Raw genomic sequence first — 41316 nt, forward strand, 5'->3', positions numbered from 1 at the left:
CCCCCCCCCCCCCGCCCCCGCCCGGCCCCCCCCCCCCCCCCCCCCCCCCCCCCCCCCCCCCCACTCGAGGAGTCTCACCAGCGTGACCGCAGCGCCCGGAGCCACCGATCCGGCCATGATCCGCAATTTCAGCATCATCGCCCACATCGACCACGGGAAGTCGACGCTTGCCGACAGGATGCTGCAGCTCACCGGTATCGTCGAGGCGCGCGAGATGCGTGCCCAATATCTCGACAAGATGGACATCGAGCGCGAGCGTGGCATCACCATCAAATCCCAGGCCGTGCGGATGCCCTGGCAGGTCGACGGCCAGGAGTACGTGCTCGACATGATCGACACTCCCGGACACGTCGACTTCACCTATGAGGTCAGCCGATCCCTGGAGGCCTGCGAGGGTGCGGTGCTGCTGGTGGACGCGGCACAGGGCATCGAAGCGCAGACCCTGGCGAATCTGTATCTGGCGTTGGACGCCGATCTCACCATCATCCCGGTGCTCAACAAGATCGACCTGCCAAGCGCCCAGCCCGAGAAATTTGCGGCTGAGCTCGCCTCGATCATCGGCTGCGAACCCAGCGACGTGCTGAAAGTTTCGGCCAAGACCGGCGAGGGAGTGGCCGAACTCCTCGAGGAGATCGTGAAGCAGGTGCCCGCGCCCACAGGTATTGCCGCCGGCCCTGCACGGGCCCTCATCTTCGACTCCGTCTACGACATCTACCGCGGCGTGGTCACCTATGTGCGCGTCGTCGACGGGCAGTTGTCCACCCGTGCCCGCATCACGATGATGTCCACCGGCGCCACCCACGAGATCCTCGAACTGGGCGTGCACTCCCCAGAACCCGTCGTCGGGAAGGGCCTCGGCGTCGGGGAGGTGGGCTATCTCATCACCGGCGTCAAGGACGTGCGGCAGAGCCGGGTGGGCGACACCGTGACGCTCGCCACGAAACCCGCAGATCAGCCGCTGGCCGGTTACAAGCAGCCCAAGCCCATGGTCTTCGCCGGTGTGTACCCGATCGACGGAGCCGACTTCCCGGAGCTGCGCGAGGCCCTGGAGAAACTGCAACTCAACGACGCGGCCCTGGTCTATGAGCCGGAAACCTCCGGTGCGTTGGGCTTCGGCTTCCGGATCGGCTTCCTCGGCCTGCTGCACATGGAGATCGTCCAGGAGCGCCTGGAGCGTGAATTCGGGCTCGATCTGATCAGTACCGCGCCGAGCGTGAACTACCGCGTCGTCATGGAGGACAAGTCCGAGCACTGGGTCACCAACCCGTCGGAGTTCCCCGAGGGCAAGATCGCCGCAGTTTACGAGCCGATGGTGCGGATCAACATCCTGTGCCCGGCGGAATTCATCGGAGCAGTGATGGAACTGTGCCAGGCACGCCGCGGGGAGCAGCTCGGCATGGACTACCTCGGCGAGGACCGCGTCGAAATGCGCTACCGGCTGCCGCTCGGTGAGATCGTCTTCGACTTCTTCGACGCCCTCAAGTCCCGCACCAAGGGATACGCCTCGCTGGACTACGAGCCCGACGGCGAGCAGCCGAGCGACATGGTCAAGGTGGACATCCTGCTGAACGGTGAGCCGGTGGACGCCTTCAGCGCCATCGTGCACCGCGAGAAGTCCTTCACCTACGGCGTCGAGATGACCTCGCGACTGCGCAAACTCATCCCGCGCCAGCAGTTCGAGGTGCCGATCCAGGCCGCAATCGGGGCCAGGATCATCTCCCGTGAGACGATCAGGGCGGTCCGCAAGGACGTGCTCGCCAAGTGCTACGGCGGCGACATCTCGCGCAAGCGCAAACTGCTGGAGAAGCAGAAGCAGGGCAAGAAGAAGATGAAGATGGTCGGCCACGTCGAAGTGCCCCAGGAGGCCTTCGTGGCTGCGCTGGCGACCACCGAGAAGACCGACAAGGCCTGACGGCACTTGGCTCCCCGCATCGGACATCTTTGAGCGACGACATGGCGTTGGCCAGCGGCAATTCACCGGCAGGCACTGCTCCCGAGAGTGGAGAGGCATGCCCGCCGGCGGACAGGCTCGTGGCGCACCCTGACCGCCGACTCGGCTTCTATGTCCACGTGCCCTACTGCGCTGTGCGCTGCGGATACTGCGACTTCAACACCTACACGCCCGCGCAGCTTCAGCCCATGGGCGTCGGGGACTACACGGCTGCCGCACTGGCCGAGATCGATCTGGCTGCTGCGGCGCTCGGCCCGCAGGCACCGCCGTTGAGCACCGTCTTCTTCGGAGGCGGCACTCCGACCATGGCTACCGACACCCAGCTGGCAACGCTGCTGGGCTCGTTGCACGACCATTTTGGCCTTGGGCCCGGCGCCGAGGTGACTCTGGAGGCCAATCCGGAGACTCTCACGCCGGCACGGCTCGATGGCCTGCTGGCTTCCGGTTTCACCCGGCTGAGCCTGGGCATGCAGTCCGCCGACGAGAGTGTGCTCACCATCTTGGAGCGGCGTCACAGCCCGGGCAGGGCGCTGCAGGTGGCCCGGTGGGCGCACCAAGCCGGCTGGCGCGATGTCTCCCTGGATCTCATCTACGGCACGCCCGGGGAAACCCTCACCAGCTGGCGGGCGACCCTCGACGCGGCCCTGGCAGTGGATCCCGAGCATGTCAGCGCCTACTCGCTCATCGTCGAAGAGGGCACCCCGATGGCACGCAGGATCGCTCGCGGTGAGCTGGAAGCTCCTGACGAGGACGACCAGGCCGACAAGTATCTGCTGGCTGAGCAGGTGCTCGCCGGTGCAGGGCTGGAGAACTACGAGATCAGCAACTGGGCACGTCCTGGCCACGAAGCCGGGCACAACCTGGCTTACTGGCACAGCGACGACTGGTGGGGCATCGGCCCCGGCGCACACAGCCACCTGGACGGTGTGCGCTGGTGGAATGTCAAGCATCCGGGGCACTATGCCCAGATGCTGGGAGAAGGCCGGCTCCCCGTGGAGGGTCACGAAATTCTCGACGGCCCGACCCAGCACGAAGAACGTCTGCTGCTGGGGCTGCGGCTGCGGGATGGCCTCCCGATGTCAGAACTCGACAGGGGCGAGACCCGCCGGATGCGCGAGCAGGTAGCCCGTGGGCTCGTCGTCCTGCAGGAGGACCGTGCCAGGCTCACTCTGCGCGGCAGGCTGCTTGCCGACGCGGTGACACGCGACGTGCTGGCCTGACGGGGCCGCCGTAGCGCCTACCTGAGTTGCTGCTCAGGCCATCCCGGCCACGGCCAGCGAGTTCTTCGCCGTCTTCTTGCCGGCGGACTTGCGGTTGCTGCGCGACTCCAAGTACTTTGCCAATTGGGTGAGGCCGTAGTTCATCAGCACATAGATGAGGGCAATGATCGTATAGGTCTGCAGCAGGTAGTGCGTGTAGCTGGTGAGCAGCTGGCCGCGCCGCATGAGTTCGGTGAAACTCACCACATAGCCCAGAGTGGAGTCCTTGAGCAGCGACACCAGCTGGGTGAGCAGATTCGGCAGCACCAGCCGCAAGGCCTGGGGCAGCACCACGAGCCGCATCGTCATCGACGACTGCATGCCCAGTGATTGCGCGGCCTCGGTCTGGCCCTTGGACACCGCCAGGATGCCAGACCGGAAGACCTCCGCTGTGGACGCGGAATTCACCAGGATCATGGGGATGACGAGCTTCCAGTAGACGTCGAAGTTCAGCCCATAGGTGGGCAGCGCCAGCAGGAAGGCATAGACCACCAGCAGCATCGGGATGGCTCGGAAGAACTCGATCCAGCCCGTGCAGATGGTGTGCAGGATGCGATTGTCCGACAGCCGTCCGAGCGCCAGCAGCAGTGCGAAGGGGAACGAGAAAATGGCGGCGACGATGGTGGCCTGGAAGGTGCCGATGACACCCCAGGCCAGATAGTTGCTGAAGCCGGGCTGGGTGAAGAACAGCCACTTGCGGGAATCCAGCTGGTTGTTGGCGTTCAGCTGGCCCAGTGCCAGCCAGATCACCGCAATGATGACCAGCGCAACGATGACGGTGGTGGCGACGATCAGCCGGCGCCCTCTGGGGCCTGGCTCGTCGAAGAGGATTCGCTGGGACTTGTCACTCATGCCCGTGCCCCTCCTCTCTGGTGCGATGCTCGTGCGACTCGTCGTTCAATGACGCCACCAAGAGCGCCGGAGCCGAGTGCCATCACGAGATAGGCGACGCCGGAGACAAGGAAGAGAAGAATGGCCTCGGCGTACCTGATGTTGAGCTGCTGGGTCACATTGGTGAGCTCGGCGATTCCCACTGCCGAGCACAGTGACGACCCGATGATCGTGCCGATGAAGACATTGACCAGCGGCTGCACCATGCTGGCGAAGGCCTGTGGCAGGATCACCAGCCGAAGCTGTTGCCGGAAGCCCATGCCCAACGCCCGGGATGCCTCGGACTGCCCGATCGAGACCGTGTTGATCCCCGAGCGCACCGCCTCGCAGACGAAGGCTGAGCCGGACAGGACGAGACTGAGCGCCCCGCACCAGAACAGCGGAAGCAGGAGGCCTGCGTCTGGCAGCCCGAAGGTGACCAGGATGAGCAGGCTGAGCAGCGGCACATTGCGGAAGAACTCCACATAGACGGTGCCCACCGCGCGCAGCGGCGGGATCGGCGAGACCCGGAAGATCGCCATCAGGGTTCCGACGATGACGGCCCCGACATAGCCGATCACCGTGAGCAGCACTGTGGTGAGCAGCCCATTCAGCAGGACAGCAGAATTGTCCTTGATGATCTCCATGTCGCTCCTTCTTGCCGGTTTCCGGGCCTTCGCCTCTCCGCTATCTCCGTGCCCCGGTCAGGATCCCTCGACCGAGCCGATCTTCGGCGGGGTGGGTGCCTCACCGGCAACATACGGGCCGACCGTGCCGTCGTAGAGCTTCTTCCAGGTGCTGTCGCTGAAGATCTTCTCCAGGAAATCGTTGACGAAGGTCTTCGCGCCGGCATCGGAATTGGTGACACCGATGCCATAGGGGTCGGTGGTGAAGGGCTCGCCCACGACTTTGAGATCGTCATAGCTGACCGCGTTGGACAGCAGGATCGACTGGTCGAGCACGTAGGCGTCCGCCCTGCCCTGTCGAAGCGCTGCAACGCAGGCATCGTTCTCGGTGAACAGCACGGTCTGCGCCTTCGGCATGAACTTGGCGATCGCCGGGATGGCGGTCGAGTTCGTCTCCGTGGTGACCTTCTTGTCCTCAGAATTCAGGTCGTTGTATGAGTTGATCGAGGTGTTGTCCTTCTTCACCTGGATCGAGGTTCCGGAGATGAAATATGGCCCGGCGAAGGCGACTTTCTGGGCGCGTGCAGGGGTGATCGAATAGGTCGCGACGACGACGTCGACGGTGCCGTTCTGGATCATCGTCTCGCGGGTGTCGACGGTGGTCTGCGACAGCTCGGTGAGCTTGGAGACATCGGTGCCGCCGAGGATGTAGTGCGCCAGCAGATCGGCAATACCAGCGTCGAAGCCCTTCACGCGATTGGTCACCGGATCCCTCAGGCTGAAGATGGCGCCGGTGTCGGTGCCGCCGCGCTTGAGCACGCCATGGTTCTTGATCGCCTGGGCCCAGGAATTGCCCGACACGGTGGAGGCATCGGCCACCGGGCCGGACTTGATCAGCGCGTCGTACTGGTCGAGGGTGAAGGGCTGCCTGCCGGTGGAGTTCGTCGGCGTTGACTCAGGCAGGCTGGAGTTGTTGCCCGAGCAGGCTGAGAGCAGAGCGGCGGCGCCAGCAGCGCCAGTCAGCCCCAGCAGGCCGCGTCGGGAGAAGGTGATGCTCATTGTTTTCCTTTCCGAGGGGTGATGCGGTGTGTGGAAGGTACTGAAAATCAGTGGCTGAGGATCTTGGAGAGGAAGTCCTTGGCGCGTTCGGTGCGGGGATTCTCGAAGAAGTCCTGGGGCGTGGACTCTTCCAGAATCTGGCCGGCGTCCATGAAGCAGACCCGGTCGCAGACATGGCGGGCGAATCCCATCTCGTGGGTGACCACCAGCATCGTCATGCCGCCCTCGGCCAGTTCGGCCATCACATCCAGCACCTCGGTGATCATTTCGGGATCCAGCGCCGAGGTGGGCTCGTCGAAGAGCATGATCTTGGGGTGCATCGCCAGTGACCTCGCGATGGCGACGCGCTGCTGCTGGCCGCCTGACAGTTCTCCGGGGTAGGAGTCTGCCTTCTCGGCCAGGCCCACGCGTTCCAGCAGGCTCATGGCCTCCTTCTTCGCAGCGGCCTTGGGCTGACGGCGCACATGCGTGGGTGCGAGCGTGATGTTTTGCAGCGCCGTGTAGTTCGGGAACAGATTGAACGACTGGAAGACCATGCCGACGTCGGCCCGCAGGCGAGCCAGCGCCCTGCCCTCCTGGGGAAGTTCGATGCCCTCGATCCTGATCGAGCCGGACGCGATCGTCTCCAGACGATTGATGCAGCGGCACAGGGTGGACTTGCCCGAACCCGAGGCGCCCAGCAATGCAACCTTCTCGCCCGTGGCGATATCGAGATCCACGCCGCGCAAAGCTTCGAAGTCACCGAAGAACTTGTGCACATCTCGGATCTCGACGAGAGATCCGGTGTGTGTGGCGGACACAGTCATACGAATCATCATTGCTCACTGACAACCACAAATGACTTTCATCTCGAGTTGAAATTCTGATCTCGCTCACAGCGTGAATCAGTGCTAATGCACACAGTCCGAGATATGGCACACGGGCGATGTGCGCGGCATCGGCGCAGCCGCCGAGAACTCATGGCGCGGATAGGATCGGCACGTCTGCCGAACAGACTCGTTCACTGAACAGGGGAGTTCTGATGCCACAGGTCACCGCTTACGCATGCGACGACGAGACCACGCATTTTCATCCATTGACCATCACGGTGCGGGAGCCCGGGCCCACCGAAGTGCTCTTCGACGTGAAGTATGCCGGGATCTGCCACTCCGACATCCACACCGCACGCAGTGAATGGCGCCAGGCCACGTATCCCCTGGTGCCCGGACACGAGATCGCCGGGATTGTCACCAAGATCGGTAGTCAGGTGACCAAATTCGCTGTCGGCGACAAGATCGGCGTGGGTTGCATGGTCGACTCCTGCCGCGTCTGCGGCTACTGCAAGGACGGCACGGAACAGTTCTGCGACGGCCCCGGGGGCACGCTGTGGACCTACGGTCCCGATCGGAATGGCGCACCCACAGCCGGCGGGTATGCCAAGGCCTTCACCGTGGACCAGGATTTTGGGTTGCACATTCCTGAGGCCATCGACTTCAGTGCTGCGGCGCCACTGATGTGCGCCGGCATCACCACCTATTCACCCCTGCATCACTGGGGTGCAGGTCCCGGGAAGAAGGTGGCCATCGTCGGGCTGGGCGGGCTGGGCCACGTGGCGGTGCAGATCGCCGCAGCGATGGGGGCGGAGGTCTCGGTGATCAGCCGCACCCTTGCCAAGCAGGACGACGGACTGCGCCTGGGCGCCAGCCACTACTACGCCATGAGTGAGCCGGGTACTGCATCCGCGCTGCGCGGCAGTTTCGATCTCATCCTCACCACCGTCTCGGGCAGCACCGATCTGGATCCGATCATCGGGATGCTCACCGTCGGCGGTGTGCTCGTCGACGTCGGCCTTCCCGAGCATGCCTCGACCCTGCACATGAGTGGCCTCACCCACGGCGCGAGGATTCTCGCCGGATCGCTGATCGGCGGTATCGCCGAAACACAGGAGATGCTCGACTTCTGCGCCGATCACGACATCGCCCCCATCGTGGAGGTGATCGGGGGCGAGGACATCACCGCTGCCTACGACAAGGTGGTGGCCTCGAAGGTGCGCTACCGCTATGTCATCGACACATCGACCTTCTGAGCAGGTGAGGCCCGGTTCGTCGCGGCCTCGTCGGATGAACGAGCGAATCCGGCTGATCGGGCTCCCATTAGGCTTGGAGCCATGAGCCCAGCGGATCGCTATGGACACGACGTGCTGGCGGGGGACTGGCGTCATGCCGGTAAACCCAAGACCGCCGATCTGGCGCTGAGCAGGGGACTCGTCGTCGAAGTGGGCCCCGATGGCTACTGCGGCGAAGTGGTGGGCTGGGAGAACGGCATGGTGCTGCTGGAAGACCGCACCGGGCGGCGCCGCAGCTTCCCGGTGGGTGGATACGGCTACCTCGTCGAGGGCCGGCCAGTGGCACTGCGCATCCCACTGAAAGCTGGCAGCAGTACGCCGCGCTACACGGCATCCGGATCTCGCGGGGGGCCCACCGAACCCGCCAGGACAGCACTGGCCAGCCGCATCTACGTCGAGGGGCGCCACGACGCCGAACTCGTGGAACGCATCTGGGGTGACGACCTGCGCCATGTCGGCGTGGTCGTGGAGTACATGGGTGGCATGGACGACCTGCTCGGCATCGTGGCGGAGTTCCAGCCCGGCCCCGGCCACCGGCTGGGAGTGCTCATCGACCACCTGGTTGCGCGGACCAAGGAATCCCGTATCGCGGCACAGGTGAACCACGCCGGCCACGGGGATCATGTGCTCATCGTGGGCCACCGATTCATCGACGTGTGGCAGGTCATCAAACCCCAGGTGCTGGGATTCAAGGCCTGGCCGCAGGTGCCCATGGATCGGGACTTCAAGAAGGGAACCCTGGCCGCGCTCGGACTGCCCCGCGGCAAGAGCTACGAGCAGATCGACCAGGCCGATGTCGGAAAGGCCTGGCAGGCGATGCTGGCTCGGGTGAGGACCTACCGCGATCTCGACATCGATTTCGTTCGCCAGGTGGAGCGGCTCATCGACTTCGTGACCCAGGACCATGTTCAGGAGTTGGCGTGAGTTCGGTGGGTAGATCCGATGCTCAATGCCCAGACGAGCAGATCCGCTCTGCCCGGAAGGCAGGTGAGCAGATGTCGTCCCTGGACATGATGGACCTGCTCAAACAGGTGAGCTCGGAGTTCATCGAACCTCGATTCCAGGCGCTCACCGACAACGAAATTCAGTCCAAGACCCCTGGCGACTTCGTGACCATCGCCGACCGCCAGGCCGAGGAAGCGTTGTCGGTCGCTCTGCTGGCCGCGAATCCGGAGGCCGTGGTGGTGGGGGAGGAGGCCTGCTTCGCCGACCCGACCCGGCTGGGTGCCGTCGGAGAGGCAGAGCACTGCTTCGTGGTGGACCCACTGGATGGCACCAACAACTTCGTGCGGGGCAGCGAGAACTTCGCGGTGATGGTCGCCGAATTGCGTGGCGCACAGCTCGCGGCCAGCTGGATCTGGCAACCGCGTTTCGGACTGGGTTTCTCGGCCGAGCACGGTTGCGGGGTGTTCTGCAATGGTGTCCGCCTGCGCCCGCTTCCCCTGCAACAACCACCGCTCGGTGCCAGCTCCTTTCCTCCTTGGCGCGGGATCGACGCAGGTGGCAGGCTCGCGCCCGTGGTGAAGTCCACAAGGTCGGCGGGCATCGACTACCCGAATGTCGTCACCGGAGCCATCGACTTCATCGTCTTCCGCTTTCCCAAGCCTTGGGATCACCTGCCGGGTCAACTCATGTTGCAGGAGCTCGGCGGTGACATCGTGCACGCCGACGGGCGGCTCTACCGTCCCGGTAGCGGGCGCAGCGCCATCCTCGCCTGCCGCGATGCCGGGGCAGGTGAGCAGCTGGCGGCCCTGTGGCCCTGGCAGGGCTGAACCGGCGCAGGCTGAACCGGTGCAGGGCTGAACCATCCGAATCCACCGGCCGGACAAGGGTATGCTGGCACTCGCTCGATCCGAGTGCTAAACATGGTGGCTCTTGCGGGCCCAGGCCGGTGACCGGCGCAGCAGCGCACAACCGGACGCGCGGAAATGGAGGGATGAACGATGGTCGATGATCGCAGGCTGGACGTGCTGCGGGCCATCGTCACCGACTACGTGTCCAGCAGGGAGCCGGTGGGCTCCAAAGCACTCGTCGAGCGACACCATCTCGATGTCTCTCCCGCCACCGTGCGCAATGACATGGCCGCCCTCGAAGAAGAGGGCTATCTCACCCAGCCGCACACCTCCGCCGGGCGGATTCCCACCGACAAGGGATATCGCCTGTTCGTGGACCGGATCGCGCAGGTGAAACCGCTGTCGCTGGCGGAGCGGCGTGCGATGTCCACCTTCCTGCGGGGCTCGGTCGATCTGGACGATGTGGTGCGCCGCACGGTGCGGCTGCTCGCGCTCGTCACCCATCAGGTGGCCATCGTGCAGTACCCCTCCGCCAGCTCGGTGAGGGTCAGGCACGTCGAGCTGGTGGGCCTGGAGGACGAAGAACTCGTGGTGATCGTCATCACATCGGCCGGCACGGTGCATCAGCGGGCACTGAGAATTCCGTTGTCCACCAGCGGAGAACTGCTGGCACTGCGGAACAGGGTCAATGCAGCGGTGGACGGTCAGACCATCGCTGCCGCCCAGGAGGCGCTCCGGGGGTTGGATCACGATCCGGCGCCCGCCCTCACCTCGGAGGTGCTGGCTTCGGTGCTGGGTATCCTGACCGCCGAGGAGTCTCCGCGTGTCGAGGTCGGCGGCGTGCCGAATCTGACGCGTTTCGGGGCCGAATTCGAGACCACCGTGAAACCGGTGCTGGAGGCGTTGGAGGAGCAGATGGTGCTGTTGCGCTTGCTCGGCGAGGCTGCCTCCGACCATCCGGGTGACGTGGCCGTGCGGATCGGCCAGGAGAATCCCTACACTCCCTTGCAGACCACCTCTGTTGTGGCCAGTATCTATGGTCCCCACGACTCCACCGCCAGTCTCGGCGTCGTGGGGCCCACCCGCATGGACTATCCATCCACGATGGCCGCGGTGCGTGCCGTCGCCCGCTATGTCGGCCAGTTCCTGGCAGAAGGTTGATTCCATCCACTGATGAGTACCGATTATTACGCGGTTCTCGGCATCGGCCGTGACGCGACTCCCGAGCAGATCAAGAAGGCCTATCGCAAGAAGGCCATGCAGGTCCACCCCGATGTCACCGATGATCCTGACGCCGAGGACAAGTTCAAGCAGGTCAACGAGGCCTACGAGGTGCTGTCCGACCCGCAGAAGAAGGCCGTCTTCGATCGCGGTGGTGACCCGATGCACGCCGGTGGCGGAGCCGGCGGTTTCGATCCCTTCGGCGGGATGGGCGGATTCAGCGGCTTCACCCAGGGTGGTGGCGGCTCCATGGGCTTCGACGTCGGCGACCTGCTGGGCGCGATGTTCGGCAATGCCGGCGGCGGGCGCGGCCCGAGGTCGCGGGTGCGTCAGGGCTCCGACCAGTTGGTGGGCATGGAGCTGAGTCTTGCCCAGGCCGCATTCGGCACCACGATGGCATGCACACTGGACACCTACGTGGCGTGCCCGGCCTGCCAGGGCTCAGGTTCGGCCAATGGCGAGAAGCCTGTCACCTGTCCCCGATGCCAGGGCTCGGGCACCGTCACTCAGATCCAGCGTTCCTTCCTGGGCGACATCCGCTCCACCTCGCCGTGCCCCAACTGCCAGGGCTACGGCACCGTCATCGAGCATCCCTGCCCCGAGTGCAGCGGCGAGGGCCGCGTGCGCACCCGTCGCGACATCTCGGTGAAGGTTCCTGCCGGAGTCAGTTCCGGTAACCGCATCCACCTCAGCGGTCAGGGCGAGGTCGGGCCCGGTGGAGGCCCGGCGGGCGATCTCTACGTCGAAGTGACGGTGCACGAGCACGAGGTCTTCCGTCGCGAGGGCGACAACCTTGAAATGGCAGTCACCATCCCGATGACCGCAGCGGCGCTGGGCTGCACCATTCCGATCACCACCCTGGAGGCCGAGCTCGAGGGCACCACGCCGGAGCAGTCCGTGGTCAGCCTCGACATTCCGGCAGGAACCCAGTCCGGCACCCGTCTGGCCATCAAGGGTCGCGGTGTGCCGAAGCTGCGCTCGCGTGATGGCACGCAGCGCGGGGACCTGGGCGTCACGCTGGTGGTTTCGACCCCCACGAAGCTGGACGACCAGCAGCGCGAAATCATCGGCCAGCTGGCTGAGGCGCGTGGCGAGACGGGCGATGACATCGCCCGCACCAGGGCCGAGGACAAGGGCTTCTTCGAGAAGCTGCGCAAGGCATTCACCGGATGACCGACGCGCTGTTCCTCGCCCAGCTGTCCGCAGCTGTGCCCGGCAGCGAGGTGGTGGTCAGTGGCGATGAAGGACGCCATGCGGCCGCTGCGAAGCGGATGCGGGCAGGTGAGTCGGTGCTGCTCAGCGACGGTGCCGGATCAGGTGTGCGCGGCGAGGTGACGCAGGTCACCAAGTCCTCCATCACGGTGCGGGTCGGCGAGCTGATCGAACAGCCCGCGGAGCCTCTGCAGATCGTGGCGGTCCAGGCGCTGGCCAAGGGCGAGCGGTCCGCTATCGCCATCGAGGTGCTCACCGAGATGGGTGCCGCAGAGATCCTTGCCTGGCAGGCCTCGCGCTCCGTCGTGCGCTGGGACACCAAGACTGACAAGGGACTGGCGAAGTGGCGGGCGACGGCACTCGCGGCCACCAAACAGAGTCGCCGGTTGCGCATTCCCGATGTCGGTTACGTGAGTACCGAGGATGTCTGCTCGCGCCTGGCCGCGGCAGATCTGGCGCTGGTTCTCCACGAGGACGCCACCCAGGAGCTGCGTGAGGTGCCCATCCCGTCAGCAGGCGAATGCGTCGTGGTGGTCGGGCCGGAGGGCGGCATCAGTCCCGCGGAACTCGAGGCCTTCAAAGCCGCTGGTTCCCGCATCGTGCGGGTGAGCGATGCGGTGCTGCGCACCTCGACCGCGGGGGTCGTCGCCATTTCCCAGCTGCGGGCGTTGCGTCCGTAGTCCCCGTCGCCACCCGGAGTCCGGGGCCACGAGGCGGCAATGTGACTGCCCGTGCGGTGATGGCGCGAAACTGTGCAGGGCGCCGGACCTGGACGGTGACCGCCCTGCACGGCGCACATGATGCGTCTCAGACGCGCAGCTCCTCGGGAATCTCCCGTTGTCCCGGTTCCAGACCGGAAAGGTCCTTGAGCACGACGTGATTGCGGTCATTGGTCGTGCCGAGCATCAGCTGCACCGCGAGGCCCAGCGTCTGCCAGCGGGAGCGGAAGTCCCAGTCCAGTGCCTGCTTGGTGGACGTGCGCCAGAAGTTGAGCAGATAACCGCCGGTGTACAGGTGCACGAGCGCATAGCCGGCCGGATAGGACGCGCAGGCGGCGTTCTCGAAGTATTCGGTGTGCGGTCCCTGCACATCCGGTTTTCCGCGGCGCATTCGATGGGTGTGCCCGGTGTGGTGCAGGAAGACCCCCGATGCCGCCCGTTCCAGGCGTTGCAGCCTGATCTGGTCCTGGCGGCGCAGCATGAATTGCGGCCCGCCCGGTGAGCTGAGCGAGGCATCCCGGGTGACGGGATGATGACTGGTGACAATCGTCGGGCGGTCGGGATCGTCCTGGAGGGTGGCCTCGATCGTCTCGAACTGCTCGGGCAGCACCGATCCGCCCCCCGAACCGTGGGTGGTGTCGATGCCGACAATGCGCAGGCCGCTCGGTGTGGACGCCTGGACCATCTGCTGGAAGCCGACGAAGTGTTCGCCGAAGGGGTCCGTATCGCCACGCGGTGGCCTGTCGTGATTGCCGCGCACCGCAAGCCAGTCAGTGCTCTGGACGCCGTACTGGTCGACCAGCCTGCGCGCGGTGGCCGCCTGCTCCTCGGTGCCGCGGTTCGTGATGTCGCCGCCCAGCGCCAAAAAGGGATGCCCGTGCCGGGCGTCCAGTTCGCGCATCATCGCGGTGAACATGATCTCGGGATAGTTGGGCAGCGTCTTCGCCTGGGGGATCGAGGTGGGCAGCGGCCCCAGCACGATGCCCTGGCGGTCCTCGCCGATATGCATGTCATTGGCCAGCGCAATGGTGGTGATGTAGCGCCCGGGCGGCGGGGTGAGGGTGACGAATCGGCCGACGTGCTCGGGGCTGGATGGTCCCTTGGTGACGCGCAGGCTCGGCACCGCGGCGATCCCGTCTGAGGCGGCCCGGAAATGGTACTCACGCCCTGGCTCCAACCCCTTGATCTCCACCTGGTGGAAGACCCGCGGCATCGGGTCGTCGTGCACGATGCGCGCGTCCAGTCTGGTGGGCCCCAGCCACAGCTGCGTGCTGGCCGGAACCGGGTGTGGCAACGCGGTGCCACGACGAGCTGCTCGCGTGATCCAGCTGATCACCACGCTGGTGGGTGTGACAGTCAGGACTTCGAGATCTGTGGCGAGGAAGGGCGTGCGCACACTGCACAAGATAGCGCCCGCAGCCATACGGACCAGCAGATCGATGCACGCACACTCGTGAATGGGCGGCTCCCCCTGGCGGTCACCGTGGGTCGTCGCCGTGCGGGCGATGCCGCCGGTGGAGCACAAGGAATGTGGCCGCCTCGCCGGTGGAACCCTGTCACCTTGCAAGACCGGTGGTTTTCTGAGCTGATAGGGCCATGCCCGCTGCTTCACCGTCCGACTTCTCGTTCCGCGTCGACCACACACTGCCCAATGGCCTGGGGCGCACCGGAACCATCACGACACCCCATGGCGCCATCCACACGCCGGCATTCGTCGTGGTGGGCACCAAGGCCGATGTCAAGGCCATGCTGCCCGAACAGGTCGCCGCCTGCGGCGGGCAGGCGGTACTGGCCAATGCCTTCCACCTCTACCTGCAACCCGGGCCGGACATCGTGGACGCAGCAGGCGGCCTGGGTGCCTTCATGAACTGGCCAGGCCCGAGTTTCACCGACTCCGGCGGATTCCAGGTGATGAGCCTCGGGGTGGGCTTCAAGAAGGTGCTCGCCATGGACGTGAAGGGGCTGGAGAACGACGACATCATCGCGCCCGGTGCGAAACGAAATGCTGTGGTGGACGACGACGGCGTCACCTTCAAAAGCCCCCTGGACGGATCCAGGCACCGCTTCACCCCGGAGGTGAGCATGCAGGTGCAGCACCATCTCGGCGCCGACATCATGTTCGCCTTCGACGAACTCACCACGCTGATGAACACCCGTCACTACCAGGAGGATTCGGTCGAACGCACCCGTCGCTGGGCGCAACGCTGCCTCGACGAGCACGCCCGGATCACCCAGACCAGGGCCCATCATCCGTACCAGGCGCTCTACGGCGTGGTGCAGGGCGCTCAGTTCGAGGACCTGCGCCGAGCCGCCTGCCGCGGCCTGCTGGCCTGCCGTGCCGTGCTTCCCGGCCACGAGCCAGAGAGCTTCGACGGCTATGGCATCGGAGGCGCCATCGAGAAGCAGCGGCTGGGCGAGATCGTCGGCTGGTGCGCCGAGGAACTGCCCGCTGACAAGCCGCGTCACCTGCTGGGAATCAGCGAACCGGACGACCTCTTCGCGGCCTGCGCGGCCGGCGCCGACACCTTCGACTGCGTCAACCCGAGCCGGGTGGGCCGCAATGCCGCGATCTACACCGCCGATGGCCGGTACAACGTGACGACGGCAGCCAATCGCAGGGCCTTCGGACCGCTCGAGGAGAGCTGCGACTGCTACACCTGCCAGCACTACACCAGGGCTTACCTGCACCACCTGTTCCGCGCCAAGGAGATTCTGGCGAAGGTGCTGGCCACCATCCACAACGAGCGATTCACCATCCGCCTGGTCGACAACATCCGTCACGCCATGGGGTCCGGAGACTTCGGAGCCTACAGAGACGAATTCCTCGGCCGCTTCTACGCGGCTCGCACCACCACGGATTGATCGCAGATCGCAACTGAGTCCGGTCAATCGGGAACAATCCCCGTCAGGCCCGTGATCATCAGGCGTAGCGGTGGCAAGATCGTGTCATGGAAGAGATCGACGATGAGGTGACTCCCCTCAATGACGAGGACAATGATCAGCTCGCCCAGCTCAGCCAGGGGGATTCGCTGATCGATCGCGGTGTGGCAGATCCGCTCGATGAGGGCTATGTGGCCCCCGATCACTGGTCGCCTGCCCAGGGCTTCGGCAACACCCCGGCCGAGATGGCCCGCCAGGAGACGATCGAGCAGCGGATTCCTCAGGAGGAGCCGGAGCCGAATCACGATGGCCCCGTCATTCCGTGGAATCCGAACAACGAGAAGCGCCAGGTCGGCAGCCGCCGTGCCGGACGTCTGGTGGCCACCGGAGTCGGCCCGGGGGGGGAGGACAACGAGGCCCAGTCGCTGGCCCATGACGTGGGAATCTCCGGCGGCGCCGCGAGTGCCGAGGAGGCTGCCATGCATGTCATCGAGGATGACGACGATGATCCCGCCGAAGAGGTCCAGAAGACCGAGCAGGCCGACGAGGTTGAGCTTCCTGAGCAGAAACCGCCGGTCAGCCTCGAGGACTGACGCGGCTGGTGGACTGAGGGGAGGGTGTTCTCCGGAGCATCCGGGGAGGTCGTGCCTGCCACCATCGCAGCCGGTGGCTCGCGCTACTGGTTTTCGACGACAGGGGAAATTGGCATCTGTGTCTCACATGTGGAAACAAGACGTCTCATGAAATGAGACCGTAACGTACTCTCTTGCGTGTGAACACCAAGACCATCCCGCAATCGATCGACACTGTGGGGCCTTCCACCGAAGGACCTGCATCAGGCACACAGGGCAAGGGTCGCATCATCGTTTCCTCGCTGGTGGGCACCACCATCGAGTTTTACGACTTCTACGTCTACGCCACTGCAGCCATCTCTGTCTTCCCGTTGCTCTTCTTCCGCTCGTCCTCCGACACCGGCGCACTGCTCGCTTCGCTGGCCACCTTCGGCGTCGCCTTCATCGCCCGCCCGCTCGGCTCGGTGATCTTCGGGCACTTCGGGGACCGGGCGGGGCGCAAGGCCACACTGCTGGCGTCCCTGCTCACCATGGGCATCGCCACAGTCCTGATCGGCTTCCTGCCGACCTATGTGCAGATCGGTGTGTTCGCACCTGCACTGCTGGCAGTGATGCGCTTCTGCCAGGGCCTGGGCCTGGGCGGTGAATGGTCGGGTGCATCCTTGCTGGCCGGTGAGAACTCCCGGGCAGGCAAGCGCGGTTTCGATTCGATGTGGCCCCAGCTGGGTGCCCCGATCGGCTTCCTGTTCGCCAATGGTTTCTTCCTGGCGCTGACCATGACGATGCACTACGACTCGACGTCCGCCGCCACCAATCACACCTTCCTGGTCTGGGGCTGGCGGCTGCCCTTCCTGTTCTCGGCGATCATCGTTGCGCTGGGCCTGTATGTGCGCTTCAAGCTGGACGAGACGCCCGCGTTCAAGCGCACGAAGGCCCAGGGCAAAGTGGTGAAGGCCCCTGTCATCGAGGTCTTCCGCACCTCCTGGCGTGAAGTGGTCCGCGGCACCTTCATCATGATCGCCACATACACGCTGTTCTACCTGATGACCACCTGGATCCTGTCCTACGCGATCGGCAAGCAGTCCGCCGGCCTGCTGGGCATCAACTACCACTCCTTCCTGGTCGTGCAACTGATCACCATCTGCGCATTCGCCATCACCATCCCCTTCTCGGGGTGGCTGGGTGATGTCTTCGGGCGCAAGCGCTTCCTCATCACGGTGACCCTGGCGATCGTCGCCTTCGGCCTGAGCTTCGGCTTCTTCCTCGACCCGGCCCGGATCGGGACGGGTGACCAGGCGAATCTCGGCCGGATGATGGTCTTCATGCTGATCGGCATGACGCTGATGGGGCTCACATTCGGCATCCAGTCAGCAGCTCTGCCCGAGCTCTTCCCGACGAATGTGCGCTACACCGGATCTGCCATCTCCTACAACGTGTCCTCAATCCTGGGTGCTGCCGTGGCGCCGTTCATCGCGGCCTGGCTGGCTCACAGCTACGGGCCAGGCTCTGTGGGTCTTTATCTGGTGGCAATGGCCGTCCTCACGCTGATTGCGCTGGTGACGATGCGCGAAACCAGTGAGATCGATCTCGACGAGGTCGGCGAGACCCCGCAGATCGCCGCCGAAGAGGCTGTGGCGATCCTCTGAGTCCCAACCCTGCGGAATCCTTGAGGGCCCACCTGCGACGATCACTCGTGCAGCTGGGCCCTCAGCGGTTGCCGGGTAGTGTTGAGGCACGGCAAGCCTGGTGGACAGGCGCCCATTGCACTGGCCACGATGCCGGCGGCATCCACCGGGCCACTCTGCTGAAGAATCACGTTGACGACCAGGCACGATGACACATCCACTCACGACCACAGACAGGGAACACGTCCTGAGCACAGCGAACATGCAGCCCACCGAGGCTGGCGAACCAGACGGCGTCCGCACCATTGCGGTTCCGGCGTCCATCGACATGGTGACCGTTCTGGGCCCGCGTGATGAATTCCTGCGGGTCCTCGAATCCCGGCTGGACGCCGAGATCATGGTGCGCGGCAACAGGATCACGCTCACCGGCGGTGCCAGCGACGTCGAATTGGCCTGGCGGGTGTTCACAGAACTCATCACGGTGGCGCGTACCGGCCAGGGTCTCACCTCCGAGTCCGTGGAACGCGTCATTGCGATGGAATCCGCAGACCCTGGGGTGCGTCCCTCCGAGGTGCTCACCCAGAACATCCTGTCGAATCGTGGCCGTACCATCCGCCCGAAGACGCTCAACCAGAAACGCTACGTTGACGCCATCGATCGGCACACCGTCACCTTCGGGGTCGGTCCGGCAGGCACTGGCAAGACCTATCTCGCGATGGCCAAGGCGGTGCACGCCCTGCAGTCCAAGCAGGTGAACCGCATCATTCTCACCCGCCCTGCCATTGAGGCGGGGGAGCGGCTCGGCTTCCTGCCGGGCACTCTTGCCGACAAGATCGATCCCTATCTGCGTCCGCTCTATGACGCCCTGCACGACATGATCGATCCCGAGCGAGTGCCGAAACTGCTCACCAGCGGCGTCATCGAGGTTGCCCCGCTGGCCTATATGCGTGGGCGCACCCTCAACGACGCCTTCATCGTGCTCGACGAGGCCCAGAACACCAGCCCGGAACAGATGAAGATGTTCCTCACCAGGCTCGGTTTCGGTTCCAAGATAGTGGTCACCGGCGACGTCACCCAGGTGGATCTGCCCGGCGGCAAGCCCAGTGGCCTGCGCCAGGTGCAGGGTATCCTCGACGGCCTCGACGACATCGCCTTCTGCCAGCTGACCAGCCACGACGTCGTGCGGCACCGTCTGGTGGGCAGGATCGTGGCCGCCTATGACCGCTATGACATCACGCATCAGCGGCCCACCGGCGGGCGACGTTAGGCCGTCGGCCATGATCGGCCCGGGTGCCGCTATAGGGTGGCGCCCATGATTGACGTGAGCAACGAGTCGGGTGAGCAGGTCGACACCCAGGCACTCGTGCGCCTCGCCCTGTTCGCCCTGGGCAGCCTGCGCATCCATCCCCAGAGCGATCTGTCGATACTGCTCGTCGATGAGGACGCCATGACCGCCTATCACAAGCGCTTCCTGGACCTTGATGGCCCGACCGATGTGATGAGTTTCCCGATGGACGAGCTGCGCATGCCCGACGACCATGAGGAACCACCCCGCGGGCTGCTCGGCGACATCGTGATCTGTCCCACTTTCACCAGTGCCCAGGCGCCTGGCAATGGGCGCAGCAACCAGGAGGAGATGGAGTATCTGCTCATCCATGGCCTGCTGCACCTTCTCGGGCATGATCACGCAGAGCCTGCTGAACGGGAAGTGATGTTCAGTCTCAATGACCGCATCATCTCCGACTGGAAGCACGAGAAGGTCGCGGGTCGATGACTTCTGACCACATCGGCCAAGCCTCGATCAGACAGGTGGACGCACCCAGGTGACCACATGGCAATGGCTGTTCATCGCTTTCGCGGTGCTCCTCACGGTGGGGGCGAGCCTTCTCGCTGCCGGTGAGACCGCGCTGCAGACCGTCTCGCGATCACGCGCGGATCGAATGGTCGACGATGGTGTGCGCGGCGCGGGGCTGGTCGCCCAGATCGAAGCCGACCCCGCGCCCACCATCAACACCGCGATGCTGGTGCGCACCTGCGGTGAAATGGCCACCGCAGTACTCGTCTCGCTGGTCTGCTTCACCACCCTGCCGCTGGCCTGGGAACGCATCGTGGTGCCCATTGCAGTACTCACTTTCGTGAGCTTCATCTTCTGGGGCGTCATGCCCCGCACACTGGGCCGCCAGCGCGCCGAGCAGGTCGCCCTCCACGCCGCACGTCCCCTCACGATGCTCAACACCACGATCGGATGGATCACCACCGGGCTCATCGCCATCGGCAATGTCGTGACGCCCGGACGCGGCTATGCCGACGGCCCGTTCAACTCCGAGGCGGAGCTGCGCGAGATGGTCGACATGGCCGAGAAGGCCGAGGTCATCGAGCACGACGAGCGCGAGATGATCCATTCGGTCTTCGAATTGGGCGACACCCTGGTGCGTGAGGTGATGGTGCCGCGCACCGACATCGTGTTCATCGAGATGGACAAGTCGGTGCGCCAGGCGATGAGGCTGGGACTGCGCTCCGGTTTCAGTCGAATACCCGTGATCGCCGGCAAGCTGGACGATGTGCGCGGAGTCGTCTACCTGAAGGATCTCGTCAAGCAGGTCTTCGATGATCCCGCCCGCGGCAATGCGCGTCTCGTGGAGCAGGTGATGCGCCCGGCGGCCTTCTGCCCCGACTCCAAGCCCGTCGACGACCTGCTGCGTGAGATGCAGGCCACCCGCAATCACATGGTCGTCGTCGTGGACGAGTTCGGGGGCACCGCGGGGCTGGCGACCATCGAGGACCTGGTCGAGGAGATCGTGGGGGAGATCACCGACGAGTACGACGCCGAACCCGACCTGGCCGAGCAGCTGCCCGACGGCTCCTGGCGAATCTCGGCCCGGATGCCGCTGGATGATCTCGGCGATCTGTTCGGAATGGACCTTGAGGACGAGGATGTCGAGACCGCCGGGGGGCTGATGGCGAAGCTGCTCAACAGAGTGCCGATCATCGGCTCGACGGTCAGCTGGGAAGGCCTCGAACTGCGTGCGGAGAAATCATCGGGGCGCCGACACCAGATCGACACCATCGTGGTGAACCATCCCGAGGCGCCGGCCGATGAGGAGCAGGAGGACGAGGATGACTGAGCAGAGCACGCCGGACGATTTTCGCAGCGGGTTCGCCTGTTTCGTGGGACGTCCCAATGCAGGCAAGTCCACCCTGACGAACGCGCTCGTCGGGCAGAAGATCGCCATCACCAGTGACAAGCCGCAGACAACACGGCACACGGTGCGCGGCATCCTGCATCGCGACGACGGCGAGCTGATCATCATCGACACGCCGGGGCTGAGCAAGCCCCGCTCGTTGCTGCAGCAGCGACTCAACGACCTGGTCAGGGCAACCTGGACCGAGGTGGACGTGGTGGCTGTGGTCTTTGCCTGCAACCAGAGCGTTGGTCCGGGCGATCTGTACCTGGTCAAGCAGTTGGCCGAACTGCGCCGCACCCCGTCGCTGGTGGCGCTGGCCACCAAGACCGATCTGGTCAGCCACGAGAGGATCGGGCAGCACCTCACCCGCATCGCTTCGGTGCAGGAGGAGGTGGGGGTGCGATTCGAGGACATCGTGCCGTGCTCGGCGGTAACCGGGGAGCAGGTCGGCGAGGTGGCAGACGTGCTGCTGGGCCTCATGCCTCCCGGCCCCGCCTTCTACCCCGACGGCGAGACCACCGACGAACCCGATGAGGTGCTGGTGGCCGAGTTGATCCGCGAGGCGGCGCTGGAGGATGTGCGTGATGAGCTGCCGCACTCGATCGCCGCAGAGGTCCAGGAGATGCACCTGCGGGAGGGCCGTCCGGCTGATCGTCCCCTGCTGGACATTTTCGCCTCTCTCATCGTGGAGCGGGAGTCCCAGAAGGGCATCATGGTGGGCAGGGCTGGTGAACGCATCAAGCGCATCGGCACCCAGGCGCGACAGCAGATCAAGGCCTTGCTCGGCGTGCCCGTGCACCTCGACCTGCGCGTCAAGGTCCTCAAGGATTGGCAGGGCGACCCGAGGAAGCTCAACCGGCTAGGTTTGTGACCAGGAAAGGCGGGCGAAATGCTCCGGCTCAGTCGCAGGACAGCCTTGGGAACCAAGGTCGTCTACATGCGCATCGACGATGCTCGCGGCAACACCGTGGGTGCATCGGTTCATGGCATCGGCGCCACCACGGTGATCTCGTCGGCTGTCTACCCCGTGGGAGGGCGCCTGTCCACGGTGAATTCCCGGGTTGAATGCGCCCGGGCCGATCCCTTCACCTGGACCCACTGCTTCCATCTGGTGGACGGGCGGCTCATCGAACGGGGCCGCACGCCCGAAATGGGCGAGCAGTGCATTCCCCGCTGGGCCCAATTCGCGGTGGCCAGCTATCTTGCCGGCCACAAGGATCATCTGCCGATGGAATGCACCGCCATCGACGAACTGACCGGGCTGGGCAAGCCGTCACGCTTCGAGTTGACCCGCCAGGGCACGATCAGCTGGAGCGTCGACGGTGTGGAGCACTGCCAGTACTGGATCCGCAGCGGTGAGATTTCGGCCAGTCGCTGGGATGATCTGAGCGGGCGCGTCGTGAGCGATCAGGACGAGCTGTTCGCGGGCCTGCCCCCCGAGATCAGGAAGGACCTTGTCGGCTTCGTCAAGGATGCGGGTCGCCGCTGATCGTTCACCTGCCCCGGGGGCTCAGTTGTCGATGGCGAAGCATTGCTGATCGCGCTTCTGGGTCATGCCTCAGACTGTTCGGCGGATCACTCAGCGTCTGCCCACCAGGTGATCTGGCCGGCGGCCATCGTCAGATGGACAGCTGTGCCGGCCAGTTCCTGCGGATCGCGCGTCAACGGATTCTCGTCGAGCACGATCAAATCGGCCTGACCGCCCGGCACCAGTTTCCCGATGCCGCCGGTCGATGCCCGCATCGCCTCGCCGATGCCCAGACGCTGCTCCGGATGCCAGCTCGGTTCACCGGGGCGGGCGCGCAGCACGGCCGCCGAGATCGCCAGCCAGGGGTCCAGCGGTGCAACCGGTGCGTCCGAGCCGAAGGACATCCGCACCCCGGCTGCCAGACACGAGTGCAAGGCGAAGGCGTCGCCGGTGCGGTCCGGGCATTGGCTCTCGAGGAGCTCCCGGTCATCAAGGAGGTGCGCTGGTTGGACGCTTGCCCGCACACCCAGCACGGCCATCCGGTCCAGTTCGGTACCAGTGGCCAGGCAGGCATGCTCGATGCCTCCCTGCGCTCCGGTCTCCGCAAAGCAGTCCAGTGCCGTGGCAATGGCCGCGTCCCCGATGGCGTGAACGGATGTGTGCAGCCCGTTCATCTCCGCGCGGCTCATCAGATGGCTCAGCTCGGCCGGGCTGACCAGTGCCTCGCCGAAGGGATCGACCCCCGGCACGGGATGTGCGTATGGCCTTGTGCACCAGGCGGTGCCTGAGGACAGCGAGCCGTCGAGAATGACCTTCAGCGGGCCCCCCAGGAGCCAGCCGTGATCGTCGAGTGGGAAACCCGTGGTCATCTTGTCCTCGATGGCTTCTTGCAGGGTATGGGGCCAGCAGGACACCGACACCCGTACCGATGGGCGGAAGGACGAGATCCTCCTGCGCCAGGTGGACACGCGGTCGGGGGAGTCCTGGAAGTCGACGATTCCCACAACACCCCGGCGGGCAGCTGCCCGGGCAGCGGCGTCCACCCACTGGTCCATGGTTCCGGCCGGAGCATCCAGATAGATCCGTTCGACGGCGAAGGCGTCCTGTTCGCGCAGCAGGCTCCCGGCCGATGCGCCATCAGCACGCCTCGCGAACTCGGGGTCGCACAACACGGCATCGTTCACCCACACCGAGTGCAGATCGCGGCTGCACACCACCACGGCCCGTCCAGGGCACAGCGCGTCCAGACGATGGGTGTCCTCGGCATCCAGCCACGAGCCCAGACGCGCCCCGGTTGCGACCAGCGGTTCATCGCCCGGCTCGGCAGTGGCCCTGGAGTCGAGGATCTTGAGGGCCTGGGCGATGCTGTCGGCTCCGGACAGGTCGATGCGCGCGCGGTTCTGGGCCCACAGATCGGTGTGCACATGGGCATCCCACAGACCAGGCATGATGAATCGGCCCTTGAGGTCGATCACCTCGTCGTCTGCGGAGTCGTGGTCGGCGGGCATGCCGCTGCGCTGAACGCGGGAGCCGCACACGATCACATCGCGGGGTTCGCTGCACCGGCCGCTGACAAGGTCGAGCATGCGGGCATGGCGAAACCTCATGGCGCCATCCAACCGCGTGGACCGTGCCATTGGAGCCCGTGACGAGGGGTGGACACCCCATGGCGGGCAGGCAGGGCAGCGGGTCATGCACAGGAGTCGCGCGGAGGGTTGGCATCGCTGTTGGCCTTGAGCTACGGTAAGACACGTGGCGTGCATCGCTGGCCTGTCGAGCCTGCTCCTTGGCTGCCGCAGTGAGGCCAGCTCCAATTAGCCGGTAATCCTCGCTGCGGCGTTTGTTCGTGCCGGCGTCCGGATCGAATCGGACCATCCATCTGCCGCTGAGGACTTCTCATGACGACCACTTTCACCCCCATCGATTTCATTGCACCGAAAACCTGTTCCATCGCACGCCCTGTGCAACAGTCCAGCGGGATGCGGGTGGATCGCTACCAGCCTTTCCAGCCGCTGCGCCTGCCGGATCGCACCTGGCCCGATGCCCGGGTCACCGCGGCGCCGCGGTGGCTGTCCACCGACCTGCGCGATGGTAACCAGGCACTCATCGACCCGATGACTCCCGCCCGCAAGCGCAAGCTGTTCGATCTGCTGGTGAAGATGGGTTACAAGGAGATCGAGGTCGGCTTTCCCTCGGCATCCCAGACCGAATGGGACTTCGTCCGCTCGCTGATCGAAGATCCGGATGCCATTCCCGACGATGTCGTCATCTCCGTGCTGACCCAAGCACGTGAGGACCTGATCGATCGCACGGCCCAGTCCCTGATCGGTGCCAAACAGGCCGTCATCCACATGTACAACGCCACGGCCGAACTGTTCCGCAGGGTGGTCTTCCGGTTGAGCGCCGAGGAGACCATCGACTTGGCCCAGCGCGGCACGCAGTGGGTGATGGAGGCCATCCAGAAGTATCTGCCCGACACCCCCGTCGGCTATGAGTACAGCCCCGAAATCTTCACCCAAACCCCTACTGATTACGCCATTGAGGTGTGCGATGCGGTGATGAAGGTGTGGCAGCCGGGTGAGGGCCGCGAGATCATCCTGAATCTGCCCGCCACCGTCGAGATGTCCACGCCGAACACCTACGCCGACCAGATCGAGTACTTCGGGCGTCACATCGAGAATCGCGAGCACGTGTGCATCTCGATGCACTGCCACAACGACAGGGGATGCGCCGTGGCAGCAACCGAGCTCGGCATGATGGCCGGCGGTCAGCGCGTCGAAGGCTGCCTGTTCGGCCACGGTGAGCGCACCGGCAATGTTGATCTGGTGACGCTGGGCATGAATCTGTACTCCCAGGGAATCGATCCGAAGATCGACTTCTCGGACATGGCCGGAATCCGCCGCACGGTCGAGTACTGCACCGGAATGCCGGTGCCGGCTCGCCAGCCCTACTCCGGCGACCTCGTGTACACCGCCTTCTCCGGTTCCCACCAGGACGCCATCAAGAAGGGCCTGGAGGTACTCCAGAATCGCGCCAAGGACGAGGGCAAGGGCCTGCATGAGCTGACCTGGGAGGCCCCCTATCTGCCCATCGATCCCGCCGATGTGGGTCGCAGCTATGAGGCTGTGATCAGGGTCAACAGCCAATCCGGCAAGGGCGGTATGGCTTACCTGATGAAGGCAGACCATCATCTGGAGCTGCCGCGACGCCTGCAGATGGAATTCAGCCATGCGGTGCAGAGCCACGCCGACGGGACGGGTCGCGAAGTGTCCAGCGTCATGCTGTGGGAGCTGTTCAGCCAGGAGTACCTGAACCGTACCGAGCCCTTGGGCCTCGTTGCGTTCACCACTGATGTGCGCGCGGGCAGTTCGCTGATCAATGCGACCGTTGACTACAAGGGCCGGCGCAGTGAAATCACCGGTGAGGGCAATGGCCCGCTGTCGGCCTTCATCGACGCGCTCGGCCAGCTCGGCATCCCGGTGAGGGTGCTGGACTACCGCGAGCACGCACTGACCTCCGGCGGTGACGCCCAGGCAGCCGCCTATGTGGAGTGCGAGGTGGGTGACGGAGACGAAGCACAGGTGCTGTGGGGCGCCGGAATCGACCCCGACATCACCACCGCCACGCTGAAGGCTGCCGTCAGCGCCATCAACAGAGTCTGACTTCACCGGCGGCGGAGAACTTTCCCGATGTCTTGGCTCCGCCGAGTCGGCGGTCGCGGGTACTTTTTCTGCGACCGCCGAATCCAGTGGCAGTGTTGATGTGCGGTGCCTCAGGCCTTGGCTCCGCCGAGCCGGCGGTCGCGGTGCACATACTCCTCGACGGCTGCCCACAGATCCCGGCGATCCCACTCAGGCCACAGCTTGTCGGAGAAAACGAGTTCGGCATAGGCACTTTGCCAGACCAGGAAATTGCTGGTGCGCTGTTCACCCGAACTGCGCACGAAAAGGTCCACGTCCGGCATCTCCGGCTCATAGAGATGGTGGTGGAAACTTGCCTCAGAGATGTGTGCGGGGTCGATGCGACCGGCCGCCGCCTCGGCTGCCAGCTCGCGCGCGGCATCCACGATCTCGGCCCGGCCCCCGTAGTTCACGCAGAACTGCAGCTGCAAGGTCGTGTTGTTGCGAGTCTGCTGCTCGGCGGCCTCCAGTTCTTTGATGACGCTGCGCCACAGCCGCGGGCGCCGGCCGGCCCAACGGACCCGAACCCCGAGGGCGTCCAGCTCGCCGCGTCGGCGATGGATGACATCGCGGTTGAAGCCCATCAGGAAACGCACTTCTGCTGGTGAGCGCTTCCAGTTCTCGGTGCTGAAGGCATAGGCGGACAGGTAGGGGATACCCATTTCGATGGCGCCCTCGACAACATCGAAGAGCACCGCCTCGCCTGCCTCATGGCCCTTGGTGCGGGGCAGTCCGCGTTGCTTGGCCCAGCGCCCGTTGCCATCCATGACGACCGCTACATGCCTGGGCAACGAACCTGCTGGTAGTTCAGGAGGACGCGCCCCACTGGGATGAGGAGTCGGTGCGCGGTGTTCGGGACGCGGGCTGGTACGAGGGGCCACCACTCGACTCTAACGGCAACAGTGTGGGGCAGTATCCATGAGTTCGGTCCGATCGGCGTTGTCATGGGCAGCGCCACCGCCACAACCACGGGGGTGTTCTCTGCATCAGCGGGCACAATGGATACGTGCCGACCTACCGTGACGAGGGTGTTGTGCTTCGCACCCACAAGCTGGGGGAGGCCGACCGGATCGTCACGCTGCTGTGCCGCGGCCACGGCAAGGTGCGCGCCGTCGCCAGAGGGGTGAGACGCACCTCCAGCAAATTCGGCGGCCGGCTTGAGCCCTTCAGCCATGTGGACATCCAGCTCGCCGTGGGGCGCTCCCTGGACATCGTTACCCAGGCGGAATGCCTGCACCCCTACGGAAAACCGCTGGCAAGCGATTACGCCCTCTACTGTTCCGGGGAGACCATGCTCGAGATGGCCGACCGGATCGTCGCGGTGGAGAACGAACCGGCCCCCTCGCAATATCGGCTGCTGCTCGGCGCATTGAGAGTGCTGGGGCAGGGCACCAGCGATGGGCCGCGCCCGCCGAGCATGATCCTGGACTCATACATGCTGCGTGCGCTCGCCGTCGCAGGTTATGCCCCGCTGCTCGACTCCTGTGCCCAGTGCGGCTCCAAGGGACCGCACGAGTGGTTCTCCCCGTCCAGCGGTGGCATGGTGTGCTCGCGCTGTCGTCCCTCGGGCGCCGTGCGACCCTCCCCGGAATCATGGGAACTGCTCTCCGCCATGATCACCGGCGACTGGGTGGCCACCCGCAGCACATCCCAGGCCGCAGTACGTGAGTGCGCAGGCTTGGTCGCCGCCTTCGCGGCATGGCACATGGCCCACGGCCTTCGCGCGCTGGCGATGGTGCCGCACGACTGAGCTGCCTGGTTCTGTTCGCCAGCTCAGCCGGCGAGGTCGTCCTGAGGGGCTGACGCGGCTGCACGGCGGGTGCTGGCCATCAGGGTGTGACCCATCCAGGCGCGCACCTGACTGGGTGCGACGCCCTCTTCGAGCCACAGTTTCGCCGCCGTGTGGCGCAGATCGTTGAGGCGGCGGCCACGTCCGGTGTGCTGCCAGTCCAATCGGCGCAACACAGCCGTGCGGTGCAGCTGGCACCCCCTGTCGGTGGTGAACAGCAGTTCCTCGGGCTCGCGACCACGGGTGACCGAATGCATCATCGTGCGCAGAGGCTTCACCACCGGCACCCGGCGCACCAGGCCACCGGCCAGCTGTCGTGTCGCCGTGCCTTCACTGGTGGCCTTGTTGACGGTGATCCGAGCCGTGGCCACATGGAAGTCGCGCACCGTGAGGGCACGTGCCTCGCTCCACCGGAGGCCGGTGCGGGCAAGGATCAGCAGAATGTTTGCCAGTCGCTCGTCATGCTGGGCCCATTCGGCCCACGCACTGTCGAGTTCAGCGGCGGAGAAGGGCCGTGCCGCCCGCGGGGTGATTGATCTCGTGTCGGGGAGCGCACCCACAGGGGTGTCAGTGATGATCCCCAGGCGTTGCATCCAGTGGAAGAATTGCGAAAGGCTCGCCCGATGGCGCAGCACGGACAATTCCGAGAGGCCTCTGGCGCGGAAATGTGCCAGCATCCCCTCCACATCGGCAGGGGTGAAATCGTGCGGGTCGCGACGCAGATAGGACTGCGGAATGATCCGCAACAAGTCCTGATCGGTGCGAAGAGTCTTTTCGGCGACTGTGCCTGCACGAGAGGCCAACCAGCAGTGCAACATCGAATCGAGCCGTGCGGTCCACAAATCCGCACCGGTGGCGGGGTCGAGCCAATTCACAGACATTTCGTCATCCTTTCGCTGCGTACGCGGATGACGGATGACCGCCTCCCGTGCGAGCGCGGCAGCGGGTCAGGGCTTAACCACCCGGCGGAGCATCCCGGCTCATTGGTTCAAGGGCCAATTCACGGTTGCGCGTCAGCGCCGGCATCTCACCGGCTTCCCTCCGCAGAGTGGTACGTGTGCCGCAGATACTAGTCCTGGGCAGTTTTCGCTGCCGAACAGGCCGGGCACAGACCGAATATCTCAACACTGTGTTCAGCTTCGGTGAAACCGTGTTCGGCGGCAACCTGTGCGGCCCAGGCTTCTGCGGGGCCTCCGGAAATCTCCTCGGTCCGCCCGCATTCGCGGCAGATCAGGTGGTGGTGGTGATGGCGCGAGGTGCAGTGCCGGTAGGCCACTTCACCCTGCGGATTGCGCCAGGTGTCCACCTCTCCGTTGCGGGCGAAGGTTTGCAGCACCCGGTAGACGGTGGCCAGACTCGGCTGGTCAGGGTTGTCGGTGAGGTCAGCGTGCAGCTGCTGTGCTGTGCGGAAGTCATTGCCCCGTTCCAGGACTTCCCTGATCACCTTCTGCTGGCGCGTGCGACGCGGACGCTGGGCGCTCGTCAGGGTTTTCGTGTCAGCGGTCATGATGAATGGCTCCACAATTGCTCAAATGCCGACTGGTGCCTGCGGGCCGGCTGGTGTTCGCATGCCGGCTGGACGGCCGGTCGCCGGCGTCGCCACAAGCCGTTGGCAGACATCCATGGCGGTGAGCCGAGATGCCGCGCAGCGTGAACGAACCGCCCCCGGTATTGCCGCCCTCGGTCAAGAATCCCATGATTCTCAGTCTAGGCAGCTGCCGCAGGCGTTACGGAGAAGTTCTCGATGCCCTGCCCCCGGAAAGCCGGGACGCCGGTCCGTGTTCATCCCCATGAGCAGTCAAATCCCGCCTTGTGAGTGCACGGCTCGGCAAGGCGGGCGCGAGATCACTTACCCTCCCGGTCCCGGACTCGGGCATCATGGTGCGGGCGGGTGGTGCGTGGCGCGCACCCCACCATCGCCGGTGCCAGCCAGGTACCGGCTCGCGACCGGACTCGATCCGACGGATATTGAGGAGCCAGAGTGGCAGAGAGCAAGCTCGACAAGGTCATCGGCCTGTGCAAGCGGCGCGGATTCGTCTTCCCCTGTGGGGAGATCTACGGAGGCACGCGCGCTGCATGGGACTACGGCCCGCTGGGCGTGGAGCTGAAGGAAAACATCAAGCGGCAGTGGTGGCGGTTCACCGTCACAGGGCGCGGAGATGTCGTGGGGCTCGACTCGTCGGTGATCCTGCCCAAGCAGGTCTGGGTGGCTTCCGGCCACGTCGCGGTATTCAACGATCCCCTGGTGGAGTGTCTCAACTGCCACAAGCGATTCCGCGCCGATCAGCTGCAGGAGGAGTACGCCTTCCGCAAGGACATCGAGGATCCGGACTCGGTCGACCTCACCGAGATCCCGTGCCCGTTCTGCGGTACCCGCGGGCAGTACACCCAGCCGCGAGACTTCAACATGATGCTCAAGACCCATCTCGGCCCGGTCGAGGACGAGGCCGGTCTGCACTATCTGCGCCCTGAGACGGCACAGGGCATTTTCATCAATTTCAAGAACATCCTCAACACCACTCGGATGAAGCCCCCCTTCGGCGTGGCGCAGACCGGCAAGAGTTTCCGCAACGAGATCACGCCCGGGAATTTCATTTTCCGTACCCGTGAATTCGAGCAGATGGAACTGGAATTCTTCGTCGAGCCGGGGACCGATGAAACCTGGCATCAGTACTGGATCGACCACCGAAAGGCCTGGTACACCGGCCTGGGCATCGCCGAGGACAATCTGCGTCTGTACGAGCACCCGAAGGAGAAGCTCTCACACTATTCCAAGCGCACTGTCGACATCGAATACAAGTTCGGTTTCGCGGGCAGCGACTGGGGAGAACTGGAAGGGATCGCAAACCGCACCGATTTCGATCTCGGCACCCACGCCAAGCATTCCGGCGCCGATCTCAGCTTCTTCGACCAGGCGAAGAACGAGCACTACCTGCCCTATGTGATCGAGCCCTCTGCCGGACTCACCCGGTCGCTGATGGCATTCATGGTGGATGCCTACACCGAGGACGAGGCGCCCAACACGAAGGGCGGCGTGGACAAGCGGACTCTGCTGAAGCTCGATCCGCGGCTCTCCCCGGTGAAGGCAGCAGTGCTCCCGCTGTCCCGCAACCAGAAGCTGTCGCCGAAGGCGCGTGCCCTCGCCGACGAGCTGCGTGGCTACTGGAATGTCGACTTCGACGACGCCCAGGCCATCGGTAAGCGTTACCGCCGTCAGGACGAGATCGGCACCCCGTACTGCGTCACCATCGACTTCGACACCCTCGACGACGACGCGGTGACCGTGCGTGAACGCGACACCATGGCCCAGGAACGGGTGGCCATCAGCCAGGTGAAGGACTACCTCGCGACGCGACTGGTCGGCTGCTGACCAGAGCCCTCGTTGACACGTGCTGAAATTGCCCGCGATGGGGGTGTGCATGCGCTCTGCGGCTGGAATGGCCCTTCCGCTGCTCCCGCAGGCACACCCCGGGCGATGTCTCTCAGGCCATGTCGAGGCCGAGATCCAGCACGGTGGAGGAGTGCGTGAGAGCGCCTACAGAGATGTAGTCCACGCCGGTTGCGCCCACTGAGGCTGCATCGGGGAAGGTCAGTCCGCCGCTGGCCTCGGTGAGCACCCCGGCTGGCCTGCAGACGGCCACCGCCTCGCGCATCAGGTCGGGCGCCATGTTGTCCAGCAGGATCAGGTGTGCACCGGCCGCGACGGCCTCTCGCACCTGGTCGAGGGTGTCGCACTCCACCTCGCACGGCACGTCAGGTGCGTGCGCTGTGACGGCATTGATGGCTGCGGTGATCGACCCCGCGGCGGCGATGTGGTTGTCCTTGATCAGCGCGGCATCGCCGAGCCCCATCCGGTGGTTGTGGCCGCCGCCGCAGCGTACCGCGTACTTCTGCAGCACCCGCAGTCCTGGCACGGTCTTGCGGGTGTCCCGGATCACAGCACCGCTGCCCTCCAGCGCATCCGCCCAGCGGGCAGTGGCGGTGGCGACGCCGCAGAGCTGGCCGAGCAGGTTGAGCATGGTGCGTTCCCCGGTGAGCAGGCAGCGCAGCGCCGCCTCGACCCTCAGTACCTGCGAGCCCGGCTGCACTCGATCACCATCGGCGGCGAGCAACTCGATCTGCACCTCGGCACCCTGGCGTTGGGCAAGTCGATGCATGGCAGCCGCAGCTACCGGTACTCCGGCCAGGCAGCCGTGTTGTCTGCTCACGACGACAGCGGTCGCCGTCTGATCGGGGTGGAAGATGGACTCGGTGGTGACATCGGGGCCATAGGCGAGGTCCTCGTCCAGAGCTCCATCGATTGTCCGAAGGACTGTCTCAAGGGGCAGGCCCGCCGCATTCAGCGCAGACAGCACCTCGGCAGGCAGGTTCTCGGTGGCAATGGCAGTCATGCGGCTTCCTGATGGGAGGGCTGGATCGAGTGGGAGGGCGCTTGTTGCGGCATACCATCGGCACCGATGCGCCAGTCGAGGTGTCGCAGCCAGCTGTCGTCACGGGCGGTGATATCGCTGCGGCGGTGACAGCCTCGTGATTCGGTGCGGGTGGCAGCGGCAATGGCTATCGCGCGGGCAACCTGGACGGCATTGGTTGCGGTCAGCGTCCCATCGTCGAGTACGTCAGTGACGGGCATGCTGCCCAACAGGTGGTGCGCGCGGCGCAGGCCGTCGGCATCCCGCAGCACCCCCACATGATGGGCCATGGTCGTGCGCACGGTGGCGAAACCGGAGGCCGCGACAAGGCCGGTGTCGCGGGGTACCACAGGCTCGCCGGGTTCGTTCATCACGGGCAGCGCTGCGGCCAGCGTCTGGGCGCAGCGCCAGCCCATCACGAGGCCCTCGGTGAGCGAGTTCGACGCCAATCGGTTGGCGCCCTGAATTCCCGTGCAGGCCACCTCGCCGACTGCGTACAGGCCCTCGATGCCGGTGTGGCCTGCCATGTCGGCGACCACTCCGCCGCAGTGGTAGTGGGCGCCGGGGGACACCGGAATGGGCTCGGTGACCGGGTCCACGCCCCTCGCGCGGCACATCTGGAGGATCGAGGGGAAGCTGTGTTCCCATCTGTCAGGCCCGAAAGAAGTGGCATCGAGGAAGAGATTCTCCTCACCGGTGCGCATCATGTGTGCGTGCTCGGCGGCGGAGACCACGTCGCGCGGTGCCAGATCTACCAGTGGATGCACGCCCGTCATCACGCGTTTCCCGGCGTGGTCGATGAGGATGGCACCTTCGCCACGGACCGCCTCGGAGATCAGTACGCCACGGTCGCCCGGACGCCGGAATGGCTTCGGGACGACGAGGATCGTCGGGTGGAACTGCATGAATTCCACATCGCGTACCCGGGCACCGGCGCGCATCGCCATCGCCAGACCGTCACCGGTGGACACCGGGGGATTCGTCGAGACCGGCCACAGCTGGCCGATACCTCCTGTGGCGAGGACCACCGCGGACGCCCGAATCTCCCCGACCTGTCCCCGGGCGTCGAATGCCCGTAGCCCGCAGGCACGCCCATGACCATCGCGGAGGATGTCGATGGCTCGCGTTCCATCGAGGACCTGCAGATGACGGCCCGGGTCGTAGCCTGCATCGAGCCTGGTCACCAGAGCACGCTCGACCTCGTGGCCGGACTGATCGCCTCCGGCATGCAGGATGCGCCGCGCGTGGTGACCACCCTCAAGATGAAGGTCGATGGCCCCGGACGCATCCTTGTCGAAGACCGCGCCCAGCTCAATCAGCCGTCGCAGGGCCTCGGGAGCGTGCTCGGCCAGATCACGGACGGCCGTCTCATTGCACAGCCCAGCACCTGCGGTGAGGGTGTCCGAGACGTGCAAGTCGGTGTCGTCGGTGGGGGACCAGACGGCGGCCAGGCCACCTTGTGCCCAGTCCGTGCTGGAATCGGTGACCTCGCCGCGGGTGACGAGCAGGGTGTCCACGCCGGCCATCACGAGCCCGACAACGGCCATCAGGCCTGCCGCGCCAGAGCCGAGCACGACCACGCTCGTCCGCCGGTGCCACTGGGCAGGATCGGTGGGCAAGTGCCAGCCGATCGTTCCTGAGCCGGAGAGGGGACGGCGGGTGTGCGCAGAAGTTGGGAAGTCCGCAGTGATCGCCATGCTCATTCGCCCCCACCCGGCTGGCCGATGGCAATCATTCGCTCCACCGCTCCTCGCGCACGCCTGGCGATGGCCGGGTCGACCATCACCTCGTCGCAGCCATTCTCCAGGCAAGCCACCAGCTTCTCTGGGGTGGTCATCTTCATGAAGGGACAGGCAGCCTGTGGGTTGACCGGCAGGAACGAGGTGACCGGATTGGCCTTGCGCAGCTGGTGCAGCATGCCGATCTCGGTGGCCACCAGCACCTCCTTCGATGCGGTCTGCCGGGCGGCGGTGAGCATGCCACCTGTGGACATGATCTTGGTGCGCTCGGCAGGCAGCTCGCCGCGCCCGGCCAGCCACAGCGCCGCCGTGGTGCAACCGCACTCGGGATGCACGAACAACTCCGCGTCCCGGTGCTCCTTCACGGTCTCGATCAGAGAGTCCGGCGAGATCTCGGCGTGAACATGGCATTCGCCCATCCACACCTGGATGTTGTCCCGGCCGGTCATCCGCCGCACATGGGCGCCCAGGAACTGGTCGGGGCAGAACAGTATTTCTTTGTCGCGTGGGATCGAGTTGACCACCTCAACGGCATTGGAGGAGGTGCAGCAGATGTCGGTCTCCGCCTTCACCGCGGCTGTGGTGTTCACATAGCTGACCACCACTGCACCAGGATGTTCGGCCTTCCAGGCGCGCAACTGGTCGGCGTCGATGCAGTCGGCCAGCGAGCAGCCAGCCTCCGCGTCGGGGATGAGTACCCGCTTGCCAGGGGAGAGCAGCTTCGCCGTCTCGGCCATGAAGTGCACACCGGCGAACACGATCGTGGACTGGGGGGCCTGCGCTGCGATGCGGGACAGCGCCAGTGAATCCCCGACGTGATCAGCCACATCCTGAATCTCGGGGGCTTGGTAGTTGTGGGCGAGGATCACCGCGTCCTCGCGACGAGCGAGTTCACGGACTCGCTCAGCCCACTGCGTTGTCGCGGTGGGCGAAGTGACGATCGGCATGAGGACTCCTGGCGATGTTTTCGTCTTATGGTCGATAACTGCGCATCACAGTACCATGCACCTGTGCGGGCAGAACCATTCAGGGACCCAAAGGGTGTGGCGAAGTACCGCCACGAGGTGCTCGCCGTCGTATTCCGCGTTCTCGCAGACACGCCGTCACTACAGGTTTTGGCCTGGCAGCGTCACCATGAGCCCTTCGCCGGCCAGTGGGCACTGCCGAGCGGGCCGGTCGAGGTGAGCGAGACGATGCGGGACGCGATGGAGCGTCATCTGGCCGACAAGCTCGATCTGGTCGCCGTGCGGCATTCCGAACAACTTGCGACCCTGTCCGCGCCTCTTCGAGACCCCGCCGAGCGCACCATCGCGACGGCCTATCTGGGGCTCGTTGCCGAGGCCACCGAAGTGGTCAAGGGCGGCGCCCACTGGTTCGATGTGTCGACCCTTCCGCAGATGGCCTTCGACCACGACGAGGTGGTGCGCCTCGGCGCGCACAGGCTGCGAGGCAAGATCTCCTACAGCAACATCGCCTTCGCCCTTGCTCCCGACGAGTTCACTCTCGCGCACCTTCGTGAGATCTACATGGGGGTGCTCTACCACGACGTCGACGTCACCAACCTCGGGCGGGTGCTCACCAGGCGCCACCAGATCGAGCCGACCGGGCATCGCACAGCCCCCGGTCAGAAGGGCGGACGGCCCGCCCGCACCTACCGTTTCGTTGAGCACTCCCTGCACATCACAGACCCCTTCGCCGTGTTGAGGGGCGATCAGAAGCGCTGAGTGCACGGCTGAAGGCGTTGTCACAGCGAATTTTCAGGGGCAACCTAGGATTGTGCGGTGCCTCAGATCGAATCCCTCGTGCTCCGCTCACCGTCTGGCGGGCGGGTCGAAGTGGGCGCGCCGGTTGTGCTGGCACCGATGGCAGGCGTCACCAATGCCGCCTTCCGCACGCTGTGCCGCGAGCAGGGCGCCGGACTGTACGTGTGCGAGATGATCACCAGCCGTGGCCTGGTGGTGGGGGACCGCAAGACCGATGCGATGCTCACCTTCTTCGATTCCGAGCAGATCCGCAGCGTGCAGACCTATGGCACTGATCCGGTTGTCATCGCTCATGCGGTCGAGATCTTGTGCACCCAGTACCGGGTGAATCACGTGGATCTGAATTTCGGCTGCCCGGTGCCCAAGGTCACTCGCAAGGGCGGTGGCGGCGTACTGCCGTGGAAGCTCGACCTGTTCGGCGCCATCGTGGGCTCGGCTGTGACAGCGGGCGACCGACATGGCGTGCCTGTCACCGTGAAGCTGCGCATCGGGTTGGATGCCAGCCACCAGACATATGTGGACGCCGGGCGGATGGCGGAACAGGCTGGTGCAGCGGCGATCTGCCTGCACGGGCGCACCGTCGAAGAGGCCTATTCGGGCCATGCCCACTGGGACGCGATCGCCAGGTTGGTAGAGCAGGTGGACATCCCCGTGCTGGGCAATGGCGACATCTGGGAGGCCGCCGACGCGATACGCATGATGGACCAGACCGGCTGCGCCGGGGTCGAGATCGGCAGGGGATGTCTTGGCCGGCCGTGGCTGTTCCGCGATCTCGCCGCGGCCATGGCCGGGGAACGGACGACGACCCTGCCCACCCTGGGCGAGGTGGCCGAGATGGTACGCAGGCACGGTGAACTGCTCGCCCTCCAGATGGGGGAGCGGCACGGGCTCACCGACCTGCGCAAGCACATGGCCTGGTATTTCAAGGGCTTCCCCGTCGGCGGCGCAGTGCGCCACAACCTGGGCATGGTCGACAGCTTCGAAAGCCTCGACGCCCTGCTGGCGGGCGTCATCGACAAGGCCGGAGCCGATTGCCCCTACCCGGTGAATGCGCTCGGCAGACCGCGCGGCAGGCAGGGTTCCCCGCGGCGCAAGGTGGCGATGCCCTGTGGCTGGCTCGACGACCGCTGTGGTCTGGACCTCGACCTCGCCGACGCCGAACTGGCCATCTCGGGCGGCTGAGCAGCCGCCTGTTCCATCACGTCCCCAACAGTGTCAGGGGGCCGCGACATACTGGCAGATGTGACAGACGAGCTGCATTCAGCATCCGGCGGAACACTCGGGCCCTCGGCCCGCAATGTGTCGTGGGCCTCCACCATGTCCGGAAATGCCGTGGAATCGCGTGGCGCCGAGGTGGTGCTCCCCCACCGGGAAAGCCGGGTGCACCTCAGAGCTGGAGTTCAGCCGCGCGGCAGGCTCTTCCGCGAGGAGGCCGAGGAGCACTTTCTGTCCGATGGGGCCACACGTGCCCGTGGCGCCGGACATCGCGTGCGGGAGGAACTGCCCGACTCCGAGCGGACCTGCTTCGAGCGCGACCGCGATCGCATCGTGCACTCCACATCCTTCCGGCGTCTGGCAGGCAAGACCCAGGTTGTGGTGTTCCCCACCGATCACCAGCGCACCCGCCTCACCCACGCCCTCGAGGTCTCCCAGGTGGCCACGGCCATCGCGAGGGGTGTGGGCGCCAATGTGTCACTGACCAGCGCCATCGCACTCGGTCACGACTGCGGGCACGGCCCCGGTGGGCACGCCTCTGAAGAGGCCTTCGATGCCTTCCTCCCCGAGGGCTTCGATCACGGCCCATGGGGTGCGCATGTCGCACTGGCCGATCTCAACCTGTGCGTGGAGACCCTCGACGGCATCGCCAATCACTCGTGGTCGAGCCCCGCTCCGTTCACGGTCGAGGGCGAAATCGTGAGCTGGGCCGATCGGATTGCCTATTGCGCCCATGACCTGGAGGATGCCATCCGCGCTCGAATCGTCACGCCGGATGATCTGCCGGAAGAGGTCACTGACCACCTCGGGGTGCCCCAGCGAGAGCAACTCGGCGCGCTGATCAGGGCCGTCATCCAGACTTCTTGTGACACGGGCATCATCGGCATGGACGAAACGACCGCGGGGGCACTGGCGGCACTGCGCCGATTCAACTACGAACGCATCTACACCCGACAGGAATCACTCGAGCAGTCCCGCACCATGGTCCGGATGCTGCACGAACTCGTGTCGTTCTATTTCGCCCATCCCGAAGAATTGCCCTCCGATCACCGCGATGAGTCTGATGCGATCCGCGGTGTGGTCACCTACGTGGCAGGAATGACCGATCGTTTCGCCTTCGAGAGCGCCGAACGGTTGCTCGGCTGGGAACAGGACAGCCTGCCGGTCGGAATCGGCCACGGGGCTTGAACCAATACGGGGACCGGCTCAGCACGGGGCCTCGCATCGATTCGGGGCCCGTCAGCTTCACCGCCCGGCCGTCAGAACAGCCAGCCGCGCGACAATCAGCGGGCCAGGGCACGTTCGGGCAATTCCTCGACATTGCACAGCAGGCCGGTGACCACCAGATAGCTGGCTGGCAGAGTGGTTCCGTCGCTCCACAAGGTCGGATGCCCGAAGATCGTGCTCATCGTGCCCATCACGTCGCCTCCCATGGATTCGATGGAGTGGAAGAGCTGATCAGGATTGCGGCAGGGCAGCCCTTGTGGCCGGGTGCACTCGGTGCACACCTCGCAGGAGCCCACCGACAGACCAACCGATCCCGGAACCCGTCTGTGCAGAGCAACGAGCTGGCGATAGGCGTGCCATTTCTCCTTGCTGAACATGGCCCGCACATCATCGAGCAATTGCTGGTGCGGTATCCCGGTGCGTGGCTGTCCCGGTGTGAATTCCATGATCCGTGCAGACAGGTGCAACCAGCGGTATTTCTGCCACACGTCAAGCGGGTCGAAGTCGAATTCCGGGCAGGCCCAGGTCTGGTTGTGGCTTCCACACTCCCGGCAGAATTCGACGAACTTCGGGACGTTCACGAAGTCGCGCACGTAGTCCTGTGCGGCGATGCGCCGGTGCTCCTCCCGGGTGACGTAGTCAAGCATGCGCAGAGCCTAGTCGTGCGCCCCCGCGAGCCAATCCCGGCAACAGCCGAGGAAGCCGATTGAGGTGATCTTCGCGATGACGACCACACTGGTGCCTCACCGACGAGAGCAGGATGTCTTGCGTCCGGCCCTGTCCATCACGGATCCGCATACACTGCGGGGCATGGCGGGCCGTATCAATGACGAGGACATCGCGCTCGTCAGGGAACGAGCGCGCATCGAGGAGATCGTCGGCGCCTATGTGACCCTCCGAAATGCCGGTGGGGGATCGTTCAAGGGGCTCTGCCCCTTCCACGACGAGAAGACTCCAAGCTTCCAGGTCACCCCGTCGAAGGGTCTGTTCTACTGCTTCGGATGCGGCGAGGGCGGCGACGTCATCACCTTCATGCAGAAAATGGAGAATCTGAGCTTCGCCGAGGCGGTGCAAACCCTGGCCGACAAGGTCGGAGTGCAACTGCGCTATGTGGACGACGGGCAGCCCGCCCAGCCGCCCGGTCAGCGGGTGCGGTTGATGGCCGCCAATCAGGCAGCTGCCGAGTTCTACACAGCGAACCTGGCGAGTCCTGAGGCGGTCCAGGCCCGCCAGATGCTCGATGGCCGCGGTTTCGATCGCGCCGCAGCCGAGTATTTCGGTGTCGGCTACGCCCCCAGGCACGGCAGGGCGCTGCACGAACACCTCGCCAGGGCCGGTTTCCGCGACGAGGAATTGGTCAAGGCGGGGTTGATCAGGGAGCACGGAGGCTGGGACTACTTCCAGGGCCGCGTCATCTGGCCGATCCGGGACTCAGCCAAGTCAGTGCTCGGGTTCGGCGCCCGCAGGCTCTACGACGATGATCGGCTGCCCGCCAAGTACATCAACACCCCCGAAACAATCCTGTACAGGAAGTCCCATGTGCTCTACGGGCTGGACCTGGCGCGCCAGAACATCGGCAAGAAGCTGCAGTCGGTGGTCATGGAGGGTTATACCGATGTCATGTCGGCCCATCTCGCCGGTGTGGATACCGCGGTGGCAGTCTGCGGCACTGCCTTCGGCGAGAACCATGCTCGCCTGTTGCAACGCCTCATGGGCAACAACGACTCGATGCGCGGCGAGATCATCTTCACCTTCGACGGTGATTCAGCCGGTCAGGCGGCGGCCCTCAAGGTCTACAAGCTGGACCGTTCCTTCACCACGCAAACGTACGTGGCCGTCGAACCCAACGGACTCGATCCCTGCGACCTGCGAATGGCCAAGGGCGACGCCGCGGTGCGCGAGCTGGTCGGCCGCCGCGAGCCGCTGTACCGATTCGTGATGGCCCATGCAGTTCAAGGCTTCGACCTTGATCGGGCCGACGGGCGGGTCGCCGCGGTGCGCGCAGCCGCACCCATGCTGGCGGCGGTGCGCGACCGATCATTGATCGACCAGTACATCCGAGACCTCGCCCAACTCGTGGGGATGGATGTGGATGAGGTGCGCCGCATCCTCAGTACCGCTCAGAAGAACGCACGCCGCAGCCACCAATCGGGTCTGGCGGTGCGGGGTGTGGTCGCCCGGCCTGAGCCCCTCGACTCGGGTGGCGAGGACATGCTCGCCACCGCAGAAACTGCCGCGGAGGCGCTGCCCTGGCCCGATCCGCAGGATCACAATCTCGCCGTCGAGCGCGGCACGTTGAAGGTCATGCTGCAATACCCGACGCTGTTCGACACGGCTTGGGACGGTGTCAGAGCCGAGGACTTCACCCATCCGGCCTATCGGGCGGTTTTCGAAGCCATCACGCGAGTGCCGTTCGGGCCCGATGGCTGGACCCAGGCAGTACAGCAGGCCACCGATGATCCGACCGCGCGCCAGCTTGAGATCGCCCTGCTCGTGGAGCAGATCCTGCGGGCACCGACGGAGCAGTACGCCACCGCATATGCCTCACGGTTGCTTCTGCTGTCCACTGTCCGTGAGATTGCCGACCTCAAATCGCGGATGCAGCGCACCAATCCCATTGAGCGACAATCCGACTATGACGCGATGTTCACTCAGCTCATCGGTCTGGAGACCCGTCGCAAGGCGTTGAGCCAGGCCAGTCTCGGCGCCGGCGAGTGAGGCTCATGGCATCGCTGTGAGCTGGCAACAATCCACAGAATCTGGTGTTGTCCGTTGCCAGGCATCCACAGAGAAGTCGTGAGCAGGCATGTCGGCACATCATGTCGGCATGAACACATCCAAAGCCACCCAATACAGACTTGATGCCGCCCAGGAAAAGGAGCTGGCCAAGGCCATTGAGGGCTCTTCCCAGATGAGGGTGTAGGCGACGCAGCAGCCGTGGTGGGAGGGC

The 41316-nt window shown here is 65.2% G+C and carries 36 protein-coding genes and 1 riboswitch; of the genes, 23 read left to right on the plus strand and 13 right to left on the minus strand.

The features are described from left to right. Nucleotides 1–115 precede the first annotated feature (115 nt). Both lepA and hemW read left to right on the plus strand, forming a co-directional pair. Nucleotides 116–1912, plus strand: coding sequence for a translation elongation factor 4 (gene lepA / locus ABF648_RS05325; protein WP_415631257.1), 1797 nt, complete (start codon nucleotides 116–118; stop codon nucleotides 1910–1912). Between the two features lie 41 nt (nucleotides 1913–1953). Then, a complete protein-coding gene (gene hemW / locus ABF648_RS05330) occupies nucleotides 1954–3171 on the plus strand; it encodes a radical SAM family heme chaperone HemW (protein WP_415631258.1) in 1218 nt (405 codons plus the stop codon). Between the two features lie 33 nt (nucleotides 3172–3204). Here the strand turns inward: hemW and ABF648_RS05335 are convergent, their stop codons facing one another. The 4 genes from ABF648_RS05335 to ABF648_RS05350 are packed head-to-tail and all read right to left on the minus strand — an operon-like array spanning nucleotide 3205 to nucleotide 6571. Further along, a complete protein-coding gene (locus ABF648_RS05335) occupies nucleotides 3205–4062 on the minus strand; it encodes an amino acid ABC transporter permease (protein ID WP_415631259.1) in 858 nt (285 codons plus the stop codon). After that, nucleotides 4059–4727, minus strand: coding sequence for an amino acid ABC transporter permease (locus ABF648_RS05340; protein ID WP_415631260.1), 669 nt, complete (start codon nucleotides 4725–4727; stop codon nucleotides 4059–4061). The genes ABF648_RS05335 and ABF648_RS05340 overlap by 4 nt, the downstream gene beginning before the upstream one ends. 57 nt (nucleotides 4728–4784) lie before the next feature. After that, nucleotides 4785–5765 (minus strand): glutamate ABC transporter substrate-binding protein, encoded by a 981-nt coding sequence (locus ABF648_RS05345; protein ID WP_415631261.1) that lies wholly within the window; start codon nucleotides 5763–5765, stop codon nucleotides 4785–4787. 47 nt (nucleotides 5766–5812) lie between these two features. Then, on the minus strand, nucleotides 5813–6571 hold the full coding sequence (locus ABF648_RS05350) for an amino acid ABC transporter ATP-binding protein (protein ID WP_415631262.1): 759 nt from the start codon (nucleotides 6569–6571) through the stop codon (nucleotides 5813–5815). 215 nt (nucleotides 6572–6786) lie between these two features. Here ABF648_RS05350 and ABF648_RS05355 point away from each other — a divergent pair, with 215 nt between their 5' ends. From ABF648_RS05355 to ABF648_RS05380, 6 genes are all read left to right on the plus strand, one after another. Continuing rightward, nucleotides 6787–7830, plus strand: coding sequence for an NAD(P)-dependent alcohol dehydrogenase (locus ABF648_RS05355; RefSeq protein WP_415631263.1), 1044 nt, complete (start codon nucleotides 6787–6789; stop codon nucleotides 7828–7830). A gap of 81 nt (nucleotides 7831–7911) precedes the next feature. Next, nucleotides 7912–8793, plus strand: coding sequence for a DUF3097 domain-containing protein (locus ABF648_RS05360; RefSeq protein WP_415631264.1), 882 nt, complete (start codon nucleotides 7912–7914; stop codon nucleotides 8791–8793). 71 nt (nucleotides 8794–8864) lie between these two features. Next, on the plus strand, nucleotides 8865–9641 hold the full coding sequence (locus ABF648_RS05365) for an inositol monophosphatase family protein (RefSeq protein ID WP_415631265.1): 777 nt from the start codon (nucleotides 8865–8867) through the stop codon (nucleotides 9639–9641). Between the two features lie 171 nt (nucleotides 9642–9812). Continuing rightward, a complete protein-coding gene (gene hrcA / locus ABF648_RS05370; RefSeq protein WP_415631266.1) occupies nucleotides 9813–10823 on the plus strand; it encodes a heat-inducible transcriptional repressor HrcA in 1011 nt (336 codons plus the stop codon). Between the two features lie 12 nt (nucleotides 10824–10835). Further along, nucleotides 10836–12056, plus strand: a complete 1221-nt coding sequence (gene dnaJ, locus ABF648_RS05375; RefSeq protein ID WP_415631267.1) for a molecular chaperone DnaJ — start codon at nucleotides 10836–10838, stop codon at nucleotides 12054–12056. After that, the gene (locus ABF648_RS05380; RefSeq protein ID WP_415631268.1) at nucleotides 12053–12775 is read left to right on the plus strand and encodes a 16S rRNA (uracil(1498)-N(3))-methyltransferase; all 723 of its coding nucleotides are present in this window, start codon (nucleotides 12053–12055) and stop codon (nucleotides 12773–12775) included. The genes dnaJ and ABF648_RS05380 overlap by 4 nt, the downstream gene beginning before the upstream one ends. A 127-nt stretch (nucleotides 12776–12902) precedes the next feature. Here the strand turns inward: ABF648_RS05380 and ABF648_RS05385 are convergent, their stop codons facing one another. Continuing rightward, nucleotides 12903–14210: a metallophosphoesterase gene (locus ABF648_RS05385; RefSeq protein WP_415631269.1), complete on the minus strand. Its 1308-nt coding sequence runs from the start codon at nucleotides 14208–14210 to the stop codon at nucleotides 12903–12905. A 200-nt stretch (nucleotides 14211–14410) separates the two neighbouring features. Here ABF648_RS05385 and tgt point away from each other — a divergent pair, with 200 nt between their 5' ends. The 8 genes from tgt to ABF648_RS05425 all read left to right on the plus strand — a co-directional run bounded on the left by tgt (nucleotide 14411) and on the right by ABF648_RS05425 (nucleotide 22565). Beyond that, the gene (gene tgt / locus ABF648_RS05390; protein WP_415631270.1) at nucleotides 14411–15676 is read left to right on the plus strand and encodes a tRNA guanosine(34) transglycosylase Tgt; all 1266 of its coding nucleotides are present in this window, start codon (nucleotides 14411–14413) and stop codon (nucleotides 15674–15676) included. Between the two features lie 86 nt (nucleotides 15677–15762). Continuing rightward, nucleotides 15763–16287: a DUF5709 domain-containing protein gene (locus ABF648_RS05395; protein WP_415631271.1), complete on the plus strand. Its 525-nt coding sequence runs from the start codon at nucleotides 15763–15765 to the stop codon at nucleotides 16285–16287. 179 nt (nucleotides 16288–16466) lie between these two features. Further along, complete coding sequence (locus ABF648_RS05400) at nucleotides 16467–17912, plus strand: MFS transporter (protein ID WP_415631272.1); 1446 nt, start codon at nucleotides 16467–16469, stop codon at nucleotides 17910–17912. A 241-nt stretch (nucleotides 17913–18153) separates the two neighbouring features. Next, nucleotides 18154–19158 (plus strand): PhoH family protein, encoded by a 1005-nt coding sequence (locus ABF648_RS05405; protein WP_415631273.1) that lies wholly within the window; start codon nucleotides 18154–18156, stop codon nucleotides 19156–19158. A 45-nt stretch (nucleotides 19159–19203) separates the two neighbouring features. Further along, nucleotides 19204–19665 (plus strand): rRNA maturation RNase YbeY, encoded by a 462-nt coding sequence (gene ybeY / locus ABF648_RS05410; RefSeq protein WP_415631274.1) that lies wholly within the window; start codon nucleotides 19204–19206, stop codon nucleotides 19663–19665. A gap of 49 nt (nucleotides 19666–19714) precedes the next feature. Then, nucleotides 19715–21016 carry a hemolysin family protein gene (locus ABF648_RS05415; RefSeq protein WP_415631275.1) on the plus strand — a complete coding sequence of 434 codons (1302 nt, stop codon included), beginning with the start codon at nucleotides 19715–19717 and terminating at the stop codon, nucleotides 21014–21016. Continuing rightward, nucleotides 20988–21947, plus strand: coding sequence for a GTPase Era (gene era / locus ABF648_RS05420; protein WP_415631276.1), 960 nt, complete (start codon nucleotides 20988–20990; stop codon nucleotides 21945–21947). The genes ABF648_RS05415 and era overlap by 29 nt, the downstream gene beginning before the upstream one ends. An 18-nt stretch (nucleotides 21948–21965) precedes the next feature. Next, entirely contained in the window at nucleotides 21966–22565 is a 600-nt protein-coding gene (locus ABF648_RS05425) for a hypothetical protein (RefSeq protein WP_415631277.1), read from the plus strand. A gap of 86 nt (nucleotides 22566–22651) precedes the next feature. Here ABF648_RS05425 and ABF648_RS05430 read toward each other — a convergent pair whose 3' ends face one another. Continuing rightward, nucleotides 22652–24151, minus strand: a complete 1500-nt coding sequence (locus ABF648_RS05430) for an amidohydrolase family protein (protein WP_415631278.1) — start codon at nucleotides 24149–24151, stop codon at nucleotides 22652–22654. A 291-nt stretch (nucleotides 24152–24442) separates the two neighbouring features. On the opposite strand from ABF648_RS05430, the gene leuA reads away from it, so the two are divergent. Then, on the plus strand, nucleotides 24443–26206 hold the full coding sequence (gene leuA, locus ABF648_RS05435) for a 2-isopropylmalate synthase (RefSeq protein ID WP_415631279.1): 1764 nt from the start codon (nucleotides 24443–24445) through the stop codon (nucleotides 26204–26206). Nucleotides 26207–26316: 110 nt separating this feature from the next. Here the strand turns inward: leuA and ABF648_RS05440 are convergent, their stop codons facing one another. After that, nucleotides 26317–27105, minus strand: coding sequence for an isoprenyl transferase (locus ABF648_RS05440; RefSeq protein WP_415631280.1), 789 nt, complete (start codon nucleotides 27103–27105; stop codon nucleotides 26317–26319). A gap of 125 nt (nucleotides 27106–27230) precedes the next feature. On the opposite strand from ABF648_RS05440, the gene recO reads away from it, so the two are divergent. Beyond that, the gene (gene recO, locus ABF648_RS05445; protein ID WP_415631281.1) at nucleotides 27231–27974 is read left to right on the plus strand and encodes a DNA repair protein RecO; all 744 of its coding nucleotides are present in this window, start codon (nucleotides 27231–27233) and stop codon (nucleotides 27972–27974) included. 23 nt (nucleotides 27975–27997) lie between these two features. Here the strand turns inward: recO and ABF648_RS05450 are convergent, their stop codons facing one another. Both ABF648_RS05450 and ABF648_RS05455 read right to left on the minus strand, forming a co-directional pair. Then, nucleotides 27998–28894 (minus strand): tyrosine-type recombinase/integrase, encoded by an 897-nt coding sequence (locus ABF648_RS05450; protein ID WP_415631282.1) that lies wholly within the window; start codon nucleotides 28892–28894, stop codon nucleotides 27998–28000. A 65-nt stretch (nucleotides 28895–28959) separates the two neighbouring features. Beyond that, a riboswitch (cobalamin riboswitch) is annotated at nucleotides 28960–29093 on the minus strand. Continuing rightward, entirely contained in the window at nucleotides 29083–29520 is a 438-nt protein-coding gene (locus tag ABF648_RS05455; RefSeq protein ID WP_415631283.1) for a Fur family transcriptional regulator, read from the minus strand. (Overlaps the previous riboswitch by 11 nt.) A 474-nt stretch (nucleotides 29521–29994) precedes the next feature. Here ABF648_RS05455 and ABF648_RS05460 point away from each other — a divergent pair, with 474 nt between their 5' ends. After that, the gene (locus ABF648_RS05460) at nucleotides 29995–31383 is read left to right on the plus strand and encodes a glycine--tRNA ligase (protein WP_415631284.1); all 1389 of its coding nucleotides are present in this window, start codon (nucleotides 29995–29997) and stop codon (nucleotides 31381–31383) included. A 112-nt stretch (nucleotides 31384–31495) separates the two neighbouring features. On the opposite strand, the gene nadC is transcribed toward ABF648_RS05460, so the two are convergent. Genes nadC through nadA form a run of 3 tightly spaced genes read right to left on the minus strand, consistent with a single transcriptional unit; the run spans nucleotide 31496 to nucleotide 35108 of the window. Next, a complete protein-coding gene (nadC, locus tag ABF648_RS05465) occupies nucleotides 31496–32404 on the minus strand; it encodes a carboxylating nicotinate-nucleotide diphosphorylase (protein WP_415631285.1) in 909 nt (302 codons plus the stop codon). Then, nucleotides 32401–34119, minus strand: a complete 1719-nt coding sequence (nadB, locus tag ABF648_RS05470) for an L-aspartate oxidase (protein ID WP_415631286.1) — start codon at nucleotides 34117–34119, stop codon at nucleotides 32401–32403. The genes nadC and nadB overlap by 4 nt, the downstream gene beginning before the upstream one ends. Before the next feature lie 2 nt (nucleotides 34120–34121). Then, a complete protein-coding gene (gene nadA / locus ABF648_RS05475) occupies nucleotides 34122–35108 on the minus strand; it encodes a quinolinate synthase NadA (RefSeq protein ID WP_415631287.1) in 987 nt (328 codons plus the stop codon). Nucleotides 35109–35171: 63 nt separating this feature from the next. Between nadA and ABF648_RS05480 the strand changes: the two genes are divergently transcribed. The 3 genes from ABF648_RS05480 (at nucleotide 35172) to ABF648_RS05490 (ending at nucleotide 38327) form a co-directional block, all read left to right on the plus strand. Beyond that, the gene (locus ABF648_RS05480; RefSeq protein ID WP_415631288.1) at nucleotides 35172–35885 is read left to right on the plus strand and encodes an NUDIX hydrolase; all 714 of its coding nucleotides are present in this window, start codon (nucleotides 35172–35174) and stop codon (nucleotides 35883–35885) included. Nucleotides 35886–35942: 57 nt separating this feature from the next. Next, nucleotides 35943–37106, plus strand: a complete 1164-nt coding sequence (dusB, locus tag ABF648_RS05485; RefSeq protein WP_415631289.1) for a tRNA dihydrouridine synthase DusB — start codon at nucleotides 35943–35945, stop codon at nucleotides 37104–37106. A gap of 135 nt (nucleotides 37107–37241) precedes the next feature. After that, a complete protein-coding gene (locus ABF648_RS05490; protein ID WP_415631292.1) occupies nucleotides 37242–38327 on the plus strand; it encodes an HD domain-containing protein in 1086 nt (361 codons plus the stop codon). 95 nt (nucleotides 38328–38422) lie between these two features. On the opposite strand, the gene ABF648_RS05495 is transcribed toward ABF648_RS05490, so the two are convergent. Further along, nucleotides 38423–39013, minus strand: coding sequence for a DUF2284 domain-containing protein (locus tag ABF648_RS05495; protein ID WP_415631290.1), 591 nt, complete (start codon nucleotides 39011–39013; stop codon nucleotides 38423–38425). Nucleotides 39014–39176: 163 nt separating this feature from the next. On the opposite strand from ABF648_RS05495, the gene dnaG reads away from it, so the two are divergent. Then, a complete protein-coding gene (gene dnaG / locus ABF648_RS05500) occupies nucleotides 39177–41084 on the plus strand; it encodes a DNA primase (RefSeq protein ID WP_415631291.1) in 1908 nt (635 codons plus the stop codon). Nucleotides 41085–41316: the final 232 nt, after the last annotated feature.

Source organism: Propionibacterium sp. (genome assembly GCF_047719395.1).
In the GTDB taxonomy this organism is placed as follows: domain Bacteria; phylum Actinomycetota; class Actinomycetes; order Propionibacteriales; family Propionibacteriaceae; genus Propionibacterium.

Coding starts and splice junctions, on each gene's coding strand:
- lepA (WP_415631257.1), top strand. CDS start 116: ATGATCCGCAATTTCAGCATCATCGCCCACATCGACCACGGGAAGTCG.
- hemW (WP_415631258.1), top strand. CDS start 1,954: ATGGCGTTGGCCAGCGGCAATTCACCGGCAGGCACTGCTCCCGAGAGT.
- ABF648_RS05335 (WP_415631259.1), bottom strand. CDS start 4,062: ATGAGTGACAAGTCCCAGCGAATCCTCTTCGACGAGCCAGGCCCCAGA.
- ABF648_RS05340 (WP_415631260.1), bottom strand. CDS start 4,727: ATGGAGATCATCAAGGACAATTCTGCTGTCCTGCTGAATGGGCTGCTC.
- ABF648_RS05345 (WP_415631261.1), bottom strand. CDS start 5,765: ATGAGCATCACCTTCTCCCGACGCGGCCTGCTGGGGCTGACTGGCGCT.
- ABF648_RS05350 (WP_415631262.1), bottom strand. CDS start 6,571: ATGACTGTGTCCGCCACACACACCGGATCTCTCGTCGAGATCCGAGAT.
- ABF648_RS05355 (WP_415631263.1), top strand. CDS start 6,787: ATGCCACAGGTCACCGCTTACGCATGCGACGACGAGACCACGCATTTT.
- ABF648_RS05360 (WP_415631264.1), top strand. CDS start 7,912: ATGAGCCCAGCGGATCGCTATGGACACGACGTGCTGGCGGGGGACTGG.
- ABF648_RS05365 (WP_415631265.1), top strand. CDS start 8,865: ATGTCGTCCCTGGACATGATGGACCTGCTCAAACAGGTGAGCTCGGAG.
- hrcA (WP_415631266.1), top strand. CDS start 9,813: ATGGTCGATGATCGCAGGCTGGACGTGCTGCGGGCCATCGTCACCGAC.
- dnaJ (WP_415631267.1), top strand. CDS start 10,836: ATGAGTACCGATTATTACGCGGTTCTCGGCATCGGCCGTGACGCGACT.
- ABF648_RS05380 (WP_415631268.1), top strand. CDS start 12,053: ATGACCGACGCGCTGTTCCTCGCCCAGCTGTCCGCAGCTGTGCCCGGC.
- tgt (WP_415631270.1), top strand. CDS start 14,411: ATGCCCGCTGCTTCACCGTCCGACTTCTCGTTCCGCGTCGACCACACA.
- ABF648_RS05395 (WP_415631271.1), top strand. CDS start 15,763: ATGGAAGAGATCGACGATGAGGTGACTCCCCTCAATGACGAGGACAAT.
- ABF648_RS05405 (WP_415631273.1), top strand. CDS start 18,154: ATGCAGCCCACCGAGGCTGGCGAACCAGACGGCGTCCGCACCATTGCG.
- ybeY (WP_415631274.1), top strand. CDS start 19,204: ATGATTGACGTGAGCAACGAGTCGGGTGAGCAGGTCGACACCCAGGCA.
- era (WP_415631276.1), top strand. CDS start 20,988: ATGAGGAGCAGGAGGACGAGGATGACTGAGCAGAGCACGCCGGACGAT.
- ABF648_RS05425 (WP_415631277.1), top strand. CDS start 21,966: ATGCTCCGGCTCAGTCGCAGGACAGCCTTGGGAACCAAGGTCGTCTAC.
- ABF648_RS05430 (WP_415631278.1), bottom strand. CDS start 24,151: ATGAGGTTTCGCCATGCCCGCATGCTCGACCTTGTCAGCGGCCGGTGC.
- leuA (WP_415631279.1), top strand. CDS start 24,443: ATGACGACCACTTTCACCCCCATCGATTTCATTGCACCGAAAACCTGT.
- ABF648_RS05450 (WP_415631282.1), bottom strand. CDS start 28,894: ATGTCTGTGAATTGGCTCGACCCCGCCACCGGTGCGGATTTGTGGACC.
- ABF648_RS05455 (WP_415631283.1), bottom strand. CDS start 29,520: ATGACCGCTGACACGAAAACCCTGACGAGCGCCCAGCGTCCGCGTCGC.
- nadC (WP_415631285.1), bottom strand. CDS start 32,404: ATGACTGCCATTGCCACCGAGAACCTGCCTGCCGAGGTGCTGTCTGCG.
- nadB (WP_415631286.1), bottom strand. CDS start 34,119: ATGGCGATCACTGCGGACTTCCCAACTTCTGCGCACACCCGCCGTCCC.
- nadA (WP_415631287.1), bottom strand. CDS start 35,108: ATGCCGATCGTCACTTCGCCCACCGCGACAACGCAGTGGGCTGAGCGA.
- ABF648_RS05490 (WP_415631292.1), top strand. CDS start 37,242: ATGTCCGGAAATGCCGTGGAATCGCGTGGCGCCGAGGTGGTGCTCCCC.
- ABF648_RS05495 (WP_415631290.1), bottom strand. CDS start 39,013: ATGCTTGACTACGTCACCCGGGAGGAGCACCGGCGCATCGCCGCACAG.
- dnaG (WP_415631291.1), top strand. CDS start 39,177: ATGGCGGGCCGTATCAATGACGAGGACATCGCGCTCGTCAGGGAACGA.